The organism is Desulfoluna butyratoxydans, from assembly GCF_900699765.1.
Classification (GTDB): domain Bacteria; phylum Desulfobacterota; class Desulfobacteria; order Desulfobacterales; family Desulfolunaceae; genus Desulfoluna; species Desulfoluna butyratoxydans.
This window is the reverse complement of record NZ_CAADHO010000005.1, coordinates 173,015-230,685: the sequence shown is the minus strand read 5'-3', so window position 1 is coordinate 230,685 and position 57,671 is coordinate 173,015. Positions and strand designations below refer to the sequence as shown.

Below are 57,671 nucleotides of genomic sequence, written 5' to 3'. Positions count from 1 at the left end.
CAATCCGGTTAACGACACGGACAAAGCCTGTTACGAGCGCATTACCAACCTGGGCTACAAAAAGGGCCTGGCCATGGCCATCGCCGCGGTGAACGGCATCGAGTGTGCCATCCCCGCCGATTACCGGGTGGGCACCCGGGTCAACGGTTATTTTGAATACGGCAAAGCCTTTGGCCTTACGGAGGACGAATTGCTGGAGGATTGCTTTGTGGAGACAGCTGAGATGGCGGGGAACCTTCATACCGCCGGGATTGCCTGATGCCCTGCAATCATTGACAAGGGGAGAATACCATGAACCGGAAAACATGTTTCAGGCCGTCTGTTGTGTGGTGCCTCATTTTGTTCATCAACGTACTCATCCTGGCGGGAATCGGGTGGGCTGCCTTCGGGAACACCGGGGTGAACGACCCCACGGAGACCACGGGCCGGATCATCGCGGAGCTGCAGAAAGTAAGGGTAAAGGCAGAGGCCGACCCGGGCGGGGCATGGGACCTGACCCACGGGGAGTACAGCAAGCTGTTGACCTCCATGATCGATGAGGCCACCAAGGCCTCGCGGGATCAGCAGTCCTTTGCCGCCCACTCCTTTCACATTGTCCTGGGGGCCATCCTCGGCTTTCTTTCGGCGTCGGCTACCATGGTTTTCCAGGGAACAGGGGAGAAGCCCCATGAGGATTCCCCTCCATCCGGGGCGGACGGGGCCGACGAGGGGACATAACGGCCTTGTGACCATGGGACGCGGCGTTTTGAGCGCAGGGCTCGTTGGATGGGGAGGGCAGACATCCTCGGAATCGGTGTGCTGACGAAGGAGGCCATCATGGAGGTCAGGAGGGCGTATTTCAAAACCTGTGACGACATTCCGGATATCCGGAACCTGCAAGGCGACTTCAAACCCATCGATGAATATGGGTTCGAAACCTATCTGGACCTGTGGTCCGAGCGGTTTTTTGGCAAGGATCGCTTTGATTTCGCCGTGTGGGGGGCTTACAAAGAAAACACGTGGAACTACACCGCCTATCACAGGGACGGGTTCAGGCTCAGGGCTTCCCAGACCAAGGGGGATATTGAGTTTACCCACCGGGTCACCGGCGGCTCCCACGGCAACGTGCCGTTCCAGGCATACCGGGATACCTTTCTGGGTGGCCCCATGTTCAAGGAAAACCGGCCCATTCTGACGGATATCGCCAATCCTCTTTTTTCCGTTGTGGATCACAACAGTGCCCATCATATGGCCTACATCCTTGCCAACAAGGGATTTCGAGGCCACGAGGACATGGCATGGCGCCGGGTGGTCATCAACTTCGATAACCACAAGGACTATGAAGCCTTCAACCCGGATGCAGACTCCATCTGCTGCCAGAACTGGGGCCAGGCCTTGCGACCGCGCCCGGACGACAAGACCCTTCATCGGGATCATCCCGTGTCCCGGTACGTGGTCCTGGGCCTGGGCAGCACCATCGCCAACGTGGTCTCCTGGGGGCTCGGCGGCATTCGGTATCAGGACAAGGTGGATCTTTCCCAGGAAATTTTACTTGCCAACGCCCTGCGCAAAAGCCTTGAACTCGGGGTACCCCTGGAAAATTACCTGTTCCATATCACCGTGGACCGCGATTTCATGAAAGGCAGCTACACCCCCTATGGCGACGGCCCCCATTACCCCCACGAAGGCCGCAACATGGTGCTTCAATGCCTTCATTTTCTCAAGCAGCGTGGGGCCACACTCAGCGGGTTCGACGTCACCGGACTTCCCTGTGGCTCCAGCGTCTGGTTCAACACCATCGTCCCTGTTATCTACGCGCGGTGGGTCGCCGACAATCCCATGTCTGAATCGTTCATGAGGGAACACCGCGTTCCCGTGGAATACGTTGCCAAGGTCCATCGGATCTGCGATCGGCTGAGTCTTCCCCGTCGTCCCCTGGACGAAGAGACCCAAGCCCGGGTGCTGATCAAAATTCAGACAGCCCTGGCCTTTGACCAGCTCTGCGACGATGTTCGGTGCTTTTACGATGCGGTTCTGGCCTATTGACTGCCATGGCACATTTTACTGTAACGAATCAGTTCAAAATTGCCTCCAGCCGGAGGCAAGCTGAATAGCCAACACCGCAGAAAATTGATGATACCTCGTAGGGTGCGCCGTGCGCACCGCTGAGCAATATCCCACACCACACCGAATCCTCTTCAGCATGTAGGGTGAACTCCGTGAACCAGATTGCTCCTGCCCCAGAACCGTTGTCGCGTTTTCGATAATGCAACGAAACACCATGCGTGAACCTTAACGTTTTACCTCAACACCAAATAAGGAGGTAACAAACATGCCGATGTGTGGCGCAAGACCCGCTTATCCTTTCAATGACATTTTACCCGGTGCTGTCGGCCAGAACGCAAGGCACCATCTTATCCCTTGGGCCCAGGTGTGTGCGGTGGGGCGGGATTACATTATCGATGAGCAGGCCAGAATCCAGGCTGTTTTTGACCATTATGATGCCGCCAGCCTGCTGGCGGCAAACCTGGGGGGATGGGGAGGGACCGGGCAGGCAAAGGTTCTTGCCGGTGGCGACGGGCTGATCAACCAGATCCTTGTACGAAATGGCGAAGCCTTGGAAGAGTTTGCCGGTTTGTTGTCATGGCTGCCCGGAAACCTTGTGGTTGGTCCCACCGTCAGGCCCCTGCACCCGGATCCCGGTGAGGCGTTCGATGATTTTGCCTGTGAAAGGAGAAGCGCTACCGATGGTGAGTATGCTGACCTGAGGGTGGAGTGGGAAAATGCGGACGATCAACAAAAATTTGAATTGATCAAAGACCTGGCGGGAAAAGCCATACTCAACGACAGCGCCAATGCCGGACTGTGGTGATTCCAATCCATGTACTTTTTAGTAAACCCCACAAAAGGAGATTCCCATGACAACCTGCACGATATGTCTGAAAAAATTCCAGAAGGGCGACAACATCAGAACCCATGATTCCGACGCCACCGGGGAGACAGTGGCCCATCCGTTCCACGAAGAGTGCCTTCGGGAGTGGTATAAAACCCGGGATACATGCCCCATATGCCGGGATCGCATCGATTGGGATGACTGGATCATCGTGGAGATATGACGGGGATTCATCGAAAAATGCAAGGACGACAAATCGTTTTCGTGACGTCTACCAAGAAGGAGACGAGATATGAATATCGATTTTCATTACTACGCAACATACACCGCCGCACGCATTGCCGGTTACAGCTTTTCAGAAGCCCAGACCATCGCCCACGCCGCACAGTATGTGGACGAGTCCGACCGGTCGTTGTTGCAGAATGATGACGGACATCCCCATATCGGTGATTTTGAGATGGTTCCCACCGTGCAGACCAATGCGGAAATGGTCAAATACAACACCATTGCCTGGTCGGGAACCCACCTGGACGAAACCATGAGCGTCTGGATTCCGTTTCACTTTTTGCCCGGCAACTACGGACATGACCACACGGTCGATTATACCGGGCCCATGGAGGATCACGGCTGGACCAACCATTGGGTTTTCAACCGGGAGTCGGAGCAGAAGTTTAAGCTGATATGCCTGCCGAACAGTCTGCTTTTGGGGGAGATGATCAACAATGTGGTGGAGGCGCACGCCGACAATCTGCAGATGCTCGGCCTGCGCATGCATATTCTGTGCGACACCTGGGCCCATTGCTATTATGCGGGCATCCCGGCATGGTTCATGAACAATGCCGGTGAAACGGTGATGGACATCCATCCCGACGGCTCTGAACACGAGGTGGCCTGGACACGAGTCTGGCCGTTGGGGGATCTGTTCAATCCGGAGATCGCCACCCCGGCGCTGCCTGCTTATAACTCCTATGCCTATCAGGGCCACGGACGCATGGGGCACCTGCCGGATTACCCCTACATGAGGTATCGGTATCAGCCCCAATGGTCCGGGGAACCCGTTATCAAGGACAACCGTGATTTTTTCATGAAGGCGTTCAAGCAGATGGTCCAGGCCATGACCTGTGTCCGCAACCGCGCTCCCTTTACGGTTGAGACCTACGCTCCCCTGGACAGCGCCACCGAACAGGTGATCCGCGAGATCCTCGACACCCGCGAGCCTGATCAGTGTGAGGCCTGGAGAAAAAACATCGGTCGCATCCTTGTGGACGGGCAGGCATTGAAGGTACCCGAAACCTTTGAGCGCATGCAGTGGTTGAATGAATACCTCGCCAGCAGCGACAAAACCGGAACGTCGTATTACCGGTTCAATCGGGCGGCTGTGGACCATTTGGGACTGGTTCATGGCCATCTGGAGAGCCAGGGGCTTTTCTTTCTGTCCGGCGACGAGGGGCCCAACACCGTCAGTATGCGGTTTCGCAACCGGGACGGCGCCTGCATCGGCAAGATGTCCGAAAGCGCCTATGGCATCGGCAGCTCCCAATACTATCCACGCATGAGCAACATCGGCCTGACCCACAAGATGATCAAACCGGACGGTGGCCCGCTTCGCTCCGGCGCGGTAACGGAGATCAAAACCACCGAAGATACTGTCGGTGAATACGCCTTCCTGGGCGCCTGGGAGACGCCGGCCCTCTACTATTACACCAAGGATTATTCGGTCAACAAACAGCGCTGGATCATCGAAAAGAGCGATCTCAGCGAGGATGACGTGATCCGGCCGGGTGATCGGGTATATGTCAAGAATCAGAACTTTACCGACAAACCCTACCTGGCCGCCTATCAGTATGGCGACGGCTATCAGTACCTGACCACCATCGCCACCCAGGTGGAGTGGGATCTGGAAGAGGGCCCCATGCCCGGCGGGGTGCCCGTCCAATACCGCACCAGCGATGTGATCCTGCAAGGTGGCAACGGCCAGTTCATCGGCGCCATGCAGGAAGAATCACTCTTTCCATCCACACAGTATTTCCCCAAAATGCGCACAGCCGCCATCACCGTTTCGCTTATCCATACCGACAACGAAGACTCACGGGATGTAGCCCGGCATGGTGCATCCATCAAGATCAAAACCAACGAATCAGCAACCGGTAATTACTGTTTCCTCGGCGCCTGGTCCACCCCGTCGCTTTACTACTACACCAAAGACTACGACACCTCCAAACAGGGCTGGACCCTGGAGAAGATCAATCTGGAAGATGGGGAAGAGATCCGGGCCGGTGACCGGGTGCGGATCAAAAACCATCACTACACCGACAAACCCTACCTCGCCTGGCACCGGACCGCAGATGACAACTACCTGACGACCATCGCTGACGGCAATAGTGACGAGGCGATATGGGTTGCGGGTGTGAAAATGGGCTAGTCGTATGTTTTCATGGGATTGGAGTGGCGGCATTTTGTCAGATAAGTAAGTTTGATCTCTCCTAATATCGTATTGGTCTAAATGTTTTTTGGGTAACAGAGAGAAACTCTATAGTGAACAACTTTAGCGAATTATATAAGGAGAAAATCCATGCCAAATTTTTATATAGGGTCCAATACAAGCCAGAACCAAAATGGTGCAGATGATACATTGCGTTCAGGGTATAATAAAAAAATAAAGGAAAATGGATTAGACTTAAATTCAATTATGGGCACCGATGATGTAAAAAACACTACAGCTGGTGCGACAGGGACTGAATGGGGGGCTTTTACTTCTTGTGGCGGACTTATCGTAAAAACGGAAGATGCTGTTTATATGGGGCATTGCAAGCCAAATGGGGCGCTATTTAAGACAACTGGTGGTGGGGATTGGAAAGAGGGTGCTTGGCTTTATGATAATAGAGCAAACATTACGCAAGCTGTCGTAATCGAGTTCGGGTTTAATGAACAGGTCGCGAATCTCAATAGAATAGTTACTTATTTTGATGAGAATGAGACTCCATATATAAGAATTAAAAGAAATAGCACGTTAGCTTTGAGGGCCTCTGCAGACTTAACCGGAATTTTAATTATGAGTAAACTTAAGTATGATACCGGAATTACCCGTAACTGGGCTGATATAACTGAAGTGAATGAGGGGGTTGATCAGCCAGAGGGTTGAGGCCAACTATCTCCTTGGAGGACGGAGGTAACGTCTTGACATTGGGAAAATTGCCTGCTCTAAACTTCTGCCCACGTTTATAGAGTTTTACTGAGCGGTCAGTAGGACGCCATTTTTCTTAACGATAAACCCAATCTGTATCTCTCAACCAATCAACATACAGAATGTTATTTCTCGTCTCGCCGACGTGAGATGAGGTCGTGACCTGATATTGGACAAATTGTAACGACGCGGACCCTATTCATGATATTCGGCAACTCTGGTTTTCCACGTTACATTAGTAGGATGGGCAAAGTGGAGCGTGTCCATCTTTAACCCGGAATACCTCACCTTTTGAGCACCCGACATAAACATCACGATCAATTGGCATCCTCCTTATGAGGCATTTCCATTCTGCATTCACCCGATGGGAACGCTGTGGCTTTGCACGTGGGGTTTGAATGCAGACCGCTTGGACTATTCCCCAGATTTTGTTTCAGTGTTGCAGAGACCTATTGTTTTGGGTTTGTCAAATGTCAAGACGCGACTCGTATATATATTCGACCCTTAAAGACAAATTTAAAAGGTTTGAGATATGTATGAACAAATAGAAAAAACACAGGAGAATAAACGCAAATCTATTTCTGATGCTGGCTCCCTGATTCAGGGCCGTGGTATATCTACTGATCAGTTTGTGGATAATCGTCCAGAATCCATCCAGATGCAGAAGTTAAAGAATCTGTCTTGTAACAGTCCGCAAGTGCAGCCGTTAAGGGCTTTTAAAAATATGGCAGCTGCTAATTCTGTTGCTCAAAAGAAAGGTAATGTGAAGCAACGGTTTGGATTGAATGCACCTCAATTGATTTCTACAGTGACAACTGATTTAAACGCCTTGTCTTCTTCAGGGGCATTAGTTGCTCAGAGAAAATTAAATGTATCTGGCTTAATCGTTGATATTCAGTCTTTGTCTGAAGACGAGCGTCCTGTGGAAATTGGTAAAATTATTGAGGCTTTACGGTTATATCAAAAGACGCCGGGGGATGAAGCTCTAGCAGAGGTCATCCGGGCATGTGCAGCTGCCAGTTCAGCCACATCTAAATACGAAGCTGCGATTCGAAAAATCAGAAACGCCTATGCAGAGGAAATAAGCAAACGAATGGTTCGTGCCCAAAAGGAGTGGCCGGCTTTTGACAAACAACAAGTTAAAGTTACTGATTCAACGAAAAAACATGCAGCTAAAGGAAGAGATGTTGTTGAACTTGCTTCAACTTTGATTAAAGCTGGTCAATTAGGTAAAGCTCATAATCTATTGATCGATTTTATAGTGAATTATTGGATAAAGAATACTCATGAGAAGGTAAAAAAAATAGACTATTCATATGATATATCTATATCACCAAAAGATAATGGGAGTGGTTTTTACAGCACAGCTAAAAAAGGGGACCCTAGGTATTTCCCAAATCAAGGAATTAAGATTCCATATATGGAAGCAACTGAATCGCAATGGGAAAGTATCGAATTGTTGAAAAGTAGTAATGAATTGGATGATGTTAACGCATTTCATTTCGCCACATTTGCAGTAATGACAATTCTTGAAGAAGTAATGCATCTAGTACAAGAACATATGGGGATTTGGCATAGTCCGGATACTGGTGAATTTGCTACGAAAAGTGGCGTTAAATTAAGTTTTGATGAAGGTCTGACCGATTTTGATGAAGCAGATATATTAGCTTGGATAATGGAGCAAGATTTTCCGGCATGGGCCATTGAAGAATGGGGAGAACATAGTGCCTACAGCATGCGAAGTAAATTTTTAAAATGGAAAGGATAAGAATATTCGAAAATATAAAAAGGTTTGAGAGAAGGGCCCGCGCCTTGATATTTGACAAAGTCCATACTTCAATAAACGCCCTCACACCAGAAAACCATTTTCATATCCTCACTCACTACCATCCACCCACTTCATTCCTTCATAAGGTCATGCCTCCAAAACCATCAAACCGCATCAGAAACATTCAGGCTTTCTTCTTGGTTCTTTCCCTTGTCTTTTCCGCGGAGATGATCTGGCCCTACGGGCCGACAAGGCAGCGTGTGTCCGGGAGACGCTGGATATGGCTAAGGCGAAGGTGGGAACGTCCATCGGCGGACGGCGTTTGACGGTGCGGGTGCCGCACCCTACGTTCGTATAGCTGTATATAGCATTCCATACTGCAACGCTCTATTTTGACGATGCTTTTATGTTTTCGGGGGCAAGAGCATGTATGCATACGCAGGTGATGCCAGGGAACCAGCTAAGAGGGCATGTGCCTATTCTACTTCAGGGCAAAGGAAGCTGGAAGACGAGTCTTTGCCGGCTCGTAATGGCATTGTGTCGCACAGACAACGAGGTGGGCTGTGTCAAAAGGGCGCCACGTCCTCGCAGGTCGTTCAGCGGGGGGAGTGTTCAAAACTTTGTGTCACTCTTCATCGGATCATAAGCCATCCATGGCTTTCTGATCCCTTAAACTCCCAGCCACCCTAAACGGCATCCAAACATATCGTCCTCGTGTCTGGCTTTGTGCAAGTGCCAATGGCGGGAAATATAGTATTACAAGTTTGAGGAAGATTTTTTACCGGGCCTTGAAATTGTCGGGAATTAATAAGAATGCAACATTACATACGCTGAGACATTCCTTTGCAACACATCTTTTGGAACGGGGCACGGATATTAGGTATATTCAAGCTTTTTGGGGCACAGCAGCCCTAAGACCATTCAAATTTACACTCATATCACGACAAAGGGATTTGATAATATTAAATCACCTTTCGACAATCTGGATATATGAATAAGGTGTCTTTATTCCCAAGACCAGACGAATAAAAATACCTCTTTGATGATATATCAAATATAAAATCCATTGGGGGTTTTTACTGTGGTCGTTACAGGCAATGAAGAAAGCCTATAACAACCACTAAAGAAAAATCAAAAAGGTTTGAGATATGTATTCACAAGTAGATAAATCAAAAGAAAATACAAGTCAGGCGGTTGCTAATGTTGTTGGTCAGAAGAAGAGCAATGTCAAACAACGTTTTGGTTTTATGGATAATAGAACTTGCAACAACAAAAAGCAGTTTGTAATCCAAAGGGAGCTAGATCAGGATCTTCAATTAAAATTGCAGCACGACGGATATAAAGGGCCAATGAATGGCCAATATATGAGTTGGACAGGTGAGAATAAAAACGATAAAGATGTTGATTGGAAAGCACACATCGGGGCTGCAAAGAAAGATAAAAAAACGGTAATTGAGAAAGTATCCCCCATCTTGATAGGTTACAAAATGAGCCACAAGTTTGATATAAATGATACAGATATTCTGGATAAACTTGTAACAATTTACCCTCCGAGCAATGAGAATGATTGGGCGATAATATTAAAAGCTCTGGATGATGCATTAAGCGGTGTTGCTACCATTCATGAAAAAACTTCTAAACCAGTATTGAGCAGTGGAAAAATCGGTATGCGTCATGGTCAGATAAATGCGCTAACGTATGAACATATAAAACAAGCTGGCATCGTTTTAAAAGAAACTAAGAGGGAAGTGGTAAACCAAGGGGAAATTGTTTATTACGATGTGGAAACTAAAGAAAAGCTTTGGGAATCTCAGGAAGGGGACTTGGCATGGGTTAGCTTCATGGGAGCTTTCTTTTTCTTGAATATCGGAAGGCCACAGGCTGCTGTGCTATGGGATGGTTTGCTTCGGAGTGACCCTAGGAGTGAATGGAATCCATTCGGTATAAAACTTCCAGAGAGAGTAGAAACGAAAGAAGAGGCTGAAACAAAGAACTCACAATTCCTAGAGCAGCTGCAAACAGAGAAGAAAAAAAGTGATAAAGATGCTAACATAAGAGCAAGCTATTATTCGAAGTTGTTCAGTTTGGGGATATTAAAAAGGCCTTAGAAAGGTTAGATTCTATTCCGTAATCTTTATATACATCAGTAATAATGAAAATCTCCATCCCATAACAAAATCCAAAAATCATTAAAACGCTTTTTAGCCTAATTGTTCAAGAAAGCCGCAACGCGGCAAGCCATTCCTCAGCCTTCATGGCAAGCTAATAGAACCCGCAACACAACCACTTTATTTTAGAAAAGATATATCGTAGCCTGCCGAAGAACACATGGATAATGGGTCGCGTCTTGACATTTGACAAAATCCATACTTAAAAAACGCCTTCACAGCATAACTCCGATTTTCCCATCCATACGTCACACAAGCCCCCCACTTCATTCCTTCACAAGGTCATGCCCCCAAAACCAATAAACCACATCAGAAATACCCAGGTCGTCCTCCTGACTCTTTCCCTTCTCTTTTCGGGCGTAATGATCTGGCACTACCGGGCCGACAAGGCTGCATGTGTCCGGGAGACGCTGGATATGGCCAGGGCAAAGGTGGGAGCGTCCATCGGGTATGCGGAATCTCGGTTAGCTGAGCTTGAGCGGGTGGGGCAGGAATTGGCCAGGGAGATTGCTGCCGCGAAGCCGGATGCTGATGCTCTGGAGGCGATGGTTGTGGCGGCGGCTGAGAAACATGGTTTTCTCAACGGGATTTGCGTGGCATTCAGGCCGTTTCAGGCTCCGGGGGGAAAGGAACTCTATGCACCTTATTACCGGAAAAACAGGGCCGGAGTTTTTGGCATGACGTATGTGGATGATGTCTACAATTATGCGGACGGTTCCTGGGAGTGGTTTGAGAGGCCCCTGGAGGAGGGGGCGGTATGGCATGATCCGTTCTACGGAAAGGCGAGCGGTGCGTTTCTGGTTCAGTATGGGGTGCCTGTTTCCATCCAAAACGAGAATGATGCGGTGGTGGGAGTAAACTACTCATTGGGGATATCCGGGAATACATGGCTGCCTCGGAGCTGGATGGGGCGGGGTATTCGGCTATCATCACGGCTTCAGGGCGTTTTGTGTATCATCCCAATGACGACCTCGTTACGCACACACAGACTGTGTTTGATATTGCCCGTTCAACCAACAACCGGAACTTACTGGATGCCTCTGAAAATGCGGTGAAAGGTAAGGCTGGTCAGGTGGAGTATACCAGCCCGGTGACCGGCCTGGAGGGGTGGTTTCTTTACAGGCCCCTTGCTGTTCCAGGGTGGGCGGTGTTGTCCGTGATTGATCGGCACGATGCCCAGCTGGGCAAGGATGACTTGAAAAAGCACGGCATGGAAGTCAGTTTTGCCTTGATTACCGCTTGTTGCTTCTTCTGCATGGTGGTGGTGAAGAGGTACTGGGTCAAGACTCTGTTGTGCTCCCTTGGGTTTGTTATGGGAATCGGGGTGACCTGGTACATCGTGATCAATACGTCTGCGGAAACAGGGCAGATCATTTCCAGTGAGATGACACTGGACAAGTTTAAAAAGAAATATGATGCGGAGTGCCAGCAAAGGCATCTGTCTACTCCGGTGTATGTGCCCACGGGGCTGTTTGTACAATCCATTGAGTACGACGGGCCGAACAATGTCACCATGACCGGATATGTCTGGCAGACGTACGACACCGGTTCGAAAATCGAGAAGGGCCTTGTGTTTCCCGAAGCGGTCAAGACCCTTCTGGAAGAGACATATCGGAAAACAGTCAATGGGAAAGAGGTGGTGGGGTGGTATTTCGAGGTGACGGTGAGAGAGCGGTTCGATAACAGCAAATTCCCCCTCGATAAAGTGAACCTCTGGATCAGGATGTGGCATAAAAATTTTTATGACAATGTGGTCCTGGTCCCGGATATTGCGTCCTACCAACTGAGCAATCCAAAATCCCTTGCCGGAATTGAAGCGAATATCGTGACGGAGGGAAAACATATTGTGTCATCGTTTTTCAGCTACAGGTGCAACGCCTACAAAACGAACTTCGGCGTGGCGCGGGGCAAGCCGGGCCGGGACGTTCCTGAACTTTACTACAATATCGCCATGAGTCGGAAATTTCTGGATTCCTTTGTGGCTCACCTGATCCCTTTGATCGTGGTTCTCTCCCTGCTCTATATTATCCTGTTGATGAGTGTTCTGGAAAAAAGCCTTGCGTTGAATGTTCTTGCGGCGTGCTCGGGCCTGTTTTTTGTGGCTATTTTTGATCATATAGGCCTCAGGGAGTCGTTGTCTGCTTCCGGCATCGTCTATCTGGAATACTACTATTTTGTAACGTATTTTGTCCTTCTGGCCGTATCCATCAATTCATATCTCTACGCCTACCATGGCAATCTCGGCCTGGTGGGGTTCCAGCGCAATATCTATCCACGGGTGTTTTACTGGCCCATGATCACCGGGCTGCTGTATGCCGTAACCTTTGCAGTCTATTATTGATTGCCAACCCCCACCCTATGAGGCCCCCCATCAAAACAATCCGCTGCATGATCCTTTCGACCCTGTTCGTGGCCGCTTTTGCCCCCTGTCTTCTGTTTGCAGGTGGCAGGGGCGATCTTCACATTGCCGTGGTCTGTCCTTTGTCCGGCAGGAATGCGTCCAACGGCAAGGCGGTGATCCAGGGGGTGCGCCTCTATGTGGATGCGGTGAACAGGGGAGGCGGGGTGGATGGGCAGAAGATCGTTCTGGATGTGTACGACGACGAGGATGACGCGGACACGGCGGCAAAAATGGCCCGTGATATTGCCGGGGCTGATCGGGCGCTGGCCGTCATCGGCCATGAGAGCAGCACCTGCTCCATCATGGGCGGGGAAGTCTACTTGCAGCATCGGATTCCGGCCATATCGCCCACTTCCACGGATGTGCGGGTGACCCGGAGGAATCCCTGGTATTTCCGCATGACCTTTAACAACGAGTTTCAGGGGCGGTTTCTGGCCAATTACATGCGCAAGGTGTTTCGCCAGGGGCACGTGAGCGTTATCCACGAGGACCTGGCCTACGGGGCCAATCTTGCCAAGGTGTTTGTGGGGGCGGCCAGCAACCTGGGGATGACGGTGCCCTATGTGTGGCGATATGACGTCAAGGACAAGGGCCTGGATCAGCGCCTGGAAGAGATTGTCGACGAGCTTGACCGGGCCGGGGAAAAGGCCGGGGCGGTGTTCATCGCCCTGCACCCCCCGGAGGGGTTTAAGCTGATTACCCTGCTCAGGGACCGGGGCATTGAAAATCGCATTGTGTTTGCGGCCGGGCTTTCGTCTCCTAAGTTTCTTCAATTGTTCAGCCGGTATCCCAAGGAGATGGAGCACCCCGGCTACTACACCGACGGCATGTACGCGGCAAGCGGGGTGATCTTTGACACGGCGGATGAAAAAGACCAGGCCTTTATGGAGGCCTACCGCAGGGCCTACGGGGAGGAGCCCAACCGACGGGCGGCGTTTTCCTATGACGCGGCAAAGGTGGTTCACAGGGCCCTTTTAGAGGCGGGAATCTCCGGGGACCTGGAAGAACTGGCCGTGGACCGGCATCGCATCCGGCAGTGGCTGGCATCCCGGGACTCTTCCTTCAAGGCGATCTCCGGGGTGACGGGGCGGACCTATTTCAACGCAGACGGCGATCCGTCCAAGCCCATCACCATGGGCATGTTCAAGAACAGGCGGTTGGTCTCTGCTCCGGTCCAGCTCCAGGAGGTGCCGTCCCTGAGCGAAATCCCCAATGTGCGGGAGGCCCTTGCCCAGGAACGGGTGATCCGAGTGGGGGGGCGGTATTTCTACAAAACCAACGTGGTGTACACCGGGGTGCAGATCAACAAGATCAGTGAGATCGACATCCGGTCCCAGACCTACCTGGCGGATGTGTACATCTGGTTTCGCTACCACGGAAACATCGAGCCCCAGGAGATTGAATTCCTCTATGCTGCCGAGCCTGTGACCATGGGAACCCTTGTGTCGGAAAAGCGCACGGAACGGATGACCTACCGCAAATACAAGGCAACGGGTCGTTTTATGATGGATTCCTATTCGGACCGTCGCATGTACGGAGAGCATGTGCTCAACATCGGCTTCCGGCACCGAACCATGCCCCGGTGCAACCTCGTCTATGTCACGGACCTTCTCGGCATGGAGCCGCCGGAGACCCTTCGGACGAAGATGGAGACGTCCCGGGTTCTGGGACCTTCCGAGGATTGGGCCGTGAGCGGGATCTACTTTTCCCAGGGGGTGTCGAAAAAAGAATCCCTGGGCCATCCCGACCACCTGGAGAGCCAGTCCGGGGTGGTGGACTATTCCAAGTTCAAGATCGGGGTCCGCATCAAGAAAAGGGAGCTGCGCCTGCGCCGGAACCTTCCGCCGGCGGCCGTGAACTATCTGTTCGGCGGCTCTGTAATCGTGTTGCTGTGCGGGTTCTTGCCCGGGATCAAGCGGGAGTCCTTTCTCCTGATAAAGGCCGCCACCGTGGCGATTCTGCTGGTCTCCACCGAGGTGATGCTCCTGCAGTGGTTCCTGGAGCGCCACCAGACCCACCACCTCCAGCCCGTGATCCGCATGTTCGACATCTTGTGGTGGGGTGTTCCGGCGTTTTTCCTGATCCGGTGCATTGAGCGCTACATCTGGACACCCCTGGAGCAGAAGACCAACCGCAGCATTCCCAACCTCGTCAGGCGATTTGTGAAGATTTTCATCTGGATGCTGGTGTGCTTCGGGATCCTCGCCTTTGTCTTTGACCGGAAGATCACCAGCCTCCTGGCCACCTCCGGGGTTATCACCATGATCATCGGCCTGGCCATCCAGGTGAACATCGCCAACATTTTTTCCGGCATCGCCATCAACCTGGAGAGGCCCTTTCAGATCGGGGACTGGATCAAGATCAATGACCTCGGCGAGGGCAAGGTCTCGGACATCACGTGGCGGACCACCCGGATCTGGACGTCGGACAACAACATGGTGAACATCCCCAACAGCATGGCATCCGAGGCTGTCATCGTCAATTACAACCGACCGGACGAGGCCTTCAAGATCGACATCGACGTCCACCTGGACGTGGTGCATCCCCCGGAGCAGGTGGAAGACATTTTGCGGGAGGCCATGCTCTCGGTCACCGGGGTGCGGCGGGCCGAGGTGCTGTTCCGGTTCCATGAGTGGGGCTGCATCTACACCGGGTCGGTGTTTGTCCGGGACTACGGTCAGATCCAGGGGTTTCAGCACGCCGTGACCAAGAAAATCTGGATGGCCCTTACCCGGGCGGGCATTGAGCCCGTGGGGTTGCGCTATGCCCCCTGGGTGGGCCAGGAGCCTTCTTCGGAATCATGATCTTACCATTCCATGAAACAGACGAGAAAAAGGGAGAACGCCATGGGGGAACAGTCCCGTTCCGGTGACCGGGGAGCCTTTCCGTCCCTTTCCAAGACCCTTCTGGGGGATGCCATCCTGGGGCGCGCCCCGGCAGGCGATTTGGCCCACATGCTGATGCACGTGGTGTCGCGTCACATCGACAAAGGGGAGGTGCTTTTCAGGGAGGGAGATGCCGCTGACACGGTGTATCTCGTGCGGCACGGCGCCTTTACCCTCACCGGGGAAGGGGACGGCAGGGTCTGCCTGTGGCGCCGGGCACCCTCGGCACCGGGAGGATACCTCGGCCAGGAGGCCGTGCTGGGGGCCCGGACATACAGCGTTACGGCCGTTGCCGTGGAGCCTGCATCCGTCATCGAGGTGCCCACCCTGGATATCCGGCAACTGGCCGATGCCCACCCGGAGATCAAGAACCTGTTTTTTGATTCGTATGTGAAGCTGGCGTCCTGCGAGACATGCGAGGCTTCCACATTGGCGGGCGATGACCGGGAGAACGAAGAGGCAGCTGTTTTTCCGGTGAGGGAGACGGTGGGGTGGGGCGTCACCCTGCTGGTGGCCCTGGGGTGCTGGCTGGCAGCCTCCGGCCTCGGACTGGAAAAGAACACGGGGTTTTACCTGGCCATCATCGCCTCGGCCGTCGTCCTGTGGGTGTTCCAGCTCGTGCCCGCCTTTGCGCCGCCCCTTTTTGTGGTGATCATGGTGATCCTCCTGGATATCGTGCCGCCGGAGGTGGCGGTCTCCGGGTTCGCATCGGGGAGTTTTTTCATGCTCCTCAGCGTCTTTGGGGTGGGTGCGGTGATGGTGGCATCTGGCCTGACCTTTCGCCTCTCCCTTATGGTCCTCAGCCTGGTGCCTGCTTCCTCGTTCTGGTACAGCGTCTGCCTTTTTTTGAGCGGCCTGTTCCTGACGCCCGTGGTGCCGTCCCAGGGCGCGCGCATGGCCATTGTCTCCCCGTTTCTGGTGGACCTTATGGGGGCGTCGAATCCTTCGGAAAAAGACGTTCTCGGCGCCCATTTCGTCAACAGTACCCTGGGGGGCATCGGGCTGATGGCCTCGGTGTTCCTTACGGGCAAGCCGGCCAACCTCATTGTCCTTGGTCTCTTCGATTACCAGACCCAGTTTGCCTTTCAGTGGATGAACTGGCTTGTTGCCGCCTCGTTCTCCGGGGGGCTCATGCTGATCCTGTTTTTCGGTGCGTCCTGGCTGGTGTTCAGAGAGTCCCGGCGGTTCAGGATTCCCAGGTTCATTGTAGCTGAGCAGCTCAAGGTGCTGGGCCCCCTGTCCCCCTTGGAGCGCACCGCCGTTGTGTCCATGGCCGTGCTTATCCTGGGGATCCTGCTTTCGTCGGTGCACAAGGTGGAGATTCCCTGGGTGGCCCTCTCCATCTTCACCGTGCTGATTCTTTTCGGCGGGGTGGGGAAACGGGAGATCCGGTCCCACATCGACTGGTCCACCCTGCTTTTTGTGGGGGCCATCATTGCCTGGCTGCCCGTGATGTCCCTCACCGGCCTGGACACCCTGGTGGCCGATTACCTGGGCTGGCTCGGGGAGTACATGCGGAGCAGCCTGCCCATGTTTATCGGGCTCCTGTGCCTGCTCATCGTTCTGGTCCGCCTTTTTCTGCCCGAGCCCATCACCGTGATTCTGTTCGTGACGGCCCTGTTCCCCCTGGCCGATGTGGCCGGGGTCTCCCCCTGGGTGGTGGGGTTCATCATCCTGACCATGGCCGAGGCCTACCTTTTCTCTTACCAGTGCGGCTACTTTATCCAGCTCAAGGACATCTTAGGTTTCAAGGGGCTGGAGGGGCACTACGACGAGGGGCGGATCATCCGCTTTAACATCCTCATGATCCTGGGGCGCGTGCTGGCCATCTACGCGTCCCTTCCTTTCTGGAGGTATCTGGACATCATATGAAACCCAAGACAAAGGTATCGGTATGGGTCAGGGCAGGGGTGGTCATGCTGGCTGCGGCCCTTATTGTCTCCCAGAAAGCCCAGAAGCCAAGGATCCTGATTCTCCACAGCTACCACACGGATTACCCGTGGGTGGTTCAGATCAACGAGGGGATCCGGCGCGTGTTCGACGGGCACCACGACATTGCCCTGCGCTACCACTACATGGATTTAAAGAACCATACGGATGAGGATTTCAAGCGCACCGCCGCTTCCACGGCCCATCGCACCATCCGCAAATGGAAACCGGATGTCATCGTTATCTCCGATGACCTCGGGCAGCAGCTGGTGGGACGGCGCTACGTTAACGACAGCACCATCCAGATTGTCTTTTGCGGGGTCAACGGGGAGACCCGAGTCTACGGGTACGAGGGCGCGGGTAACGTCACCGGCATTCTGGAACGCAAACCCCTTTCGGCCATTCGGGAGACCCTGATGATGGTGGCCCGGGCCAAGGGGTTCCGGCCGGAAAAGTCCGGGGGCGATCACCCCAGGGTGGTGTTTGTCTGCGATGCCTCGGACTCGGTGACCGCCGAACTGGCCGAACTCAACGCCTTTGACTGGTCGCCCCTTGCGTGGTGTCCCCCGGTGAGGGTGAGCCAGTTCGGGGAGTGGAAACGGGCGGTGAGGGCGGCCAACGGCTATGCGGACATGATCCTGGTGAGCGATTATCGGGAGTTCCGCCTGCCGTCGGGAGAAAAAGAGCCTGTCCCCCCTTCGGAGATCATGGGATGGACCGAGAAGAACTCGGGGATCCCCATCCTGGGGATGTCCCTGGTCAATGTGGCCGACGGGGGGATGATCTCGGTTTTTACCTCGGGCTATGAGCAGGGGGAGGTGGCAGGCGGCATGGCCCTTGCCATCGCAAGGGGCCAAAACGCCGGTGACATGGAGGTGCAGCGGACCCGGCAGTTTCTTATCTCCGTGAAAAAATCGGCCATGGAACAGCGTGATCTTCCCATCCCCACCATTTACGAGTCCTTTGCCCGGGCCACGGATAACTACTATGACTGAAAACGGCGGCAAGCCCGTTATCCTCATCACCACCTCCACCTTCGGGATCCACGATCCCGCTCCCCTGAAGCGGTTGAAACGTGCCGGCTTCAAGGCGGTGCTCAATCCCTTTGGCAGGCGTCTCACCGAAGGGGAGGTCGCCGGTCTTATCCGGGAGAGCGCCCCCGTGGCCCTTATCGCCGGTGTGGAGCCCTTGACGGCGAAGGTTCTCACGAACGCTCCGGGTCTCAAGGTCATCGCCCGCTGCGGCGTGGGCCTGGACTCCGTGAACATGGAGGCGGCCGCCCGGCTGGGGATTGTCGTGTTTACCACACCGGATGGCCCGGCGGACTCGGTGGCCGAGCTCACCCTGGGGGCGATGCTATGCCTTTTGCGGGGCCTTCACCGCTCGGATGCAGGCATTCGCTCCGGCACGTGGGTCCGCCCCATGGGAGGACTCCTGGCCGGGAAAACCGTGGGGATCATCGGTTTCGGTCGGGTGGGCTGCCGGGTTGCAGGTTTTTTGAGTCCCTTTGGGTGCCGGGTGCAGGTGTGTGATGCCCGCCCACTGACGTCCCTTCCTTTCGGGTGCAGTCAGGTGGGCCTGGCGGAGCTGCTCACGGCCTCGGATATCGTGACGCTTCATCTTCCCTTCAGCCCGGAGAGCCGTTACCTGATGAACAACGAGCGGCTGCAGGCCATGAAAAAAGGGGCCTTTCTTATTAATACCTCCCGGGGTGGGCTGGTGGATGAGGAGGCCCTTTTCCGTGCCCTGGATTCCGGGCATCTTGCCGGAGCTGCACTGGATACCTTTGAGGAAGAGCCCTATGCCGGACCCCTCGTGGGGATGGAGACGGTGCTTCTTACCGCCCATATCGGTTCCTACGCCCGGGAGGGCCGGGTGAGGATGGAGGCTCGGGCCGTGGACGGGGTCCTCGAATGTCTGGGGGGCTCTTAAAAGGAGAGTGTCATGGCATGGCAGGGTGTTTTCTTCGATTTTGACGGGGTCATTCTGGACTCGGTACCGGTGAAGACCGAGGCCTTTGCCCGGATGTTCCGGGATTTCGGTCCGGAGGTCCAAAGGGCCGTGGTGGCCCATCACCTGGCCAACGGCGGTGTCTCCCGGTTCGTGAAGTTCAGGTACTATTACGAGGAGCTGCTTCATCTGCCCGTGGACGACGACGTCCTTGACCGGCTGAGCAGGGAATTCTCCGGGATGGTGAGTCGTGGTCTGCTCACCGCCCCCCTGATCCCGGGGACCCTGGACAGCCTGGCCCTTCTCCATGGAGCAGGGATTCCAGCCTTTGTTGTTTCCGGTGCCCCCCGTGATGAGGTGAGGGACCTTCTGCGGGCCCGGGGCCTGGCCCCATGGTTCACGGAAGTCCACGGGTTTCCCGATTCGAAGCCAGACCTCCTCAACCACCTCCAGGCCCGTCATGGCCTTGAACCCCCTGCCTGCCTCATGGTGGGGGATGCCATGGCCGATTACCGCGCGGCAAAGGCAACCGGCACCCGTTTTCTGGGTATCGTGCCCCAGGGCCAGGCCTCTCCCTTTCCCCCGGGCACGCCGGTTTCGTCGGTTGTCTCCATCCTTGAGAGGCCATCAGGCCACCTTTGATAAAACGTGATGAAAAGGAGTCTGCCACCATGGAAAAAACGGTTGTGTTCGGCGGTTCAGGGTTCATCGGAAGCCATGTGGCCGATGAGCTGAGCGCAAAGGGGTACGGGGTTGTTGTTTTTGACCGGCAGCCCTCCCCCTTTTTGAAGGAGAACCAAGCCATGGTGACCGGGGACCTCCTGGACCGGGAGGCCGTGGCAAGAGCCGTCGAAGGAGCCACAGCCGTGTTTCACTTTGCAGGCCTTGCGGACATTGCGGAGTCGGCAAAGCGCCCCTGGGAGACCCTGGAGACCAATGTCATGGGCACCTGTGCCATCCTGGAGGCCTGTGCCGATGCCGGGGTGGCCCACATCGTGTTTGCCAGCACCATGTATGTCTACAACGAACTGGGGAGCTTTTACCGGGTCTCCAAGCAGGCGTGTGAAAAGCTCATCGAAGAGTACGCCAGGGCCTTTGGCCTGGGGTATACCATTTTGCGCATCGGCACCCCTTACGGCCCCAGGGCCAACGCGTTCAACTCCATCGGGGCCATGATGCGACAGGCATGCGGTGAAAAGAAGCTTACCTGCTACGGGGCCCCGGACGAGGTCCGGGAGTATATCCACGTGTTCGACCTGGCCGAGGCCTGTGTCGGGTGCCTGGAGAAGGGCGCCGAAAACCGGCATGTCATCATGACGGGTAGCGAGGCCGTGCGCCTTGATCACCTGACCCAGATGATCCGTGAGATTTTGGGCAAGGACGTGGCCGTTGAATACCGGCCGAGGAAAACCTCCGGGCACTACCGGTTGACCCCGTATGCTTACAAACCGGAGAGGGCGGTGAAGCTGAGCCCCGCACATCACCATGACCTGGGCCAGGGGCTGCTGGAGATGTGTTACGAACTCGGCTGCAACACATGGGAGGACAAGGGGTGATGCCTATGGACGGATGGTGCCGACTGCGCTGTGCTGTGGGCCCGTGGCTCAGGCGGGCCAGGATGGCCTGGGTGATGTGTGCCGTGCTGATGGTGCCCGCATATCCCGGGGATATTGCGCTTGCCGGCAGCTCGGCCGGGATCACCCCCGTAGACGGGTGTGGGTGCCCTCCGGATACCCATGATTACAAGGGAACCTACGGATTGTTCGACATGCAGGGTGGCAAGGCCCTTGACGTGGACCTCCAGGGGTGGAGTCGTATCGGGCTTTCTGACGGCGCGGTTCCCAGTGTGTTCGGCTACCTGGGCAGGGACGGTAGCGACCTCCGGGAGATGACCCTCGCGGTGCGGGCCTACGGTACCGGGGTGGACCTCATCATTGACCTGGGGATCAGGCGCGAAGGGGATCCACAGGCCGATGGCGGCGCGGCCGTGGCCGAAAAAGCCGATCAAGGGAAAGAGGAGGCCGGTGAGAAGGGGAAAGTACCCCAGGAAAAAACGGGTGAGGGAGAAAACGGTGGCAAGGGTGCCCAAAACGTTCCGTCGTGGGTCAAGGAGGGGGAGGGGGCCTGGGTGGAGGAGGCCAACGCCTTTTCCATTATCAACCTCGCCGAGGAGATTGATGCCTATGTCCAGGGGGCGGAGGCAGACGGGGTGCTTCTGCGGTTTCCCATGGCCTACATCGGGGACTATTTCAATGTGACGGCAACCGACACCAAAGAAAAGGCCGAAGAGCGTCATATGCTTCCCCGGCAGCGGGTCATGAACCTCATCTACAAATTGAAGAAGATGGAGTCCTTCAAGGATGGCGGCGCGCGCATCAACCTGTGTTTGACTCACTGCGATGATGCCAGGGAGGACAGCGTCCTCTACAGCTATCTGGAAAAGCTGCTGGCCGAGGTGGACGTGATCCTGCTGGACGTGGTGGTGCTCATGAAGAACATGACCACGCCGAAACTCAACGAAGCCCTCTGGCAATACTATTCGCCCCTGGTCTCCCTGAAGGACGGGGACAGGTCCAAGGTGTACCATGTGATGTCCTTCGACTGGTACAAGGCGCATCGGAAAAAAGAGGGGTACGAGCCCATGGAGCTGGCTCGGACCCTGGGGTTCGGCGGGCTGGCCATGGACCTCACCGACGAGACGGCCACCGTGTTTCTTGCCTACAACCGGGCACGGCTTGAAGACCAGGGGGACTTTTTTGCGGAGATCGTCTGGAAATCAGGCCTGGGCAATGCCCTTTGTTCCAAGCGTTACCTTATCAAGGGCGCCGCGTGGGCCCTGGGGCTGGGGATGGTCTTTGTGGCCCTTCTTTCCTGCTGGTCCTGGCCCGTGTGCAATTTCATCGAGCGGTTTTACGGTTGGGCCATCGGTACAGGTTTTCTTTTTGCCGGGCTGGTATGGCTCTACGAGGCCGTGAATCCCACGGAGAACAACTGGACCAATGAGACGGCGGCGGTCATCATAGCCACGGCCTGTGCGGTGTTTGTGCTGATCTGGTTGAGAAACCGGCAGCGGGCCCGGTTTCCCTGAGGCAGGTGTGATGACCCCGATCTTCAAAGTACGCAGAGCCCGGTTTGAGGTGGCCCTTCGGGGCGGGCAGGAAGCCCGGGCCATGGAACATGCCCTGGTGCCTCTTTTGCGGCAGAGGGTGATGCCCGTCTTTGAATCTGTGCTGGAGCGCTTTGACTGGCCCGAAGGGGACGTGGTGATTCCCGGGATTGTGCTGGACCTGGGGGAGGTGACGGCAACTGAGGCGGCGGAGCTCATTCCCAAGCGCTTTGAGGCCCGGTTGATACGCCAGCTCACCTCGCATCTGAAGACGCTCAAGGCGCGTCACCCCAGGGGCGGGCCAGAGGCTTCCGATGCCCAGGCACAAAGGCCGGAGCCGAAGCCGCCAACCCGGCACACCAAGGGGGACGGCCGAGAGGCGGCGTTCAGGCGGGTGCTCAAGCAGGTGCTGGTTCTGGGGCGGGGTGGCCGGAACCTGTCGCGCATGGTGGAGCTGTGGCCGGAGTTTCCCTGGGTGGTGAGGCACCTCTTTTTCTATTACGCCCACGAGAGAAACGTTCCCCGTCATGCAGCCCTTTACCTGGGCAGGGACCGGCTGAGGCAGAGCGCCATGCTGCTCTCCCCGGAACACGGGGGCTTTGTGGGAGGCTTTGTGGCAAAGACCGCTGAAAACAGGCTCCTCCTCAAGCATACAGCCCCGGTCTCCGGCGATGCGGACGGGTTTGAGCGGCTCCTGTGGGAGTTTACCCTTGGGTATCTCCTTGTGGAGGGCAAGGCCCGGTTTGAGCGCAGGCAATACGTCTCCCACCTGATCTCCCGCATCGCGTCCCATGAAAATGTGGATGCCAGAAGGCTTCTCCGTGCCTTTCAGGCTGTCTTTCTCCAAGTACCGGGAGCTGCGGGGCAGGAGATGCGGGAGATACTGGGAAGCCTGGCTCGCGATTCGGTCGCTGAAGAGAAGAAACACAGGGGTTCCGCCCAAAAAGGGCAAAAGCATGGGCCGCTGTGGGAACATGGGTCGCTGGAGCGGGTGCTCATTGGCAAGGGCACCCCCGCTGAGATCGAGGCCGTGATACGCTCCCTGGCCGGGGGCGATGCCGAGGTGCGCCGCCTGGTGCTCAATGAGGGCCGTCGGGCCGATGTTCGGTCCGCCATGGTCAAGGCCCTCTCCCATGAGCAGCTTGAATCCCTGGTGGCCGCTTTGGGGCCTGAAGAGGCTGCTGCCGGGCGTTTTGTCAACCGCTGCATTTCCAGGGGTACCACCTTTGAAAAGCGGACCCCGGAGGTTACGGGGCGAGAGGCATTTTCCCACCAGCTCTGGGAGCTGAGCCTCGCCTTTCTCCTGGTGGAGCGAAAGAGCCGGTTCAACTTCAAGCGGTATCTCCAACGCCTCATTTCGGGCATGGCCTCCCGGTACAACATGGCCTACGGAACCCTTCTCTCGGTTTTCAGGGATGTCTACGCCACGGGCGGGGGCAAGCGAGAGCAGGACGACCTGGCCCTGCTGGATGAGTTGTGGATGGAGGAGCACCAGCGAAAGACCCCCGCAACAAAAGAGGGCCGGGCAACGGGGGGGGCAGGTGGTGCGCCCCTTGTTCCCGGGGATGGCAATACCACGTCGGCTTCCGAAAAGCCCCCTGCAGAGACCGGATCCGGGGCTGAACGTCCTGATGCCGTGGTAACAGGGCAGGGGCCATCGGCCGACGGATCGGGCCTAAGTGATCCATCCACGGCTTACCCGGCGCTGGTGCGGTTGCTGCAGCTTCTTGACAGCGATGTGCCCCCCACCCCCGGGGAGAAGGAGCTGTGTGCCCGGGAGATTCGGGCCGCCCTCGCCCGCAACGGGGCCCCTTTCGGAAAACCCCTTGCGGAGAGGCTGAGATCCCTGCGCGCGGCCAGGCGCCTGGCAGAGGTCCTGCCTGCCCGGGACGGAGTCCGGGTCCTTGGGGTGATCGCTCCGTCGTGGGGCCTGGGTGTGCATGGGGTCCTGGATGCCGTGATACGTGCCATCGGAGCGTCAGGCAGGAACTCCGGGCTGGGAGTCTGGGCCCTTCGTATCCGTGCCTGGGCCTTTCAACTGGCCGCGGCCCCTTCCCATGGTCCCATGACGCCGACCCTGTTTCTGCGAAGTCTCCTGGCCTGGATGGGGCGTCACGGCAGCCCGCAATTGGCCGGAACACTCCTTGGCCTGCTGCCCGCCGCAGTGGGAAAAGGCCCCGGAGGAGAAGCGGCGGCAGCAGCCGTCCATGGGGTGCTCTACGGCGGTCGGGCCGGAAACGCCAAGGAGGCGATGGTCACAGCCCCGGCACCGGCCGCTCCAGAAGAAAAAGCCCGGCACGGAAAAAGGTCTGCTCAGCCCATGGCCCCGGATGCAGCCCTGCCCCCTGCAAAGCAGCCATGGGATACGGAGGTACCCGAAGGAGAGGTCTGCCGTGTGGCCAGCGCAGGCCTTGTGATCCTTTCTCCGTATCTTCCCTCTCTGTTTTCACGCCTCGGCTACCTCGAACACGGGCGGTTTTCAGACCCCGCCCAGGCAGACAGGGCCGCCTTGCTTCTTCATTACCTCTCCCACAACGCCCTGGAGACCCCGGAGTACCCTCTGGTGCTCAACCGCCTTCTCTGCGGCACAGCCTCGGAAGGCCGCGTTCTTGACCCCATGGTCCTCTCCGAGGGAGAGACCGGCCTGGCCGACGAGCTGCTCCGTGCCGTCATTGCTCATTGGACAGCGTTGAAAAACACCTCGCCCCAGGGCCTCCGGGAGTCCTTTCTCGTCCGTTCGGGGGATTTGATACTCAAAGAGGGGGCCTGGCATCTCACCGTTGAACCCAGGGCCTGGGATGTGCTTTTGGACCGGCTGCCCTGGGGGATCTCACCCATCAAACACCCCTGGATGAAACAGGTTCTTTACGTGAATTGGAGGTAACAGACCATGAAAGATTTTGTCCAACGCAGCGAAAAAGAGGGGGCATCGCCCCTTACCGTCGCGTCCGAAAACCGGGCCCCCGAAGCCTGCCACACCCCCGATGCGGTGCAGCGGCGGTGCGGGGCCATCGTGGCACAGGCCAGGAACACCACCGGCCTGCCGGACAGGGTCAAAGAGGGGATGCAGCGCTCCTTTAACACCGATTTTTCCGATATCACCGTGCATCCCTCCTCATCCAAAGCCCCGGCCCTGGGCGCCCAGGCCTTTACCCAGGGCCATGACGTCCATTTTGCCCCGGGCCAGTTCAGGCCGGACACCACCTCAGGACGCGAACTCATCGGCCACGAACTGGCCCATGTGGTTCAGCAGCGGGAAGGCCGGGTCTCTCCCACCTGCGAGGTGTCGGGCATGCCGGTGAACGACAACCCGGGCCTGGAAGCCGAAGCCGATGCCCTGGGTAAACGGGCTTCGGGATCGGTGTAAAGGCGCGGCAAGGGGCTAAAGCCCCTTGACCCCAGGTTCGCAAATGCTTCGGGGCTTCGTCTCTTCACATTTGCTGATGGACTGCACCTGTGAGGGTAACGTTGTGCTTGTTGGGAATGAGCCTCGGAGGCTCTGTCTCCATGTGCGGTGTTACGGGAACCTGTGTGGTGTGCCAGCCATGGAACGATTAAGCCCACCGGCAAGGCAGAGCCTGGGAGCGAGACAGCCAATTGTGATTGAGGGCACGATACCAAGCCCGCGCCGCTTGCTCGTTCCCAGGCTTCGCCTGGGAATGCGTCCCGCAGGTTTTTTTTGCAGTCTCTCCACATTGCCCATTGATGCCACGTGATAGACACCCCTTCCTATGCCCCCTTTTCCAAACGAGTCATCTTCTCCAGCCCCAGAATCCTTCACCCGCGCCCTTGAGCAGGAGCTCGCCTGGTTCGAGCAGGTCCTGGAGACCCGGATTGCCCTGTACTTCGGCCATGAGTGCCGGGTGCGGGGCATCGAGGCCCATGTGCCGCCGGATCTTGCCGGGGATGCGTCCTCCTTTGCTGAGGCGGTGCGGGAAATGGCCCTCGATGCCCGGGAGCGGCTGGTGCTTGTGCTGGCCCTTGCGCCCCATATCCGTCCCCAGGTCCTCGACACCTTTTTCATCCAGAACAAGACCATTGACAGGGGGTTCACCGAGTTCGGAGGGGTGACGGGAAACCGCCACGGCGGGTTTTTGCCCACGGGGGAGACAGCCGCTTTTATCGTGGCCGGGGGCGACCTTTCGGCCCGGATGGACCTGCTGTCCCTCTTTGGTGAGGGGCACTCCTTTGCCCGGAACGGGGTGCTGGCCCTGGAGGGCCGGGAAGCTGGGGAGCCTTTGTGGAGCCGGTCCCTGCAGGTGAGTGAAGCCTTTCTGCATCGGATTACCTCCGGGGGCGTCCATCGGCCTGAGTACGGGGCCGGGTTTCCGGCAAGGCGGCTCACCACGCCCCTGACCTGGGACGACCTTGTCCTGTCTGCCGAGGTGATGGAAGAGATCGACCATATCGTGGGATGGGGGCGCTTCGGGGATGAAATCATGGAGTCCTGGGGGCTCTCCCGGGTGCTGAAACCCGGGTACCGGGCCTTGTTCCACGGGCCCCCGGGCACGGGAAAGACCCTGACCGCTTCCCTCATCGGTGAGGCCTGCGGGGTGGATGTCTACCGCATCGACCTGTCCATGATGATCTCCAAGTACATCGGGGAAACGGAGAAGAATCTGGCCGGGGTGTTCGATCAGGCCGAGCACCGCAACTGGATTCTCTTTTTTGACGAAGCCGACGCCCTTTTCGGCAAGCGCACCCAGGCCAGCAGCTCCAACGACCGCCACGCCAATCAGGAGACAGCTTACCTTCTCCAGCGAATCGAGGACTTTCCCGGGGTCGTGATTCTGGCCACAAACATGAAGGCCAATCTGGATGAGGCGTTTTTCAGGCGGTTTCAATCCGCGATCTATTTTCCCGTCCCCGATGCGGAGCAGCGGCAGAAGATCTGGACCCGGGCCCTGCACGGGGTGTCCCGCCTGAGCGATGACGTGGACGTGGCCGCCATGGCCGAAGCCCACGCCCTCACCGGCGGTTCCATTGTCAACGTGATTCGTTTCGGCGCGATCCAGGCCCTGCGTGAGGGCCGGCAACGTGTGGGACGGCGGGATTTTGAAAAGGGGATACGAAAGGAACTCCTTAAAGAAGGAAAGACCGGATAACGGGAGGTGACCATGACGGAATCGGACAAGATTGAACGGGTTTCGGAGTTGTTCAACCGCCTTCAGGACGGGCTCACGGAAATGCAGAGCCTGTCCGTGGACAAGACGAGCTTCACGGCGGAGGAGAAGCAGGTGGTTTTGGAGGTTCTCTTTACCCGGGACGCCATCCACGATGCCTACAGCACCTTTGACGTGAACGACGAGGAGGCAGCGGCGTGGTTTATCAGGGCGGACGGCAGGATCAAGGCCCTGGACCGCTGGCTTCTGAAGAACGCGACGCTTGTGAACAAAGTGATCCAGCTGGACCGGTGGCGGGAGCAGTGCGGGCCAGACAACGACGCCTGGTGGTGGCACATGACGCCGGAAGTCTCTGCCTGGGATCGTTTTGATTGGGTGTGGAATTTTGCCACCATGCTGGTCATCGGCCTGGGCGCCAGTCACGTGGTGACCATTGTAAAAGCCCTCTCCGTGGGGGACCTGACCGTGGCCTCCACTTTCTCCACCATCGCCCAGGTGGGGGGCCTTGCCGCCATCAGCCAGGGAACCCTCACCGCTTCGGGGCGAGACCGGGTAAAAACCATTCTCGAAAGCCTGCGGGTACCGACCCAGTTCCAGAGCGAGGTGGTGCTCGTGGTGGCCGTCATTCTTCTGGTGGGCGTGATGAGTACCAGCTCCTATTTGAAAAATCACTACGATGAGACGGGGCGCCGCGCCTACGACGCCGGAGATTTGAACAACGCGGAGACCTCTTTTATGAGGGGCCTTCAGCTCGATCCCCAGGAGGCTTCCTTTGACTCGGAGCTGGGAAGGATCTACGAATCCATCGGCATGCAGGAGAGCGCCGGGGATCACTACTACCAGGGCGTACGTGCCGGAGACCTGGCCGGGATCAACAACCTTGGTCGCCTGCTCATCAACCGCATGAACCCCATCACCCAGGCCCGGGACCCACGCCTTGCCCAGTCTTTTCTCATGCTGGGGCTCCAGAGGGTGGAGTCCCTGGAGCAGCGGAACCTCAACCTGGAGTACCAGTTCAACCGGAACCTCGGGTGGGCCCTTTTGGAGACAGAGGACTACGAGGCGGCGAAAAAATACCTGAGAAAGGCCATCGCCCTGGACAGGCAGATCAAGGAAGACCAGATCGGTGCGGGGATGGCCTATTGTTTTCTGGCCCATGTTCTTGAAAAGGCACCGGACCCTCCCGGAACGGAGGGCATGGCCGAAACCGCCGAGGATTTCTGGAACCACTGCGTGGAGTGTGCCCGGCCCGAGACCGTGCTGGAGTATCGGTGGCTCATGAAGACCGGCAACGCGCATCGGGCGTTTTTCGTGGACACCAGCAAGATCATCTCGGGCCTGGACCGCAACGCCAACCAGCAGAGGGCAGTATTCGATACCTACATGAATACCCAACTCTCTGAAGCAGCCTCGGAATCACCGGAAACGATTCAGAAACGGTAACCGCTACGGCCTGTTGAGAAAGTCCCCCATTTTGGCGTAGACGGCGTCGCACTCTTCCCGGACCAGGTCTTCCATGTTCATGAAAGTGTGGATCATGTCGTGGAAATGGTGGCGCTCGGCCTTCACTCCCGCTTCCTCCACCTTGCGGACATAGGCTGTGCCCTCATCCCGGAGGGGGCAGAATTCGGCGGTGAATACCAGGGTCTCCGGGAGTCTGGCCGTGGTGGTCATGTAGAGGGGAGAGGCTTCCCGCCGGTTCTCCGCGTGCTGGAAGTAGTTGTCGAAATACCATCGGATTTTTGCCGTTTCCAACAGGTACCCCACGGCGTTTTCCACCATGGACGCGCTGTCCATGGTGTAGTCAAGGCTGGGGTAGATCATGGCCTGGCGCTTGATGTCCGTCCCCGCATCATGCTGGGCAAGGTGGGCGACGGTTGCGCATAGCGCACCACCACCGCTGTCGCCCGCAATGGAGAGCCGGGGGGTAAAAGGCACTCCCCGGCTCTTCAACACATCCCACACCCCCTTGACGGTGTTGTACGCGTCGTTGACGGCTGCGGGGTAGGGGCATTCCGGGGCAAGGCGGTAATCCGGGGCCACCACGATGTGGTCTGTGGCAAGGGCTGTCCTGCGGAAGATGGGGTCGTAGACGGTGATGCTCCCGGCCATGTGGCCGCCTCCGTGGAAAAAGACCAGGACCGGAAGGGCCCGGGACGGGTCCGGGTGGTAGATGCGCACCGGGATGTCAAAGCCTGGGCTGGGGATGGTGTCGTCCTGGACCCAGGCAACATCGGGACTGGAACTCACCAGTCCCCGGGTGAGGTTTGCCAAGCCTTCCCGGGCGTTGGTGGGGGTGGCCTTGAAGCCGTTTGCCTGCAGGTGGGCAAGGAGCGCGTTGAATTTTTTCAGCCAGGGTTCCAGTTTGGGGGATACCTTTCGCATGGTGCCTCCTGATTATGGTCAGTGCAACGACGGGTTTTCTGTCGGCTGTCCCAGGCCGGGAGATATGACAAGGCGGGGCAATGGTGTGATTGATCTTTTCTGTTGGTACCAGAGGTGGCGGAAAAAGTATAGTGCTTCCGGAGTGTTGGGACTTTTTGTGTTTTTTTGTGACTCTTTTTGTTTGTACGGAGCATGAGGGGGGGATACTCTCCCGGCCTCAGTGTTGTAAGGATTACCCGGATATTCCATGAGAAAACGACCCGTGAAAGATCCGGGCTAATTACTGGATACCGTTCAGGCTTAAGCAGAGATACAGAATTATCAGGTTGAGGCGTTGGTAAAGACCGGTGTACTTCAAACACCCTGTCTCCCTGTTTTCTGACGCAACAAATAAGGAAAATGTCAAAACCGCACAGACGAACAGGAAGCCGTTTAAAACTCTGACACCCTTTAAGGGCTGCATGAAAACAGCCCACAACGGGTTAAAAGACAGAGCGATAAACCCAATGCCAGAGGCAACTCCATGTATTTTCGTGGAAAGGCTTTTTTGGGGATCGGCTGGGAAGATACCCGCCAGGATACAGCCTGATGCGAAAGTGAGTATTCCTAAAATATATAATGTGCTGCTCCATTGGTGGGGCTTGAAGAACTGAGCCTGGCCAATGGCAGAGACCATGAATAACGACCCAACAAGTACCAGGTTGACGTTTTCCCATATTCGTACGGGGCTTTTCCTTGCGCCTAACGCACTGATTGTGTCCATTAGGTGGCTGTAACCGGGATATTTTTTTGCTAAGGCGACTGGAACCAGTAAGTCTGCCAACATTCCAAGAATGAGGGCTGTAAGAGTGAATTCAGGCATCTCTTTTTCACTTTCATTTCACTGTAGCCAGTGGCGCCCCGTTCCTCCGAAGGGTGAAGAAGCCGATCAGAAAATCGGGAACTACAGTTTGGGTTGTTCGAATGCCCGGCTTTTTGGTTGATGGCAACATGCAATAAAAAACATTGCTTTGGAATGATCCTCTTTCCATGAAATAACCGGGGGAATGCACTGCCGCTTGATGCCTTTGACTCAGCCAGGCACGTTTCGATACTTCGGTTTTCTACCTGAAATAGCAAAGTTTGCTGTATCTGCCTACCTCCAGATTCAAATCACATGCAAAGCAGCGGCAGATGCCGTTGTTTGCCTCAACGTTCTGATAACGCGGAAGATGGGTATGCCCGGCCTTTCGAAAAGGTGAAGAACTTGAGCAGGGAGTCGTGGGGTGCCTTTTGTGTTTTTGTGATATTTTCGTTTTTTATCGTAAGTTTTTATATTAACGTTCTATTCCTTGGGATTGATTGTTTTTTTGTGACATATTCGGGTGAGGAGCCACACACCATGCGATACGAAGGACAGATTTTCAGGCCGTTCAGCGAAGCCAACAGCTATTTGCTCCAGTGCACCGTCGGGTGCTCCCACAACAAGTGCACCTTTTGCGGGATGTACAAGGATAAGCGCTACCGGGTGCGCTCCATGGACGAAATCATGGAAGACATTCGCATGGCCAAGGCCCACTACGGCGATGTAGAGAAAGTGTTCCTTTGCGACGGGGATGCCATCGCCATGGAGACCGACGCCCTCCTTGAGATCCTTTCGGCCCTTTACCGGACCTTCCCCTCATTGCGCCACGTGGGCAGCTATGTGGGCCCCCAAAGCACCCTGGCCAAGGGGGACGATCTTTCGGTCCTGCGGGGAGCCGGACTCACCAAGGCCTACCTCGGCGTGGAGTCCGGAGATGATCAGGTATTGGCCGCCGTCAAGAAAGGGGTGACTGCAGACGAGATGCTCGAAGCCGGGCAGCGCCTGGTAAAGGCCGACATCAACCTCTCCTCCATGGTTCTCCTGGGCATTGCCGGAACCGGCGAAGCCGCCCGTCGACACGCCCAGGCCACCGCCGAGATCACCAACCTCATGAAACCCCGATACCTCGCGGCCCTCACCTACACCCCGGTGCCGGGGACCGCCCTGTTCAACGCCTGCGAAAAAGGGACACACCTGTTGCCCGATCCCTTCGAGACCCTGGAAGAGATGAAGACCATCTTCGAGAATATCACTATCGATAAGCTTAAATTCGTGGGGGCCCATGCCTCCAACTACCTGCCGGTGAGCGGGGAACTCCAGAAGGACAGGGCCAAGATGCTGGCGACGGTGAATGAGATTCTTGAAACGAAGGATTCGGGGGCGCTGAGGAGCGAGGCGGCGAGGGGGCTTTAGGGCAGTGAATGGTGAATGGGTAATAGTGAGTAGGGAATAGGAAACAGGTCATAGGTTATAGGAGGGGGGCGTCGTGGGATTGATGGGGTTGTTTTATTTGCGTGACCCCGGCAAACTCACCTGAATTGTTTGATTTGTAAAAACAGTTGACAAATGTCTTGAATGCCTTCAAGGTTAATCAATATTCCATTTTTTGACGATAAGGAAACAACAACGTGCTCAGCCTCAACAACATTCAGATGACCGCTTCAAACGCCGACGTTCGCGTGGTGGGTGTGGTGGTGCATGTGGTGGTGTGCTCCGGCTGAGACTTTGCTCCCATAGATTGAGACAAAGCCCGGCCGGAACAACCGACCGGGCTTTTTTTATATCGTTAACAACCTCGACTTAACCCAACGGACCTTTTTGAAGATGACCATCTCAACCAACCATACCGCCCTGACGATTTCCTCCCTCGTGGTGTGTGTGGTGGTGGTGGTGGTCTGCGTGGGCAGGCCGGGGTGAGACGAGACGCAGAGCAACGCTGATCAAAACCCCGGCCGGAACCAACCGACCGGGGTTTTTTTATGCATGAATTTTGTGCATCCGGCACGGCAGCCGGACACGCACGCATGATTTCATTTTAAGGAAAGGAGAGAACCATGGAGTATTCAGGAGCAGAGATCGTTATCAAGCTTCTCGAACGGCAGGGCGTTGAGTGCCTTGCCGGAATCCCCGGCGGCACCAACCTTCCCCTGTACGACGCCTTGCGGGAGAGCCCCATCCGCCACATCTTGGCCCGGCATGAGCAGGGGGCGGGGTTCATCGCCCAGGGCATGGCCCGGTCCACGGGCGTTCCGGCGGTCTGTTTCGCCACCTCCGGTCCCGGTGTTACCAACCTCATCACGGCCATTGCCGATGCCCACCTGGACTCGGTGCCCGTGGTAGCCATCTCCGGCCAGACCCCCATGAGCCTCATGGGCACCGACGCCTTCCAGGAGGTGGACACCTTCGGCATGAGCCTGCCGGTAACCAAGCACAACTTTCTGGTTCGCAGCGCAGCAGAGCTTCTGGAGGTGATCCCCGAGGCCTTTCGCATTGCCATGAGCGGGCGGCCCGGACCGGTCTGGGTCGATATCCCCAAGGATGTTCAGACAGAGCTCATCGACATCGACACCCTGCCGGAGAAGGGCACAAGGCTCTGCCCGGCATCACCGGAAGAGGCCGCCCTTGCCAGGGCCGCAGAGATCATCAACGCATCCGAGCGCCCGGTTTTCTACGCAGGTGGGGGCATCATCAACTCCGGGGCCGGTGCAAAGGTTCGGGAATTGTGCGAGAAGGCGGGGATCCCGGTGGTCACTACTTTGATGGGCCTTGGCATCATGCCTTCGGACTCGCCCCTTTCCCTGGGGATGCTTGGGATGCACGGTTCGCGCGCCACCAACCTGATTCTGGATCAGTCGGACCTGCTCATTGCCGCTGGGGTCCGGTTTGACGACCGTGCCACCGGGCGCATTGCTGCCTTTTGCCCCCATGCGCGCATCATCCACATGGACATTGACGGGGCGGAGATCGACAAGCTCAGGCCTTCTGATTGCAGTATTACAGGGGACGCCGGGGAGATTCTTTCCAGCCTGTTGCCTAAGGTGGCGGACAGGGCCAGGCGAACCTGGGAGTCCTCGGTCGCCGCCATGAAAGAGGCCCACCCGACACCGGCGGGCGAGCTGGACGATGCCAAGCCTCCTGCCTTGATCCGGCGCATCGGCATGCTGGCGGAGGCCGGGACCTTTGTCTCCACCGACGTTGGCCAGCACCAGATGTGGGTGGCCCAGCACTACCCCCACCATGAAGCCAGTCGTCTCTTGACCTCCGGAGGCCTGGGCACCATGGGCTTCGGCCTGCCCGCGGCCATCGGGGCCGCCCTTGCCAACCCCGAGGCCCCGGTGATCTGTTTTTCCGGTGACGGCTCCATCATGATGAACATCCAGGAGCTGGCCACCCTGGCCGAGCAGGACTTAAACGTCAAAGTAATTGTCCTGAACAACGGGGCCCTTGGGCTGGTCCGCCAACAGCAGGAGCTCTTCTACGGGGCCCGCTACATGGCCTCCCAGTATAACCGGAACCCGGATTTGACCACCATCGCCCGGGGCTTCGGCATCCCGGGGCGCCGTTTGCCCCTTGCCGCCTGTACCGACGGGGCCTTGACTGAGTTTCTCCACGCCCGTGGCCCGGCCCTCCTGGATATCGCCATTCCCCAGGAAGCCAATGTTTTTCCCATGGTTCCTCCGGGAGCCGCCAACACCCGCATGATTGAAGAAGGAGCCACCCATGACTGATTGCACATTGACCCTTACCGTCTCCAACCACCCCGGGGTTCTCTCCCGGATTGCCGGCCTGTTTGCCCGGCGCAACTATAACTTAGACGGTGTCTACGTGGTGGGCCTCACCGGCACCACCGAGAGCCGCATGCAGCTTCTGGTCAAACAGGACGAGAGGCTGCCCCAGATCATCAAGCAGCTGGAAAAACTCTATGATGTGAAGGCCATTTCCGTGAATGAGGGCAGCGACATGCTCGGTGGCTGTGAGGTGAAAGAGGCGGGGTAGCCCGGGTATCTCTTGCGCATCCTTCTGCGATGCCGACGGCGTGGGGGGGTGAGGTAGGGTGTGCTTGCGCACCGCCGAAGAACCGCAACGTGCATAAAACCCATGCACTGCTGCCCCTCACGCCGCATAGGCTGCCACATACCAATCCGTGAACATGCTTTCCGCGGTTTGGGGTAGGGTGACTGAAGATACCCCTGGCAGGGCTGCCAGGGGTATTGGAGGGTGGTGTTGCTACCGGTCTGTTGTTTTGATCAGTGTGGTGCCGTCGTCCACGGTATGTTTCCACAGGTAGACGTGATCGTCATCTTGCGAGGCGAAGAGAAACTCGTTGCCGCCCGCAGGTTCCTTATACATGGTGATATATGTATACTTTTGGCTTCGTTCGCTTACCTTGATGCGTTCGTGGTCTACGCCGGGCTGTATGGCAAAGATCTGATCGCCATAGGGCTCTGAGTATCGTCTTACCCTGAAGTAGAAGGTGTCGCCCACCACCTGAACCTTCCCTTCGATCCGTACCCTGCCTAATGTGAAGTCCGGAAGCGTGCTAAGGTCGTTAATCAACGTCGTTCCGTCTTCGGTCCCGTCTGATGCCCAGATTTCATGGCCCCTTGCAATATAGAGAGACCCTTCCACCACAAACATTTCCGTGGGGTCAAAAGAGCCTCGCTGCGCCATCTCTTTCACCACCTCGGTGCCCTCCGGCGTGCCGTCACTCTTCCAGAGGTCCAGGTGATCGACGGTGTAATCCTCGGCATCCCTTGTCTGATAGTGGTCATAGAAATAGAGCACCCCGTCTATATCGGTGAGATACCATGGCGGGTGCTCGGTCGCTTTGAGGCGCTGCGTTCCGTCCGGCGTCCCGTCGCTCACCCAGAGACCGCAGCCGTTGCCGCCCATGTCGTCCGAGGCGAAAAAGAGCTTGTCCCCGCAGGGGATGAGATGCCCTTCAATGGCAAGGGGCCCTTTGACCTGCGTTGTGCCGCCTTCTGTTCCGTTGCTCTTCCACAGGGAATCCGGGTTGCTGCTGCTGGATCCGTTGAGGTGAATAAAAAGGGTGCTGCCCAGGGTTTTTATCTGCTGGATTTTGCCCCCTGAAAGGGCTTTGACCTCGGTGGTGCCACCTGCTGTTCCGTCGGTTTCCCACAGGGTTGTCTCCGTTGATGACCGGGCGGTTCGGAAGAAAGCCCGGTCCCCCAGGGTGGCAAAGGGTGTGTACGCTGTATCCTGGATGCCCGGCTTCAACGGCGCGGCCCCTTGGCTGGCCGTGGCGGTGAAGGGCTGGCTTTCTCCATCTTCACCGGTGCCCTGGAACACGTACCGTCCACCGAATTTGTTTAGCGCGTACCCGATGTGGATCACGTCCCCGGTGGGGTTGGCGTCGTTCAGCATCGCTGCCGTTATCCCGTCGGTTTTCCATATCTCCGTGCCGTGGATTCCGTCGGCAAAGGGGATAAGGACAAAGGGCCGGTGGTAGATGGTGAACTCCTTTTCGCTGGTGTAGGTCCCGTCGGTGACGGTGATCACAACCCGCTGGGTCAGGGTGCTCTCCGGGTCCAGGGCTCCGGGGGTGAGGGTGGCGGTGCAGTCGTATCCTCCGTTTGCGTTGGGTGTTGCCACAATGTCGGTGAGGGTGGTCTCCGTGTACCCGCCGGGGACGGTGACGTTTTCGATGCGGGCCGTGATGGTGAGCCCGGCAAGGGGGGTGTCCCTGTCCGTGACGGTGAACGAAAAGGTGTAGGGCGTGGAGGAGCCCACGCGTACCAGGGTGTCCAGAATATCGCCTATGATGTTGGGACCCTTGTAGGCGAACCCGTCGTAAAGGCTCAGAAGGCTCAGGGTGTTGATGCCTGAAAAGCCCAGGGCCAGGTCACGGTCTGTGTCGGCAAACTCAAACCGTCTCACCCCCTCGGTGCTGCGATAGACGTCCGGGTCGTTTTTATCGGCCTTGAGGGCGGATTTGAGGTAGCCCGAGCAGGCGAGGCCGTCGGTGCAGTAGTAACCCCCTTCCGGGTTGTATCGCAGGGATCGGGCATTGCGGTGGGTGGACTGGTCCCCGAAGTAGTAGGCTTTGGTGGTTGTGTCGTACTCCAGCTGGTAAAGGGTTGCTCCCACTTTCAGCATGGCGGATGAGCCCTGAACGGCTGCGACGCAGCTTAGCTCAGACCACGGATGCCAGACAAAGAGGGACCCTCCGAGTCGCAGGCTGGAGGGCGTGTAGCTGGCCTCGGTGGGTTCGTAAAAGATGTCCAGGGCGTCGGTGAGTTCGAACCGGTTGCTGTCGTTGATGTCATAGAGCAGGAGGTCCTGGCCCACCATGTCAAAGAGGCAGTCCAGGCTTGCGCTGGAGCAGTCACTCTGAATGGTTTTTCCGTTGGGCCACCACGGGTTTTTCCCGTCGCCGAACAAGAGGGTCCGTGTCATGGCCGCCACATGGGTCTCGTCGATGAAGGCAAGGCTTGTGAGCGGGGCATTGGCACCGAAGGAGGTGGTTGAACGCCGGGTGATCTCCGTGGTTCCGCCCAGGGTGATTTCATAGAGGTTCACCTCGGTTTCCGGGGTGGCCTTTTTGTCGGAGGCGGCGTATCCGGGGGGCACAAAGGGGACCAGAAGGCGCGACCGGTCGGGAGAGATGGCAGGCTTCAGGAGGGTGTAGACCTGATTGCCCGACGCGTCTTTGATGAGCACGCTTTTTTCAAGGGAGAGGGCGCCTGTATCCGAGTATTTCACCACCATGAGGCGCGCGCCGTCATGGTGGGAGATGGCAAAAAGGATCCGGTTGCCGTCCAGAAGCCGGACCATGGGCAGTTCGGTTCTGTGGATGGTCTTGGGGGATCGAAGGGTCTCGGCAATGGGGAGCAGGGCCCCGGTGAACTCACTGATAGTGTAGTGGCCGATGTTCGTCAGAAAGTAGGGCCCCACACCGTAGGCAATGAGGTCTGCGGAGCGCAGGGTGTTCCCCACAATGGCGGCGCCGTTCCAGGCATCCTGGATCTGTCCTGTTGCAGGGATGCTGGCCACGGGCTTCATGTTCATGGAGTAGGTGTCGTGGCCGTCTGCCAGGATGCCGACGTCCAGGGAGGTGTCTACCTTGGGGTGGGGGGTGCTCAGGTCTCCCATGGACAGGTTGACGGTGAGTGAGACCAGGGCGCTGGGCCTTCGGTTTCGGTTGTGGGTTTTTTGAAAGTCGTGGTCCCGGCTCAAGGGGTTTTCCAGGCAGAGCTGGTTACTGGAGTTGTAGATGGGGTATTCGCTGATGTGAAGGCGGTAGTCGTTGCCCCCCAGGAACTCCCATTTAAATTCCGCGTGTTTGTTGAAGATCTCCTCAAGGCGGATGGTCTGGCTGAAGACGCCGATCATGTCATCGTCTTCCACGCTGATGCCGTCGTCTTCCATGACGGCAAGCTCCACGTAGACAGCGGCAGCGTTGTACCCGCCTCCGGTGTAGAGCACACACTCCTGTGTGTCCAGCTCCTGACCATCCTTTACGCCGTTGAACCGAAGGTAATCCCACCCGTGGTAGTTGGTTCGGATATCCTCGCTTTCCGTGAACAGGGCGTGCAGGGTATCCCCCTCACCGGGTTTGTCGCTCACCACCCCGACATAGGGATACATCCTTATCTCCGCCGTATCATCCTTCTCTTCATAATTGGAGATGATCTTCACCCTGTCCAGGGTGACCTCAAGGCGGGTGACGGGAACCGAACTCACCCGGCGGAATTCCACCTCGGCCCGGGTCTTCCTGTCGGTGCCCAAAAGGTATTTGGCGTTGGACTTCAGCACGTTGTTGCCGTTTCCGGCAGAGCCCGTGTTTTGATAGTTGGTCAGGAGGCTGTCGAGGTCGTTGTAAAGGTCCCGGCCCTCGGACAGGGCGTTGATGTTGGTGCTTGTGGCAAGGCGCGCACGGGCCTGGGAGATCTCTCCGGCCTGGATGAGACCGGCGATCTCGTGGGCATCGGCCATGATATCGGCGGCACCGGCCGCTGCCGAGGTCCCGGCGATGACTTTGTAAACATCGGCGGCGCTGCCCAGCTCTTCATAGTCCAGGCTGAGAAGCATGTCGGCATTTTTGGCAAACTGGTACCCGGAGCTGGCCAGGTTCACGCAGTCGCATGCAATCTGGGCGTAGCTCAGTTTCTGGCCGTAGGTGTCCACCTCGGTGTTTTCCTCGGGGACGCCGGACATGAAAAAGGAGAAGGCGCTCTGGTTGTGCAGCCCGTAAAAGGGGTCGCTGCTGGTGTACCGGTTGATGCTGGCCCGGGCGCTGCCCAACGGATCGTCCTGGGCGGCGAGCTCCACGTCGTGGAGGTCATCCACCAGGTTGACGGTTTCACAGACGAACCCCACGAAGTTGCCGGAGATGACGTTGAAAGTCTGGCTGGCCAGGTAGCCCAGGAAGGCCCAGTTGGCGGCACTGGTATCGTAGACGTCCTGGTCGCTTGCCGTGTAGTCGAAGGTGATGGGCTGGGTGCTCTGGACCATGCGGTCCACCGGAACCCCGAAGATGGGCCGGTTGACCTGGATGATGACGGGGATGCGGGGCGTTTCCCCTTTCATAACCGCTTTGACGCACTCCAAGTCCCCATCCGGGCATGTCATGAACTCGTGGGTTTTGTAGGGCACGCCGTCGTAGGGAAACTGGGCCGTGTCCACCTGGACGGTCCGCTCCTTCCAGTGCTGGTAGAGGTCATAGTAGTTGGTGAGCATGTGGAGGTATTCCACGTCCTGGTACTGGTGCTGCATCTTTTTGGAAAAATCCCTCATGACCACCCGGGCTTTGAAGTCGTCGGGGATGGGCTCGGGCATGTTGTAGGGGCCCAGTTCGCCTCGGATGCAGGTTGCGGATTGTCCGTCTTCGTCTCGGCACTCATAGACCTCCGGGTTGTTCTGGTAGTCAAAGGTGTGCTCTGTTTCGTAGAGCTCTTTTTGTCGCTCAAACTGCGCCTTGAATTTGACCAGCTCCCCGTCGGCTTCAAACTCATGGCCTGTTTTTTCCGATTTGATCCACGCCTGCCAGAGGCCGAGGGTGTCGTTGAGCTTGTCACCGCCTGCCAGGATATCGTCCATGTAGGTGGGGATGGTGAGGTTGGGGGACATGCTGGTGTTTAAGTCAACGGTGATTTCGCCTTCGTTGTAGGTGCCCTCCTCACCTTGTGTTTTCAGGGAGATATTCTTGACCGTGCCGAGGACAAACTCCTTGGTCTGCAAGGTGGCCTCGGAGGTGATCAGGGGGGTGATAGTGAACGTGGCCAGGGTGTCGGGCATGTCCCCGGCAGGCGCCAGGGACGCCAGGGCGTTTTCAGCAATGCCGACGCTTCCCAGGGGCAGGATGTCCAGTCTCCAGATGCCGGTATCCCGGTCGACGGCATGGGCCAGGCCGTTTTTGTCCCCTGTGTAGATGGCGCCGGAAGGCGAGTAAAGCACAAAGGTGAGGTTGGCTGTGTCCGGTGACTCCGTTTCGATTTGAAAGGAGAGGTCCAATTCCTCCAGATGGGAGTTGAGGGTGCTGAAGGTGAAGGATTTCGGGGCAAAGCGGAAACCCGGGTTCAAAAGATCGGCAGCCGAGCCGCTTGTCAGAAAAGCGTCACCCTCCACAAAGGCCGTATCGGAAAGGCGCTCGGGGGTGATCATCTCCACCAGGGTGATATCAACGGTGCTGCTTGCGCCCACGAATCGGAAGGGTTTGCAGCGGTTCTCCCGGGTGACGGGAAGGTAGTAGAAGCGGGGCTCCGCACCACCTGCTGAGCAGAGGGTCTTGCCGCTGCTGTCCTCAAGGGTGACCTCCCGGCTCGCCTGGATGACGGCGATGCCGGTTTCCGGGAAGGAGATCACGGCATCTCCGCCTTCGGAGCTGACCACCAGGGTCTCCACGGGGCCTTCGGTGGAGGCAATGGCCATGGGCAGGCTCGGCATGGCCACCAGGTTGCAGGGGTTGGCTCCGGATGGCGTCTCTCCGATGCCGCCGTTTTCTTTGAGCTCGTCCACGGCATTGACCAGGGTGACGCCATCGGAGGGACCGTCCACGAACGCTTTGGTGTGCCGGGTCTGACGCACGGCGACGTTTTGTGTTTTCTGGTCAAGGTTGCCGAAGTTGTTGACCATTTTTGTGCTGCCAAAGGCATTCTGCAAGGCCAGGAATTCATCCATGGTCAGGGGCGCCTGGGACTGCAACCACAGCCTGCGGTTCAGTTTTTTTTGTTTTTCCCTGTTGAGGCGGACAAGGGCGTCGGAGCTTGCGCTGATGGGGAAAATATCCGGGTCCGGCAGCTGGACGAACGCCTGGGTGGCCACAGGCGAATACGGAAGCGCTTTGATGCGGGAGATCACGCCCTCGGGGACCCCTTTTGCCGCGAGCTTTTTGTATTCGATGTTTTTGTTGTTCTCTTTCAGGATGGAGATGATTTTTTCCGTGGGCAGCGTGGGGTTTTCGTTTCGGAGTTCAACCGTTAGCCCCAGGAGACCGGTTTCGGAGACTTTCTCCTTGACGGCTTTGTTGGTGGTCAGTCCGATGGAAGACAAGACCCCGTCCGGGTCCTGTAAGGGGACCGACGGGTCCATGGGCGGTGGGTCCTCGGTTGAGTTTCCCCCGCCGCAACCGGCCATGAATACAACGATCATCAAGGGGATTATGAATCGGTGAAGTGATGCGTGTATGAACTTGAACATGTAGATCTCCTGCCTGCATAAAGAAAAAAGTGCCGAGATGAGTGGCGGTGATTTATGGGTTGGGGGGGGCTATACTATGGCGGCTATAAGCCGTATCTGTGTGGATTGGACCCTCTGGGGGGAGTTTCATGACCGTTACGACCCTTCGGCGGTGCGCAAGCGCTCCTTACCTCTCATGGCCTTTACCGCTGGTAACGCGCACCATACCTGCAGGGTGTGTTTATTCACCCTGTTTCATTTTGTAGAGATGGAAAGCTGCCTGATCAGTCACATCAGGATACGTGTGGAGATTCATCAAGAGGCGGGCACCGACCCCTCTTCCCCCCTCCCCGGAGAGTGGATCGGTGACGCCTCGTTCTCCCCGGGAGAGGCTGGTAACGGAATTTACTTTTCAAAAAGTGTGGCGATCTCCCCCAAAAGGGAGCCTTCCCCCTTGGACTCTCCACCGGCGGACGGTGCGTGTTCGATGATGCGGTCCGCCATGCGGGAGAAGGGCATGCTCTGGAGGTAGACGGTGCCGTGGCCTTGCAGGGTGGCCAGAAAGAGCCCTTCACCGCCGAAGAACATGGATTTCAGGTTTCCGGCCTGCTGGATGTCGTAGTCGATGCCCTGAGTGAAGGCCACGAGGCAGCCGGTGTCCATCAGGAGCTTTTCTCCGTGGAGCTCTTTTTTGACGATGGTCCCCCCGGCGTGCACAAAGGCCATGCCGTCGCCTGTGAGTTTCTGAAGGACAAACCCTTCCCCCCCGAAAAAGCCCCGGCCCAGCTTCTGGGTGAAGGAGATGCCGATGCTGGTGCCAAGGGCCGCGCACAAAAAGGCGTCCTTCTGGCAGTAAAGGGTGCCGCCGTCCATGGTGCTTAAGTCCACGGGGATGATTTTTCCGGGGTAGGGCGCTGCAAAGGCGATGTGTTTTTTCCCTGCCCCTGCATTGGTAAAGTGGGTCATGAAGATGGACTCGCCGGTGAGAACCCGTTTTCCCACCCCTTTAAGCAGGCCCATGATTCCACCTCCCTTGGGTTCGGTTCCGTCGCCCATTTTGGCTTCGAACCGGATCTCCTCTTCCATGTAGTTCATGGCACCGGCTTCGGCGATGACCGTTTCGCCGGGGTCCAGTTCCACCTCAATGACCTGAATGTCGTCGCCGATAATGGTGTAATCGATTTCATGGCTCTGCATGTGTCGCTCCTTAAGGTAATAAATAGGTCGTAATCAGCCCGTGGCTGTGTAGGTCGTGGTCAAGGGACGGGTTACTCGCCTTGGCCGGACGGGCCGAAGAGGCCCTGCATCTGGGTTTGCAGGACTTCCAGTCCGCCGTTTTCCTGCATCTGTCGAAAGGTTTCCATGGCCTCGCCCATGTCATCCATGGATTGCTCCTGGCGGCTCACCGGGCGTTCACCGGCAAGAAGGGATTGGAACATCATGTGGATCTGGTCCCGGATTACGGCGTCGGCGGCGGGTTCATGGCGGATGTCGGCCCCCCGGGGCAGGGCGAATTTTTCCTTGGGAACCCTTTTTTTCTCAATGCGGGTCACCTCTTCATGGACCTGCATGCCCATGATGCTGCCCGACACCTTCATGGGAAAGTCGGTTCCGGCGAGGGTGAAGGTTTCGATGCCCAGGGCCGTGACCTTGTCGCAGGCATACCCTTTTATCTTCACCGCTTTTTTCTCCACAGAGCCACTCATGTCCCCCACCATGGTGATGCCCATTTTTTCGCTGTTTTTGACGAGTGTTTTCTGATCCTTGCGGGAGAGGCGGTTAAACTCGTCTTCGATCACCTTCTTGGGGTTGATTTGCCGAGTCCCTGTGTTGTCGCTTAAGTCCACGGTGTAGACCCACTCCGGTGTGGTGAGGGTGAGCTCACGGGAGTTCATGGGCACCCCGAAGCTCGCCCCGGATTCGGTGTGGTAGGCCGCGGTGGTGCGGCCATGGTCTTTGACATAGACCGTCTCTTTTCCCTGCATGGTCCCGGAGATTTCATAGGTGACCACGGCTTCCCTGAAGGGCAGCTTCCGTGTCCAGGGATTTTCCACGGCATGCACCGGGGCTGAGAGAAAAAGGATCATGGCAAAGGTCAGTAATGCGTGTTTCATGGGGTCTCCTGCATGTAAGGGTAACGTTGGCGGATTCGCCGCGTGGCGGGAAGAAAATAAGAAATTTAACGAATTAAGTCAATGTGTTGCGAGTCACTTTCGACGTGTCCGCGCGTCACTTTTTTAAAGGGGGATGGAGTGACTCAGGTCATCGGGCGGTGACGCCGGTCATAAAACAGCGGGGGAGGGGCTCAATGGATAAGACGTGCAGAGTGGAAACGATTTCAATCGTGGAGGCAGAGCTTACGTGCTTTATTCCCAGGCATAGCCCTTAACCCGGCTCGTGAAATATCCGGGTTAAGGAACTGAGAGTTCACCTTGACGTGGGATGGTGATGCGGGTCATGAAGCCGTCTTCGGAGTTGAAGTGGGCCTCGCCCCCCAGGGCGCGGGCGCGCTCTTCCATGCCCAGCAGGCCGCTTCCCGGAATGAGGGTCCGGGCTCCTTTTCCGTTGTCCACGGCCATGAGGTGGGCGTGGGTTTCACGGATTTTGACGGAGAGAAAAAGGCGCGTGGCGTCGGCGTGCTTGAGGCAGTTTGTGATGATTTCGGTGCAGGTGCGGTGAAGGGTGGTGTAGAGGGCGGGTTCCAGGAGGTAGATCATTCCCTGGAGGTTCAGGCTGGCATCCAGGCCGGTGCGGCGGGCCTGCTCCATGAGTTCGTCGATCTCCTTTTTCAGTTCTTCCCCGGTGATTCGGCCAGACTCCTCCCGGGATTCCGGGACGGACTTGATGCCGGAGAGGCCGGTGTCCAGCGCGGTGACCGCATGGGTCAGGGCCGGGAGCCCCCGGGTTGAGTCGTGGGGGCCGTAGATGCGGGCCACCTCCAGCAACTTGATGGCCGCCACCAGGGAGTGGCCGATGATGTCGTGGAGTTCCCGGGCCACAAATTTACGGGCGCTGCCTTTGGAGAGCTCTTTCAGCTGGCGGATGGTCTCGTTGACGCGCCTGTTTTTTTCCTCGATCTTTTCCTGGCCGGCCACGATGTCTGCCTGGATGGCCTTGTACTGGGTGACATTCCTTAAGGTGACCAGATGTTGGCCTCCGGTGACGGTACGGATTTTCCTGCAGGAGACAACAAAGGAGGCGTCACCGATGCATGCTTCAAATCCGGACTCTCCGGATTTTTGGGTCTGTTCCGGCAGTGTGGCCAAAAAATCATCCATGGCGCGGCCCGAGGTAAACAGGGCCTGAAACGCCCCGTTGGTGTAGCCGAGGCGGAACCGCCGGTTGAAAAGGGCGATGGGCAGGTTGAGGTGGTGGGTGATCTCGTGGCGCATCAAGGGCGTCAGGGAGAAGAGGTCGTGGTTGAAGGTGGCGTACATAAAGAGCAGGGTCGACCAGGTGAAGACGATGGGGGTGATGTCGAAGATCACCGGGATGCGGGCCATGAAGGTGAGGGTGTGAAGCACCTTGGTGATATACAGGCAGTTGAGAAAAAGGGGCACCAGGATGGCGGTACTCACAATCCAGGTGACGGCCCTGTTCCTGGTGGAAAATTCCTTTTTGAACCGAAGCCTGCAGTAGTAAAGGCCCACGCCGAAGTAGGTGTACTCGATGAGCATGTGGACGTAGAACAGGGGACCGAAGCTGTCTCCGTAAAAGTCGTAATGGCCGTAGAAGAGAAAGTGCAGCGGGTTGGTGAGGATCCAGGAAAACTGGAGCACGGGCAGCCCGTAGACAAGGGGGCGGATCTTCCGGGACAGTCGGGTGCCCCGGGCATAGGCATGGCCAAACTCAATGAAGGCCGCCTCCACCACGCATGTGCAGGCGTAGTAGCCGAGGATGAAGATCCACCTCAGGGTGATATCCGGGGAGACGGTTTTCAGGACCTTGAAGACCATCCACAGGGTCATGGCCCCCTGGAGCACCAGAAAGGCGTTGGCCGAGGGATCGTCCCTGCGGCTTTTCATGGTGAAGACCGCCAGGCAGATCACCGAGAGCACGATGGCAATGATGTGGATGATGCAGATGGCTGAAATTTCTAATTGAAGGGTGGGAGACACGGTGCGGTCTCCTATTCAATGCCGTTTTCTACGGCATAGACGGCCAGCTCCAGCCGGTTGGTGATGCCCAGTTTTTCATACAGTCGGCTCACCTTGTTTTTGACGGTGCCCTCGGCGTAGTGGAGGGTCTCGGCAATGGTTTTGTTGCTCTCGCCCATGACAATGAGCCGCACGATGTTGATCTCCTCCATACTCAAAAGATCCGTGTAGGTGGCTTTGCCGGGGCCCAGGGGCTTGAACCGTTCCAGAAGGATTTTTCGGGCGCCGGGGTGGATCACGGTCATGCCCATGGCCACGCACCGGATGGTGAGGATGAGTTTTTCATAGCCGATATCCTTGGTGATGTAACCGTCGGCACCGCCCAGGAAGGCATCGGTGATGTACTCGGGGTTTTCAAAGGTGGTGAGCATCAGCACCTTGATGTCCGGGTGGCTTTTTTTAAGGATGTTCAGGGCGGCCAGGCCGTCGATGCGGGGCATCTCCACGTCCATGAGGATCAGGTCCGGTGCCTTGCGGTTGCATGCCTCGATGAGCTCTTCACCGGAGCCCACGCTGTCGGTGACGGTGATGTGGGGATCGCTGTTGATGATCTGCTCCAGGGAGTCCCTTAAGAGCTGCTGGTCGTCTGCGATGATGACGTGAATATCAGGTACCATGGTATCTCCTGTAACGGGCGACAAGGGAACGGATGCGGGCGAGGTTGGTCTGGGCGTCCTCAATGAGGGTATCGAGGCGCTCGTTGAATCCTTCCGTATCCCGGACTTGGGACAAAGCCCGGACCCGGGCGCGGAACTGGTGCATGAATGTGTCCTGGGTATGGGTGACATCGCTCAACAGGGCGGACACCTCTTTCTCTTTTTCCAGGTCAAAGACAATGTGGGAGTACTGGCGCAGCCTCTGGTTGGCCTCCTCCAGCTGGACTCTCTGCGTCTCCTGCAGGTCGAGCATCTCGATGTGTGTTGAGATGTCGCTGAAGATAAAAAAGCGGCTTTTCCCCTGGGGCCCCACGGGCTGGGTACGGCAGGCGATGTGGGTTTTACCGTCCGGGGAGGAAAAGGCCGGGATTGTGTACGGGTCGGCCGGGCGCATTCCCGGTGCCACCAGGGCATCGGGGCCTTTTTTCGTGACGGTGGTGAGCCCTTTTTTAAGGAATGCCGCCTTTCGGGCAAGGGGATTGCGGTAAACAATCTCTCGTTGATCGTCGCAGAGAATCACCGCGTCGTCGATGAGGTTGGTGATGTTGGCAAAGGCCTGGTCCCCGATGTGATAGGCCCTGAACTCCGTTGAAAAGAGATGAAGCCCGCAAAGGAGAAAGGGGTAGAGAAAAAGCAGGCTGATTTCACCGGGAGCGCCGCCGAAAAAGGCCCCTGCCAGGTGTGCGCCCAGGGGCAGGGCAAAAAGAAGCAGGCCACGGAGGCGCGAGGTTGAAAAGAGTGCGGCTGCAACGGAGAGCAGGAAAAGACAGCCGGTGACGCCAAGATATCCTGCCCCAAAGGCCATGGCTTGATGGGTGTGGCTGCGGATGAGCCATGTTGCGTGGGTCTGGAAAAGGAGCCCGGCTGCGGCGCAGGCAATCAAGAGCGCTTTGACGGAGAAAAGGGGGGCCAGCACCGAGCGTTGCCCCATCATATGGAGAACGATACATTCCGTTCCCAGGGTGCAGCCCAGTTCAGCCAGCCTGGCGTTGAAGGCAAGGGCCGGGGAGACCATCACTTCGGCGGCAAACCGCATGAACACCGCCGCTCCCAGGGTGGCGTGTGCCGCCAGGATAAGCCGTCCTTTCTGTTTGAACCCCTGGTAGCAGCTGATGACGCCAAAAATGCAGATGGCGATGAGCAGGCACGTAAGGAAAAGAACAGAGTAAAACTGATCAAATGTGTAGTAACGCCCGTCCCCCACGTTTATTCCTTCGGGTTGGTAAGCACACCGGGGGACGTTGCCGTGAAAACGCCTGTGGTTTAGGCCCCGGAATGCTCCGTCAATGGTTTATCAACGCCCCTGCGGGAGTTGTCTGCCCCATGCGGCGTGTTTGTGCATCGGTTTAATGGAAAAGTTTTCCTATTAATCATGGTTTGTTTTGTCTTGTCAAGGAGGGGGGCAGCGGCGGGAGAGGATAAAGAAAAAAGGCAGGACCGAATCGGTCCTGCCTTTTTCTATTCAATGGAGCCTGCTTCTTCTCCATCTCAGGGAGAAGGAGCAGGTCGGGCTGTTCTTAGGGGTTCATCTTGTACGCGTCCACCAGGGCATACAGGTGGTCGTTGATCACGCGGTTGTAGCGCTCCTCGTTGACAACGGGCTTCAGGACCATCTCCTTGCAGAGCTCCTGCTGCTTGTCGGTGCTGGAGGGCTTCATGGCAAGGTCGAGGGCGTAGCGGCTCATGTCTCGGACGAAGACGTCGAAGATGGAGTCGAGGATGTCGTCTTCGATGCCTTCACGCTTGGCGCTCTCTATGATGAGCTGGGCGTAGGGGATTACGCAGAAGATCTCGCCCATGGCATAGAGGAAGTCGAAGTTTGCCATCTGGCCCATGAGGTCGTTGGCGGACTCCATGAGGAGCTGCTTGAAGAGCTCAACCTGCTTGATGAAGACCTTGACGTTGGGCAGGTCAACACTTTCAAAGACCGGCATGTAATCGTGGAACTGGATCTTGCCGTAGCCTTTGGTGGGGCCCTGGTTGAAGAGGAAGTCGTCGTTTTCAGCGCCGTTTCTCAGGCCGACCTCTTCGTACTCTTTCGGGTTGAACATGAAGTTGGGGATCAGCTTGGCCATGAGGGCCATGTTGACGTGCTTGGTGCCTTCCAGCTTGGGCATGCCTTTGATCTGGACGGCTGCGTGCTCGAAGTGCTGATCCTTTTCAAAACCCTTGGCTGCCAGAACGTCCCAGATCAGTTCATGGACGATCTCGCCCTGGATGGCCACCTTCATTTTCATGAGGGGGTTGTACAGGAGGTAGCGGCGATCCTCGGGACCGGCGGCGCGCATGTAGTCGGTGGCGCGCAGGCCGAAGAGCTTCATGGCCGTGATACGGATGTACGAGTCGAAGAAAAGCTGCTTGATGTGGGGGAACTCGGTGACTTTCTTGCCGAAGATCTCACGGTGGGCAGCATGGTTCAGGCCTTCGTACAGGGAGTGCGTGGAGAGGCCGATGGCAGCGGAGCCGATGTTGAACTTGCAGATGTTGATGGTGTTGAGCATGTCGTCCCAGGCCTTCTGGCCGCGGGAGAGGATCTCAGCGTCGGTGATGGGGTAGTCATGGAGCTTGAACTCGGAGACGTACATCTGGTCGCATGCGATGACGTTCTGGATGCACTCGTACTTCTCGTGCTTGGAGTCCACCATGAAGAAGACATAATCGTCGGTGTCTGCAATCTTACCGAAAACGGTGACGACTCCGGCTTCGTTGCCGTTGCCGATGTAGTACTTGCTGCCCTGGGCCAGGTAGGTGCCGTCGCCCTTGGGGTAGAGTTTCATGTCACTGGAGTAGATGTCCGCACCGTGCTCGCGCTCGGACAGCCCGAAGGCGCACAGGGGGTTCTCCTTAAGCTTGGCGGCCGCCTTGTGCTTGGCTTCTTCGTTGTCACCCAGCAGAACGGGGTCCAGGCCCAGGGTGGAGACGTGGTACATGTACCAGTAAGCTGAGCTGTAGAAACCACAGATTTCAGAGAATTCGAACATCTTGTAGGTGCTGTAGTGCTGGTTGGGGTCGTCCCCGTAGCCCTTGGGCAGGAAGAGGGTCTCGAAGATGCCCTCGTTTTTCACGAACTCTGCAAAATCATGGGTGAAGGTTTTTTCGTGGTAGTCTTTTTTGACGGCAGCAAGACCCTTGTTCTCGAACCAGTCGATGGTCTTGAGCATGATCTCTTTGGAACGCTCGTCCGGGTAATTTCTGTCTTTGTATTTTTTCGGGTTTAAAAGGACCATGGGTTCACCTCCTGAACAACTGAAATAAGCAAATAAGCGGATACGACTCCGAGTGTTGAGAAACATTGTTTTGGTAGCACCAATTCCGGGGGGTATCAAGGGATTTTTGGTAGTGTACAAAAGTTTATTTGGGGAGCTTGCTCTGTATATGTAGTGTTTACAGCTCAAAAGTCGATTTTTAATTGTTTGTGTGCAACATAAAAAATAAAATTGGTTGACCAATTTGGGGGCGCTGTAATAGGTGTGGTGGACGCTTTACCACTCGGTAAAAGCGACTGTACCCGGTACCGCGGGCGGGCTGAGTTTACCCCTTCCTGCTGCGGTATCGTCAACGTTATTGATGCCTTTGTGGCTGCCGGAGCGGCAGCCGGGATGGATTCATGCCCACATGTATTGCAGACACAGTATTTGAGAGCCTTCGTAAGGATATCTTCAACGGTCGCTATGAACCGGGAAGCCGCTTGCCCTCGGAGCGGGAGCTGGCCGACCGGTTTGATGCGAGCCGGAACACCGTGCGGGACGCCCTGAGCAGGCTCGATCACATGAAACTGGTCAAGCGGGTCCCCCAGAGCGGAACCTACGTGACGGATTATCGTAATGAAGCCGCTCTCTCCCTGTTGATTTACTATATTGAAAACAGTCTGGATCTAAACGATGAGGTCCTCACCTCGTTTATGGATTTTCGTCTTATCAGCGAGCGGTTTGCGGTGAAACGGGCCGTGCACAACCTGGGCCCCGGGGACCTTTGCCATCTCCACGGGATTCTGGATGAAAAGCAGGCCGCACGAGAAGACGCCCGGACCCTTGCCGAGTGTGACTACGCCTTCCATGAGTTTCTCTTCCAAAAAGCCGAGAGCCTTGCCGTCCAGCTGATCTTCAACACCTTAAAGCCCGTCTTCATCAACTACCTGACCTACTACTACAACCTGGGAGACGACCCGGACGGGATCATCGAGTACCAGCGAAGCCTGGTTTCTGCTCTGGAGACAAAGGATGAGGAACTTTGCGGGTACATGATGGAAAAGCTGCTGCTCTTCGGCATCAACCTTATCAAGGAAGCGCGGTTGACGGATAAGAGCGGGCGGTAGGGGGGTAGGGAATGGTGAATGGTGAATGGTGAATAGGGAGTGGTGAGTGGTGAGTGGTGAGTGGTGAGTGGGCAGCCCGGAAAGGGGCTGCCCGTGGTGGTTTTACGGTGCTATTTTTTCTCTTCCGACGCCTCGATGGCAGCGTGGGCGGCGGCCAGGCGGGCGATGGGGATACGGTAGGGGGAGCAGCTTACGTAGTCCAGGCCTGCTTTGTAGCAGAACCGTACCGAGTCCGGGTCGCCCCCGTGTTCTCCGCAGATTCCCAGCTTGAGGTCCGGGCGGGTTTTGCGGCCCCGCTCCACGGCGATCTTGATGAGCTCTCCCACCCCGGAGGGGTCCAGGGTCTGGAAGGGGTCGGCAGGGAGGATTTTTTTCTCCAGGTAGGTGGGCAGGAACTCACCGACGTCGTCCCGGCTGAAACCGTATGTGAGCTGGGTGAGGTCGTTGGTGCCGAAGGAGAAAAACTCCGAGAGTTCGGCCATCTGGTTGGCCCGCAGGGCGGATCTGGGGATTTCGATCATGGTCCCGAATTTGTGGACGATTGAGGCCAGGCCGTAACGCCGCGCCACCTCTTCACAGGTGGTGTTGACGATTTTGCGCACGAACACAAGCTCTTCCACGTCGCAGGTCACAGGAATCATGATCTCCGGCTGGGGATGGAACCCGTCCTTGGCAAGCTCTGCCGTGGCCTCGAAGACGGCCTTGACCTGCATTTCGGTGAGGTCGGGGACGCTGATCCCCAGGCGCACGCCCCGGTGCCCCATCATGGGGTTGCTCTCCTGGAGGGCTTCGCATCTGCGCTTGATCTCGGTGACGTCCACGCCCAGGGCCTCGGCCAGCTCAATCTGTTTGGCCCGTGAGTGGGGGACGAATTCGTGCAGGGGCGGGTCCAGGGCCCGGATGGTGACGGGCATGCCGTTCATGGCCTTGAGGGTCTCCTTGATCTCCTCTTTTACATAGGGTTCAAGCTCTTGCACGGCGGCTTTCCGTTCACCCTCTGTGTCGCTTAAGATGATTTTCCTTAATATAAAAAGGCGGTCGTCCGCCCCGGCGCTGTAAAACATGTGCTCGGTGCGAAACAGGCCGATGCCTTCTGCCCCGTAACTTTTGGCCACCAGGGCATCTTCTCGGGTGTCGGCGTTGGCGCGCACCCCCATGGTGCGGTAGGCGTCGGCCATCTGCATGAACTTCTGGAAGCGCGTATCTTCCGTTGCGTCCACCATCTTGAGTTTCCCTTCGTAGACTCGCCCCCGGGTGCCGTTCAATGTCAGGATATCTCCCTGGTTGAAGGTCTTGTCCCCGATCTGCATCTTGTTCATGGAAGGGTGGATGGTGATGTCTCCGGCGCCCACGATACAGCATTTTCCCCAGCCCCGTGCCACCAGTGCCGCATGGCTGGTCATGCCTCCCCGTGCCGTGAGGATGCCCGAGGCCGCCCGCATCCCTTCGATGTCTTCGGGGTTGGTCTCTTCTCGTACCAGGATGACGTTGGGGTGGGTTTTGGCGAGTTTGACGGCATCATCCGAGGTGAAGGCAAGATGGCCGAAGGCGCCGCCGGGGCCTGCCGGGAGCCCTTCGGTGAGGCATTCGGCCCGGCTCTCTTCTTCGGGATCCACGATGGGGTGAAGGAGCTCGTTGAGCTGTTGGGGTTTCACCCGCTTGATGGCCGTGACCTCGTCGATGAGTCCCTCTTCGAGCATCTCCATGGCCATGACAAGGGAGGCGGTACCCGTGCGTTTACCCACCCGGCACTGGAGCATGTAGAGCCGTTTGTTCTGGATGGTAAACTCGATATCGAGCATCTCCTTGTAGTGCCGTTCCAGGGTGTTTCGGATGGCCTCCAGCTCGTTGTAGGCGCCGGGCATGGCGACCTCCAGGGAGGTGACCCCTTTGTTGGTTTCCCGCTTGGTGGCGTCGTTGATGGGGGCGGGGGTGCGCAGCCCGGCCACTACGTCTTCGCCCTGGGCGTTGGCAAGCCATTCGCCGAAAAAGGTGTTCTCCCCGGTGGCAGGGTTGCGGGTAAAGGCCACGCCGGTTGCCGAGGTGTCGCCCATGTTGCCGAATACCATGGCCTGGACCGTGACACCGGTGCCCCAGGAATCGGGGATCTGCTCAATGCGTCGGTAGGACTGGGCCCGTTTGCCGTTCCAGCTTTTGAAGACCGCCCCGATGGCCCCTTGGAGCTGTGCTTCGGGGGAGTCAGGGAACTTTTCGCCCAGTACCGTTTCCACCCGTTCGGTGAACAGGCCGCAAAGGGTTTTCAGGTCGTCTTCGGTGAGGTCGGCGTCGTTTTGGAGGTTGCGGGTCTCCTTGAACGCGGCCAGGATTTTTTCCAGCTGGTTGCGGATGCCGTTTCCGTTCATCGCCTCAATGCCTTCGGCCTTTTCCATGACCACGTCCGCGTACATCATGATCAGGCGGCGGTAGGAATCGTAGACAAACCGGCCGTTGCCCGTTTTTTTGATAAGACCGGGGATGGTTCCTGAGGTGAGGCCCACGTTGAGGACCGTCTCCATCATGCCGGGCATAGACTGGCGTCCACCGGACCTGCAGGAGACAAGCAGGGGATTGTCGGGGTCTCCGAAGGCAAGACCCATGTTTTTTTCCAGGCGTCCCAGGGCATCATTGAGCTGCTCGGTATACCCGTGGGGGTAGCTCCCACCCGAGCGAAGGAAGGCGTTGCAGCACTCTGTGGTGATTGTAAATCCCGGGGGGACGGGGATGCCGAGTCGTGCCATCTCCGCCAGGTTTGCTCCCTTGCCGCCCAGCAGGTTCATCAGGCTCGCGTCGCCTTCGGTTTTTTCGCCGTTGAAGCTGTACACATATTTTTCCACGCGTGAAATCCTCCATAACATTAATTCATACGTTGTCCGGTGGGGCTTGCGGATCATTTCGAGACATCTGGGGTCACCTTTCGGGTATCGTGTGCAACGTCGTTGGCCGGGTAAGGACTAAGGAAGCCAGGGAGCTGAGAGGGGCTTCGTTGAGCACTGAAGATGCACCTCAGCACATGATAAAACGTGTTTTGGACGGTCTCCGGGAAGGCCGGCGCCGTTCAAACGTACACTGCTTTACGTCCAAACCCTGGGATGTTTGTTGGGAGAATAAACGGAACAACTGAGGCGTCACAACGGCCTGAGGGTCAGGCACATGGCACGACCGGGTGGGGATGGGGAAAGACCGAAGGGCGCATGACACGATGGAAAAATGAACCATACTTAATAAAATACAGGCATGGCAGGTGCCTGTCAAGACGGTGTCTTTCCTCGGAGGGGAACCGGGGCGGACAGCTGGGCCGGGTCTTTCACGAAGGGTGAGAAAATCGCGGATCACATTTTGCCTGTGGGAAATACCCGGGTTCACATGGATTGCTTGCCTTGACATCTTCGCCGTGTTACTTGCAGTGTCCCGTGGGATTGATTACAATCGAACCCATTGACACCCCCCGGGGCAGCCGACCCTCCACGGAATACATCGCTGCCCCCATCACCTCCGGAAACCGCGTGTCGATGAAAGCCCACCCGACGGAGAGAGACGTGATCGCAAGATTCTTCCCCTTTTTGACATGGCTTCCCCTGATTGGCCGGGCCACCTTGAAAGCAGACCTCCTGGCCGGGTTCACCGGTGCCGTCATTGTGCTTCCCCAGGCCGTTGCCTTTGCGGCCATCGCAGGACTGCCCCCGGAGTACGGGCTCTACACCGCCATGGTCACCCCGGTGGTGGCAGCCCTTTTCGGCTCGTCGTATCACCTCATTTCAGGGCCCACCACAGCCATCTCCATTGTGGTTTTTTCCGCGGTGAGCCAGTACGCCGAGCCCGGCAGCGGGGCGTACATCGGCCTTGCCCTGACCCTTACTTTCCTTGCGGGATTCTTTCAGCTTGCCTTTGGCCTGGCACGCCTCGGCGCCCTGGTGAACTTTGTCTCCCACACGGTGGTAACAGGCTTTACCGCCGGGGCCGCCATCCTTATCGTGACCAGCCAGTTAAAGCATGTGCTGGGGCTGACCCTGCCACGGGGGGAGTCCTTCATCGACACCTGGGCGGCCATGGCAACCCATTTCTCCACGGTTAACGGGTTCGTGGTGGCGGTGGCCGCCGTTACCATCGGGGCGGCCGTGGTCTGCCGCAGGTTTTTTCCAAAGGCCCCGAACCTTCTCGTGGGCATGGTGGCAGGAAGCCTGGCCTCTCTGGCCATGGGCGGCCCCGAGCACGGGGTGGCGCTGCTCGGTGAGATCCCATCCAAGCTTCCCCCCATATCGGTGCCGGAGTTCTCCATCCCCGTGATCCGGCAGCTGGCACCGGATGCCTTTGCCATTGCGTTGCTGGGGCTCATTGAGGCCGTCTCCATCTCCCGTTCCGTTGCGGCACGGTCCCGGCAGCTCATCGACGGAAACCAGGAGTTCATCGGCCAGGGGCTCTCCAACCTGGTGGGCAGTTTTTTCTCAAGCTACGCAGGGTCGGGCTCCTTTACCCGCTCCGGCATCAACTACGCCGCCGGGGCCAAAACACCCCTGTCCGCCATCTTTGCAGCCGTTGCCCTCATGGCCCTGGTCCTTCTCATCGCCCCGCTCACGGCCTGGCTTCCCCTTGCCTCCATGGGCGGCGTGATCCTTATTGTGGCGTGGAACCTCATCGATTTCAGGCATATTCGCTTCATTCTTCGCGTGAGCCCTTCGGAGTCTGCGATCCTTGCGGTGACTTTTTTTTCCACTCTGTTTCTGGAGCTGGAGTTTGCCATTTACATCGGGGTGTTTCTCTCCCTGATCCTTTTCCTCTCCCGATCCTCTACCCCGGACATCGTGATCATGGCCCCGGATCCCGCCACCCGGTCCCGGCAGCTCACGAGTATCGAGAAACGTCCCCTACACGAGTGCCCCCACATGAAGATCATCCGCATCGACCGGTCCATCTACTTCGGGTCCGTGGGAAGCATCCGCAGCCGCATTGAAGCGATGATCGAAAAGGAGAGACTGACCAACATGCTCATCGTCAGCGAGGGGATTAACTACATCGATCTGGCAGGGGCCGAGATGCTGGTGGAGCTTTCGGATGTCCTCAAGGCGCGGGGGGGCGGCCTCTACTTCTGCAACCTGAAAACCACTGTGTTTCAGTTTATCGCCCATGTGGGGTTCATCGATCGCATCGGAGAGGATCACATCTTCGAGCACAAGAGCGAGGCCATTGCCGCCTTTGTGGCCCGGCGAGACGAGGCGTGTCGCAGGGAGTGTGCCTGTAGGGTGTTCAGGGAGTGCAGCGGGGAAAAGGACTCCTGACGGCGGGATTAGAAAAGCCTTCGTCTTCGCCTTTGGCCGCGCAGTGACAAGTCTTAAAATAAAAAGTTTCAAATGCAGGTGCGAACACGTCAAGCTGTCAATGTCGATTCGGCGGAGCCTCGCAAAACGTACTTAAAACCTGTAACGTTTGACTTTCGGCAGCGCTTTTGTGTCGTTTGCCCTGAATTATCCCCCGGTGTGAATGGATAAAGGAGTTGGGTATGTCTGTGGATTCGTTGTCGCCGTCTCATCTAAAGGCCCTGGGGCTGCTTCTGGAAGAGCGGCATGTCACCAGGGCTGCTGCGCGGATGCGGGTGAGCCAGTCGGCCATGAGCAAGATCCTGGGAAAGCTTCGCGAGGCGTTTTCCGATGATTTGCTTGTGCGGGTGGGGAATCGCCTGGAACCGACGGAACGGGCTCGAACCCTGCAACCGAGGTTGGAGGTGATTCTGGGTGAGCTGGAAGCCATGGCCATGGAGGTACCCTTTGACCCGGCCGAATGCCAGCGGTGGTTTACCTTTGCGGTGAGCGACTACGTGGCCCAGTTCGTGCTTCCCGACCTGCTCTGCACCCTCCACACCGAAGCCCCCGGTATTCGGGTATCCGTGATCACGGAACGCTCAGAGACCGTGGTGGAAGAATTGGTGGAAAACCGCATTCAGGTGGCAAGCGCCATGGAAGGGGAGGCACCCCTTCCCCCGGGGGTGGTGTGCCGCTGGATTGGAACGGATACGTTTGCCTGTGTTGGGGCCAAGGGGCATCCCCTGGCCCGGAACTGCGATATGGAAGGCTATCTGAAGGCATCCCATGTGGTGGTGACCGGCGGAAGCGACAAGGCCGGCCCCATTGACCGGGCCCTATCCGCCCGGGGCAGGCAGCGCACCGTGGCCCTTGAGACCTCCCTGTTTGCTTCGGCCATGGAAGTGGTGACCCAGAGTGATTTTCTCCTGACCATCCCTAACCACATCGCCCGGCACCTTGCCCGGCGGTACGACGCCGACGTGTTCCCACTGCCCTTTGAGGTGCCTCCGTTTCGCTACGGCCTGCTCTGGCATGAGCGCCACAGGCGAGATGCCGCCCACACCTGGCTGCGCCGAAAATTCGAAACACAGCTCAAGGAGTCCCATTACTCTCACTAAGGCATATTCCGTGTGGGAATGATATGTATTCCGGGTATGCGTTTTACATCATGGTCCCGTTGGGCTATCCTAATTTTCTTCTGAACCCTTACCCAAACAAGACAACACGGAGTGCCCGACAATGTTCGAATCCCTTGTGGTCGTCCTGGGGGTGGCCCTGGCCGCCCAACTCTCCCCCGGACCCGACATGATGCTGATCTTTCGCCACACCACCACGTCCCTGCGGGCCGGTATGGCCTGTATCCTGGGCATTTGCCTCGGCTTCACCGTGCACGTGACCCTGTCCGTTGCAGGCCTTGCCGTGATTATCCGCACCAGCCCGTTACTGTTCAACACCATTCGGTACACCGGGGCCGCGTACATCCTCTACGTGGGAATCCGCTGTCTCACCGGCAACTCCGGCCTCACCTTTGATGCCAATCAGAAATCCTCGGCCCCCTTTGGCCAGGCCTTTCGCGACGGCCTCTTCTGCAACCTTCTCAATCCCAAGGTAACCCTGTTCGTCCTCAGCGTCTTTTCTCAGCTCCTCGCCCCCGAAACCCCCACAGCCATCCGGGCCCTCTTCGGCCTTGCCCTGATCGTCGAGGCCATCGTTGTCTGGACGCTTTTCTCCATGCTCCTGGACAGACCCGCCTTCAGAACCCGCTACGAGCGATTCCAGAACCCCATATCACGGGGCTGTGGCGTGGTTCTTTGCGGTCTTGCCGTGTTGATGGTCGCGGGGTAAACGGTCTCCCTATAAAGAAACCTCTGGCGGTAAAGGTTGGTAAACCTCCATAGCCAAAACACGTAATAAATTGATAGCCCTTGTGGTTTAGTCCTCGTATCAGGCTGAAAAAGGGCTGAAGAGACGTTACCGGCTGTTCAGTAATCGTAAA

40 protein-coding genes (1 of these 40 cut by a window edge) are annotated in these 57,671 nt (G+C 57.2%); 30 read left to right on the top strand and 10 right to left on the bottom strand.

Features of this window, described 5'->3' with window-relative positions:
- From MSL71_RS15030 to MSL71_RS14920, 23 genes are all read left to right on the top strand, one after another.
- Positions 1 to 259: the final stretch of a chitinase gene (locus MSL71_RS15030; protein WP_180141792.1), read on the top strand. 965 nt of this gene lie to the left of the window's left edge; 259 of the gene's 1,224 nt are visible here — the last part of the coding sequence; the start codon falls outside the window, past its left edge; the stop codon is at positions 257 to 259.
- Positions 260 to 291: 32 nt separating this feature from the next.
- Positions 292 to 717, top strand: coding sequence for a hypothetical protein (locus tag MSL71_RS15025; protein ID WP_180141791.1), 426 nt, complete (start codon positions 292 to 294; stop codon positions 715 to 717).
- Positions 718 to 816: 99 nt separating this feature from the next.
- Positions 817 to 2,025, top strand: a complete 1,209-nt coding sequence (locus MSL71_RS15020) for a hypothetical protein (protein ID WP_180141790.1) — start codon at positions 817 to 819, stop codon at positions 2,023 to 2,025.
- Between the two features lie 286 nt (positions 2,026 to 2,311).
- A complete protein-coding gene (locus MSL71_RS15015; RefSeq protein ID WP_180141789.1) occupies positions 2,312 to 2,851 on the top strand; it encodes a hypothetical protein in 540 nt (179 codons plus the stop codon).
- Between the two features lie 46 nt (positions 2,852 to 2,897).
- Complete coding sequence (locus MSL71_RS15010; protein WP_180141788.1) at positions 2,898 to 3,095, top strand: RING finger domain-containing protein; 198 nt, start codon at positions 2,898 to 2,900, stop codon at positions 3,093 to 3,095.
- Between the two features lie 69 nt (positions 3,096 to 3,164).
- On the top strand, positions 3,165 to 5,294 hold the full coding sequence (locus tag MSL71_RS15005) for a DUF6765 family protein (RefSeq protein WP_180141787.1): 2,130 nt from the start codon (positions 3,165 to 3,167) through the stop codon (positions 5,292 to 5,294).
- 150 nt (positions 5,295 to 5,444) lie between these two features.
- Complete coding sequence (locus tag MSL71_RS15000; protein WP_180141786.1) at positions 5,445 to 6,014, top strand: hypothetical protein; 570 nt, start codon at positions 5,445 to 5,447, stop codon at positions 6,012 to 6,014.
- Between the two features lie 574 nt (positions 6,015 to 6,588).
- Positions 6,589 to 7,824, top strand: coding sequence for a hypothetical protein (locus tag MSL71_RS14995; protein ID WP_180141785.1), 1,236 nt, complete (start codon positions 6,589 to 6,591; stop codon positions 7,822 to 7,824).
- Between the two features lie 764 nt (positions 7,825 to 8,588).
- The gene (locus tag MSL71_RS14990; RefSeq protein ID WP_246317801.1) at positions 8,589 to 8,822 is read left to right on the top strand and encodes a tyrosine-type recombinase/integrase; all 234 of its coding nucleotides are present in this window, start codon (positions 8,589 to 8,591) and stop codon (positions 8,820 to 8,822) included.
- A gap of 150 nt (positions 8,823 to 8,972) precedes the next feature.
- Positions 8,973 to 9,932, top strand: a complete 960-nt coding sequence (locus tag MSL71_RS14985) for a hypothetical protein (RefSeq protein ID WP_180141784.1) — start codon at positions 8,973 to 8,975, stop codon at positions 9,930 to 9,932.
- A 344-nt stretch (positions 9,933 to 10,276) separates the two neighbouring features.
- Complete coding sequence (locus tag MSL71_RS14980) at positions 10,277 to 11,047, top strand: cache domain-containing protein (RefSeq protein ID WP_180141783.1); 771 nt, start codon at positions 10,277 to 10,279, stop codon at positions 11,045 to 11,047.
- Positions 11,048 to 11,064: 17 nt separating this feature from the next.
- On the top strand, positions 11,065 to 12,333 hold the full coding sequence (locus MSL71_RS14975) for a hypothetical protein (protein WP_180141781.1): 1,269 nt from the start codon (positions 11,065 to 11,067) through the stop codon (positions 12,331 to 12,333).
- Between the two features lie 47 nt (positions 12,334 to 12,380).
- Entirely contained in the window at positions 12,381 to 15,197 is a 2,817-nt protein-coding gene (locus tag MSL71_RS14970) for an ABC transporter substrate-binding protein (protein WP_180141779.1), read from the top strand.
- A 12-nt stretch (positions 15,198 to 15,209) separates the two neighbouring features.
- Positions 15,210 to 17,150: an SLC13 family permease gene (locus MSL71_RS14965; protein WP_180141777.1), complete on the top strand. Its 1,941-nt coding sequence runs from the start codon at positions 15,210 to 15,212 to the stop codon at positions 17,148 to 17,150.
- On the top strand, positions 17,147 to 18,202 hold the full coding sequence (locus MSL71_RS14960) for an ABC transporter substrate-binding protein (RefSeq protein ID WP_180141775.1): 1,056 nt from the start codon (positions 17,147 to 17,149) through the stop codon (positions 18,200 to 18,202). Before MSL71_RS14965 ends, MSL71_RS14960 begins: the two co-directional genes overlap by 4 nt.
- Positions 18,195 to 19,139, top strand: a complete 945-nt coding sequence (locus MSL71_RS14955) for a phosphoglycerate dehydrogenase (protein ID WP_180141773.1) — start codon at positions 18,195 to 18,197, stop codon at positions 19,137 to 19,139. Before MSL71_RS14960 ends, MSL71_RS14955 begins: the two co-directional genes overlap by 8 nt.
- 12 nt (positions 19,140 to 19,151) lie before the next feature.
- Positions 19,152 to 19,799 (top strand): HAD family hydrolase, encoded by a 648-nt coding sequence (locus MSL71_RS14950; protein ID WP_180141770.1) that lies wholly within the window; start codon positions 19,152 to 19,154, stop codon positions 19,797 to 19,799.
- A gap of 29 nt (positions 19,800 to 19,828) precedes the next feature.
- Positions 19,829 to 20,713: an NAD-dependent epimerase/dehydratase family protein gene (locus MSL71_RS14945; RefSeq protein WP_180141768.1), complete on the top strand. Its 885-nt coding sequence runs from the start codon at positions 19,829 to 19,831 to the stop codon at positions 20,711 to 20,713.
- Complete coding sequence (locus tag MSL71_RS14940) at positions 20,713 to 22,245, top strand: hypothetical protein (protein ID WP_180141766.1); 1,533 nt, start codon at positions 20,713 to 20,715, stop codon at positions 22,243 to 22,245. Before MSL71_RS14945 ends, MSL71_RS14940 begins: the two co-directional genes overlap by 1 nt.
- Before the next feature lie 10 nt (positions 22,246 to 22,255).
- Positions 22,256 to 25,147 carry a contractile injection system tape measure protein gene (locus tag MSL71_RS14935; RefSeq protein WP_246317806.1) on the top strand — a complete coding sequence of 964 codons (2,892 nt, stop codon included), beginning with the start codon at positions 22,256 to 22,258 and terminating at the stop codon, positions 25,145 to 25,147.
- A 6-nt stretch (positions 25,148 to 25,153) separates the two neighbouring features.
- Complete coding sequence (locus MSL71_RS14930; RefSeq protein ID WP_180141763.1) at positions 25,154 to 25,630, top strand: eCIS core domain-containing protein; 477 nt, start codon at positions 25,154 to 25,156, stop codon at positions 25,628 to 25,630.
- A gap of 364 nt (positions 25,631 to 25,994) precedes the next feature.
- Positions 25,995 to 27,368: an ATP-binding protein gene (locus MSL71_RS14925; RefSeq protein ID WP_180141761.1), complete on the top strand. Its 1,374-nt coding sequence runs from the start codon at positions 25,995 to 25,997 to the stop codon at positions 27,366 to 27,368.
- A 12-nt stretch (positions 27,369 to 27,380) separates the two neighbouring features.
- A complete protein-coding gene (locus MSL71_RS14920) occupies positions 27,381 to 28,829 on the top strand; it encodes a tetratricopeptide repeat protein (RefSeq protein WP_180141759.1) in 1,449 nt (482 codons plus the stop codon).
- Positions 28,830 to 28,832: 3 nt separating this feature from the next.
- Here MSL71_RS14920 and MSL71_RS14915 read toward each other — a convergent pair whose 3' ends face one another.
- Positions 28,833 to 29,771, bottom strand: coding sequence for an alpha/beta hydrolase (locus MSL71_RS14915; protein ID WP_180141757.1), 939 nt, complete (start codon positions 29,769 to 29,771; stop codon positions 28,833 to 28,835).
- A 280-nt stretch (positions 29,772 to 30,051) separates the two neighbouring features.
- On the bottom strand, positions 30,052 to 30,633 hold the full coding sequence (locus tag MSL71_RS14910; RefSeq protein ID WP_180141755.1) for a DUF998 domain-containing protein: 582 nt from the start codon (positions 30,631 to 30,633) through the stop codon (positions 30,052 to 30,054).
- Between the two features lie 519 nt (positions 30,634 to 31,152).
- Between MSL71_RS14910 and MSL71_RS14905 the strand changes: the two genes are divergently transcribed.
- The 3 genes from MSL71_RS14905 (at position 31,153) to ilvN (ending at position 34,611) form a co-directional block, all read left to right on the top strand.
- Complete coding sequence (locus MSL71_RS14905; RefSeq protein WP_180141754.1) at positions 31,153 to 32,028, top strand: radical SAM protein; 876 nt, start codon at positions 31,153 to 31,155, stop codon at positions 32,026 to 32,028.
- Between the two features lie 641 nt (positions 32,029 to 32,669).
- Complete coding sequence (ilvB, locus tag MSL71_RS14900; protein ID WP_180141751.1) at positions 32,670 to 34,343, top strand: biosynthetic-type acetolactate synthase large subunit; 1,674 nt, start codon at positions 32,670 to 32,672, stop codon at positions 34,341 to 34,343.
- Complete coding sequence (ilvN, locus tag MSL71_RS14895) at positions 34,336 to 34,611, top strand: acetolactate synthase small subunit (protein ID WP_180141749.1); 276 nt, start codon at positions 34,336 to 34,338, stop codon at positions 34,609 to 34,611. Before ilvB ends, ilvN begins: the two co-directional genes overlap by 8 nt.
- A 231-nt stretch (positions 34,612 to 34,842) precedes the next feature.
- Here ilvN and MSL71_RS14890 read toward each other — a convergent pair whose 3' ends face one another.
- The 7 genes from MSL71_RS14890 to MSL71_RS14860 all read right to left on the bottom strand — a co-directional run bounded on the left by MSL71_RS14890 (position 34,843) and on the right by MSL71_RS14860 (position 49,293).
- Positions 34,843 to 41,274, bottom strand: a complete 6,432-nt coding sequence (locus tag MSL71_RS14890) for a hypothetical protein (protein ID WP_180141747.1) — start codon at positions 41,272 to 41,274, stop codon at positions 34,843 to 34,845.
- 384 nt (positions 41,275 to 41,658) lie between these two features.
- Positions 41,659 to 42,450 carry a TIGR00266 family protein gene (locus MSL71_RS14885; protein WP_180141745.1) on the bottom strand — a complete coding sequence of 264 codons (792 nt, stop codon included), beginning with the start codon at positions 42,448 to 42,450 and terminating at the stop codon, positions 41,659 to 41,661.
- Positions 42,451 to 42,521: 71 nt separating this feature from the next.
- Positions 42,522 to 43,367, bottom strand: coding sequence for a hypothetical protein (locus MSL71_RS14880; RefSeq protein ID WP_180141743.1), 846 nt, complete (start codon positions 43,365 to 43,367; stop codon positions 42,522 to 42,524).
- 297 nt (positions 43,368 to 43,664) lie between these two features.
- Positions 43,665 to 45,371: a sensor histidine kinase gene (locus MSL71_RS14875; protein ID WP_180141741.1), complete on the bottom strand. Its 1,707-nt coding sequence runs from the start codon at positions 45,369 to 45,371 to the stop codon at positions 43,665 to 43,667.
- 11 nt (positions 45,372 to 45,382) lie between these two features.
- Positions 45,383 to 46,027, bottom strand: a complete 645-nt coding sequence (locus tag MSL71_RS14870; RefSeq protein ID WP_180141739.1) for a response regulator transcription factor — start codon at positions 46,025 to 46,027, stop codon at positions 45,383 to 45,385.
- Positions 46,017 to 47,270 carry a hypothetical protein gene (locus tag MSL71_RS14865; protein WP_180141737.1) on the bottom strand — a complete coding sequence of 418 codons (1,254 nt, stop codon included), beginning with the start codon at positions 47,268 to 47,270 and terminating at the stop codon, positions 46,017 to 46,019. The genes MSL71_RS14870 and MSL71_RS14865 overlap by 11 nt, the downstream gene beginning before the upstream one ends.
- A 313-nt stretch (positions 47,271 to 47,583) precedes the next feature.
- Positions 47,584 to 49,293, bottom strand: coding sequence for an acyl-CoA dehydrogenase family protein (locus tag MSL71_RS14860; RefSeq protein ID WP_180141735.1), 1,710 nt, complete (start codon positions 49,291 to 49,293; stop codon positions 47,584 to 47,586).
- A 380-nt stretch (positions 49,294 to 49,673) separates the two neighbouring features.
- On the opposite strand from MSL71_RS14860, the gene MSL71_RS14855 reads away from it, so the two are divergent.
- Positions 49,674 to 50,381 carry a FadR/GntR family transcriptional regulator gene (locus MSL71_RS14855; RefSeq protein ID WP_180141732.1) on the top strand — a complete coding sequence of 236 codons (708 nt, stop codon included), beginning with the start codon at positions 49,674 to 49,676 and terminating at the stop codon, positions 50,379 to 50,381.
- Between the two features lie 110 nt (positions 50,382 to 50,491).
- On the opposite strand, the gene ppdK is transcribed toward MSL71_RS14855, so the two are convergent.
- Entirely contained in the window at positions 50,492 to 53,215 is a 2,724-nt protein-coding gene (gene ppdK, locus MSL71_RS14850) for a pyruvate, phosphate dikinase (protein ID WP_180141730.1), read from the bottom strand.
- A 576-nt stretch (positions 53,216 to 53,791) separates the two neighbouring features.
- On the opposite strand from ppdK, the gene MSL71_RS14845 reads away from it, so the two are divergent.
- The 3 genes from MSL71_RS14845 (at position 53,792) to MSL71_RS14835 (ending at position 57,520) form a co-directional block, all read left to right on the top strand.
- A complete protein-coding gene (locus tag MSL71_RS14845) occupies positions 53,792 to 55,654 on the top strand; it encodes a SulP family inorganic anion transporter (RefSeq protein WP_218951045.1) in 1,863 nt (620 codons plus the stop codon).
- A gap of 221 nt (positions 55,655 to 55,875) precedes the next feature.
- On the top strand, positions 55,876 to 56,793 hold the full coding sequence (locus MSL71_RS14840) for a LysR family transcriptional regulator (protein WP_180141728.1): 918 nt from the start codon (positions 55,876 to 55,878) through the stop codon (positions 56,791 to 56,793).
- Between the two features lie 121 nt (positions 56,794 to 56,914).
- On the top strand, positions 56,915 to 57,520 hold the full coding sequence (locus tag MSL71_RS14835) for a LysE family translocator (RefSeq protein WP_180141726.1): 606 nt from the start codon (positions 56,915 to 56,917) through the stop codon (positions 57,518 to 57,520).
- Positions 57,521 to 57,671 lie beyond the last annotated feature (151 nt).

What these genes read in the sequence shown, in the direction of transcription:
- MSL71_RS15025 (WP_180141791.1), top strand. Translation starts at nt 292, where the DNA reads ATGAACCGGAAAACATGTTTCAGGCCGTCTGTTGTGTGGTGCCTCATT.
- MSL71_RS15020 (WP_180141790.1), top strand. Translation starts at nt 817, where the DNA reads ATGGAGGTCAGGAGGGCGTATTTCAAAACCTGTGACGACATTCCGGAT.
- MSL71_RS15015 (WP_180141789.1), top strand. Translation starts at nt 2,312, where the DNA reads ATGCCGATGTGTGGCGCAAGACCCGCTTATCCTTTCAATGACATTTTA.
- MSL71_RS15010 (WP_180141788.1), top strand. Translation starts at nt 2,898, where the DNA reads ATGACAACCTGCACGATATGTCTGAAAAAATTCCAGAAGGGCGACAAC.
- MSL71_RS15005 (WP_180141787.1), top strand. Translation starts at nt 3,165, where the DNA reads ATGAATATCGATTTTCATTACTACGCAACATACACCGCCGCACGCATT.
- MSL71_RS15000 (WP_180141786.1), top strand. Translation starts at nt 5,445, where the DNA reads ATGCCAAATTTTTATATAGGGTCCAATACAAGCCAGAACCAAAATGGT.
- MSL71_RS14995 (WP_180141785.1), top strand. Translation starts at nt 6,589, where the DNA reads ATGTATGAACAAATAGAAAAAACACAGGAGAATAAACGCAAATCTATT.
- MSL71_RS14985 (WP_180141784.1), top strand. Translation starts at nt 8,973, where the DNA reads ATGTATTCACAAGTAGATAAATCAAAAGAAAATACAAGTCAGGCGGTT.
- MSL71_RS14980 (WP_180141783.1), top strand. Translation starts at nt 10,277, where the DNA reads ATGCCCCCAAAACCAATAAACCACATCAGAAATACCCAGGTCGTCCTC.
- MSL71_RS14970 (WP_180141779.1), top strand. Translation starts at nt 12,381, where the DNA reads ATGATCCTTTCGACCCTGTTCGTGGCCGCTTTTGCCCCCTGTCTTCTG.
- MSL71_RS14965 (WP_180141777.1), top strand. Translation starts at nt 15,210, where the DNA reads ATGAAACAGACGAGAAAAAGGGAGAACGCCATGGGGGAACAGTCCCGT.
- MSL71_RS14960 (WP_180141775.1), top strand. Translation starts at nt 17,147, where the DNA reads ATGAAACCCAAGACAAAGGTATCGGTATGGGTCAGGGCAGGGGTGGTC.
- MSL71_RS14955 (WP_180141773.1), top strand. Translation starts at nt 18,195, where the DNA reads ATGACTGAAAACGGCGGCAAGCCCGTTATCCTCATCACCACCTCCACC.
- MSL71_RS14950 (WP_180141770.1), top strand. Translation starts at nt 19,152, where the DNA reads ATGGCATGGCAGGGTGTTTTCTTCGATTTTGACGGGGTCATTCTGGAC.
- MSL71_RS14945 (WP_180141768.1), top strand. Translation starts at nt 19,829, where the DNA reads ATGGAAAAAACGGTTGTGTTCGGCGGTTCAGGGTTCATCGGAAGCCAT.
- MSL71_RS14940 (WP_180141766.1), top strand. Translation starts at nt 20,713, where the DNA reads ATGCCTATGGACGGATGGTGCCGACTGCGCTGTGCTGTGGGCCCGTGG.
- MSL71_RS14935 (WP_246317806.1), top strand. Translation starts at nt 22,256, where the DNA reads ATGACCCCGATCTTCAAAGTACGCAGAGCCCGGTTTGAGGTGGCCCTT.
- MSL71_RS14930 (WP_180141763.1), top strand. Translation starts at nt 25,154, where the DNA reads ATGAAAGATTTTGTCCAACGCAGCGAAAAAGAGGGGGCATCGCCCCTT.
- MSL71_RS14925 (WP_180141761.1), top strand. Translation starts at nt 25,995, where the DNA reads ATGCCCCCTTTTCCAAACGAGTCATCTTCTCCAGCCCCAGAATCCTTC.
- MSL71_RS14920 (WP_180141759.1), top strand. Translation starts at nt 27,381, where the DNA reads ATGACGGAATCGGACAAGATTGAACGGGTTTCGGAGTTGTTCAACCGC.
- MSL71_RS14915 (WP_180141757.1), bottom strand. Translation starts at nt 29,771, where the DNA reads ATGCGAAAGGTATCCCCCAAACTGGAACCCTGGCTGAAAAAATTCAAC.
- MSL71_RS14910 (WP_180141755.1), bottom strand. Translation starts at nt 30,633, where the DNA reads ATGCCTGAATTCACTCTTACAGCCCTCATTCTTGGAATGTTGGCAGAC.
- MSL71_RS14905 (WP_180141754.1), top strand. Translation starts at nt 31,153, where the DNA reads ATGCGATACGAAGGACAGATTTTCAGGCCGTTCAGCGAAGCCAACAGC.
- ilvB (WP_180141751.1), top strand. Translation starts at nt 32,670, where the DNA reads ATGGAGTATTCAGGAGCAGAGATCGTTATCAAGCTTCTCGAACGGCAG.
- ilvN (WP_180141749.1), top strand. Translation starts at nt 34,336, where the DNA reads ATGACTGATTGCACATTGACCCTTACCGTCTCCAACCACCCCGGGGTT.
- MSL71_RS14890 (WP_180141747.1), bottom strand. Translation starts at nt 41,274, where the DNA reads ATGTTCAAGTTCATACACGCATCACTTCACCGATTCATAATCCCCTTG.
- MSL71_RS14885 (WP_180141745.1), bottom strand. Translation starts at nt 42,450, where the DNA reads ATGCAGAGCCATGAAATCGATTACACCATTATCGGCGACGACATTCAG.
- MSL71_RS14880 (WP_180141743.1), bottom strand. Translation starts at nt 43,367, where the DNA reads ATGAAACACGCATTACTGACCTTTGCCATGATCCTTTTTCTCTCAGCC.
- MSL71_RS14870 (WP_180141739.1), bottom strand. Translation starts at nt 46,027, where the DNA reads ATGGTACCTGATATTCACGTCATCATCGCAGACGACCAGCAGCTCTTA.
- MSL71_RS14860 (WP_180141735.1), bottom strand. Translation starts at nt 49,293, where the DNA reads ATGGTCCTTTTAAACCCGAAAAAATACAAAGACAGAAATTACCCGGAC.
- MSL71_RS14855 (WP_180141732.1), top strand. Translation starts at nt 49,674, where the DNA reads ATGCCCACATGTATTGCAGACACAGTATTTGAGAGCCTTCGTAAGGAT.
- MSL71_RS14840 (WP_180141728.1), top strand. Translation starts at nt 55,876, where the DNA reads ATGTCTGTGGATTCGTTGTCGCCGTCTCATCTAAAGGCCCTGGGGCTG.
- MSL71_RS14835 (WP_180141726.1), top strand. Translation starts at nt 56,915, where the DNA reads ATGTTCGAATCCCTTGTGGTCGTCCTGGGGGTGGCCCTGGCCGCCCAA.